The sequence below is a fragment of the Floccifex sp. genome (genome assembly GCF_051873495.1).
GTDB lineage: Bacteria > Bacillota_I > Bacilli_A > Erysipelotrichales > Erysipelotrichaceae > Floccifex.
On the sequence record NZ_JBJEEX010000041.1, the window covers coordinates 1 to 47539 of the forward strand.

Here is a 47539-nt window from a genome sequence, read left to right on the forward strand (position 1 = left end):
TTCGATTGGTGTTTTTTATCAACATTGGTGTATTAATTTTCTAATGTATTATACTTCATTCAACAAATTATTTTAAGTTTTTCTTGAAAAGTATATAAATATTGTATATAATAATCAAGCAATGCCCTGGTGGTGAAATTGGTAGACGCAGTGGACTCAAAATCCACCGGTAGCGATACCATGCCGGTTCGAGTCCGGCCTGGGGCACCATTTTTTAAAATTAAGCTCGCCAGAGCTTTTTTTTATGCGTTTTATTATTAAAAAAAAATATTTTGTATTATAATGATTTCTCAAGGAGACTTTAATTATGTCAAAAAATACTTTATACCCAGTTTTATACGTAAAAGAAATTAATTCTCGTTTTTATAAACACTGTGGTATTTATCCAACTGTTTATTTTAAAATTGAAAACACAAAAGAATTAGAACAAGAACCTTATTATTGCGAATACATGGACCAAATTCGTAAAGAAGCGATGAAAGCCATTTGTCATCAATTCACAATGTCATGTCCTACTACTGTTTCTAATGATCAAGAGGTATTTGTCATCTTTAAAGACAATGTTGAATTAGAACAAGTTAAAAACTTTTGTATTCAAATCTTAGAAGAATTGGAATACTTTACCAAAAAAACACACGTTGCCCAATTCGCAACACTAGAAACAATGTTAATGATCATCGATAGACCTGTTACTTTATTTAAAATGAATAAGGTGGGCGAAAAATTAACACAAACAGATATTTTGTCTAATTTAATCACCGAAATTGATGGCCATGAAGATCCTCAAGATAATGGTTGTGTCACAACTTATGAAGACTTCATTCGCGAAAAAGAAAATCCCGTTCAAATAGAAGAACCAATTGATGAAGAGTGATTGTGATAATCACTTTTTATTTTTGATTAAACATTTATATGAATAAAAACTTATTATCTAAATTAGAACAAATATCAAACGAAGAACAATTTATTCTTCAAAATCGTAAAACAAATATTGTTAACTCTGAAATAGATGAAAATGAGGTATTGTTTAATGACAACAGCATTAATATAAAAATATTACCTCGTTTTATCGATTATCCTTTTCATACAAACGATGGCATAGAATTAATGTATGTTGTACAAGGGATAATTACACATAAAATTGAAAATAAAGAAATTGTTTTAAAAAAAGGAGATTTACTACTTTTAAGTCATAATTCATCTCATGCCATTACAAAATGCACCAAAGATGATATTGCGGTAAGCATCGTCATTCATCCTCCTTTTTTTAATATTGTTTATGAAATGATTGGATACGATAACTTCATTGCCCTATTTCTTATTGACTTACTTCGCAACAAGGAAAATTCATATTTAATTTTCAATACTTTGAATATTTCCCAAATTCAAAATCTAATTGAAAACTTAGTTCAATCATTTTTTGATCAACAAGGAAATACAAAAGAAAACCAAATTACACTCAGTCTTATCTTTTTATATTTAATTCGTAATATTGAGTGCATAAAAGAAGGAAGTTCTCAAAACTTCGAAGATTTACTTATTGAAAACACATTAGAATATATTAATATTTCATATAAAAATGCGAATTTACATGAAATATCTTCTCTGCTTCATCAAAATGATTATAACTTAAGCAAACTGATCAAAACTAAAACAGGACGAACTTTCAAAGAACTTCTACAATCTCGTCGGTTCTATCAAGCTGAAGAATTATTATTAAACAGTAATCTAGCCATTGATGAAATCATTTTAGCTGTAGGCTATGAAAGTCATAGTTATTTCTTTAAGCGTTTTAAAGAAAAATATGGTGTTACTCCAAAAAAATACCGTCAACTACATGGTTGACGGTATTCTTTATAATTTCATTCCCTCTAATACATGTAAAGCCGTGGTTGCCATTGCTTTACAAGCAATGTGTAGTGTTTCTTCAGCATTTGTTCCATGAACATATTCTAAGAAATCTTCATTATGAGCATATACTTTTGGGTTTGCCTGTGTATCTAGTTCACAATAAACAGTAGGACAAACATGAGAAACATTTCCAATATCACTGCTTCCACTAGCTTGTGAATCATCTTCAACGAAAGAACAAATTCCTAATTCATTTAACGATTTTTTCAAATCAGTACGAAGTTCTTCGTTGTATACTAAATCATCAAAACTGTTTTCAAAAAAGCGATAATCCATTTCACAACCTGTCATTAAACAAGCGCCTTTAGCACAGTTGATAATTTTTTCTGTTAATATTTGAACATATTCTCTTTGAGCTGCACGAATATAAAATTGACAACTAGCATGATCCGGTACAATGTTACATGCCATTCCCCCATCGGTGATAATTCCAGCTACTCTTGCATCGGCTTTCATATGTTGTCTTAATGCATTAATTCCAGCAAACGTTAATTGAACAGCATCTAAAGCATTCACTCCTAGTTCCGGATAAGCCGCTGCATGACTAGCTTTTCCTTTAAACGTAAATTCAATAGAATCCATAGCTAAAGTGACTACATTGATATTGTTTTCTGCACCTAAATGCATTTGTATAGCAGCATCAATATCATCAAAAGCATGTTTCATTACCAATTCACATTTGCCACCTGTTGTTTCTTCAGCAGGTGTTCCAATCACTACAATAGTACCCGAAATATTTTCAAGCTTAGATAAAGTAATAGCGGCTCCTAAACAACTAGCTGCAATCCAATTGTGTCCACATGCATGAGCTACTTCATCTTTATTTGGTCCATATCCTGGAAGTGCGTCGTATTCAGCTAAAAAGGCAACCTTTCTTCCTTCTCCTTTTTTAAATTCTGCTCGAAATGAAGTAAGTATATCACAATATGGATATTCAACATCAAATCCATGCGATTTCAAAACATCCACTAAATACTGACTCGATTGAAATTCTTCGTTTCCTAATTCAGGATGATTAAAAATATATTCCGAAATATTTTCGATTTCTTTTTTTAAGGTTTCTTCAATATCATAAATATTCATTATATTCACCTAGTACCCAATCATAAAAGAACCACATAATAGTACAATTTCAGCAATAAACAATAATCCGAATAATGGAGTTACAAACTTATACCACTTGTCAATTGGAAGTCTCATAATACCACACATCATAAAAACACTTGTTGGCCAGAAAATATTAGAGAATCCATCTCCAAATTGATAAGCTAACACCGTAATTTGTTTTGAAACACCTACCATGTCTCCAACTGGAGCTAAAATAGGAACTGTAACAAGTGCTTGTCCACCCCCACTTGGTATAAAGAAATTAATAATGTTTTGTGCAAACAACATACCAATTGCACTTGCCATTCCAGAAAAGTTTTGAAGAACAGAAGCGATTGCCCATACAATCGTATCAATAATTTTGGCATTTTCCATAATAACAGGAATGCTGTAACTAATTCCTACTAATAAAGCACCATACATCATTTCTTTACTTGCTTCAATAAAATATTCTGCTATCTGACTTGGACTAAAATGAGAAATTGCACCCATCACTAAGGCCATAATAATAAATAAAGTTGCGATTTCATCAATATACCATCTCATTTTAATTGTTCCTACTAAAAGCATTACAATTGTGAACACAAATAACAAACAAGAAATTTTATGTGTTGTTGTGAATTTAATATTAACTAATTCATCTTTACTAGCTACTTCAGGCATTTCCGTTTTAATTCCATATAGTAATGATTTTTCAGGATTTTTTTGGATTTTGTGGGCGTATCGCCATACGTAAATAATAGCAATACTCATAAACACAACAAAACAAAAAATTCGATATCCAATTCCACTGAACAAAGGAACACCTGCAACTTGTTGAGCAATTCCAATAGTAAAAGGATTAATAGTAGCCGCTGCAAATCCTATCGCAACACCCAAATAGATAATACTTCCTCCTACAATCGCATCATATCCTAGTATACATGCGATAGAAATGAAAACAGGAATCAATCCATATGTTTCTTCAAACATTCCCATCGTAGATCCTAAAATTCCAAATAAAATCATACAAACAGGAATAATTAATTCAATACGGTTTCCTATTTTACGTAAAATCCATCCCACTACTGCTTCAAATGTTCCATTTTTCATCAAAATATAAACAAAGAAATACGCAAAAACAATAAAAAATATAATTTGTCCAGCGTTCACAAATCCAAGTTGAATGGATTTAAACATATCGAAAATTGAACAACCTACTTTGTCAACATAATGAAAGCTATTCGCTACGACAACTTCATTTCCAGATGCATCAATAATGCGATCAAATTCTCCTGCAGGTACAACATTAGCCAAAACAGCTGTTAAAACTGTCATTGTGAAAATGATGACATACGCATGTGGCATTTGCCACTTTTTCTTTTCTTTCATGCTCTCTCCTCCTAAAAAAAAAATACCATTATCAAAACAGATAATGGTTGGTTACCTGTTTTACAAGCTCTCCATTGATTTTCAATGACAGTGATATATATATTCTATATACCCCCAGCCTATTTCTAGACTTCGGCATCTCATCCTTTCCGACTTGCGTACTCTTAATCGATGCGCCTCAAGTAAAACAATTATTTTTATTTTTAATTAGTTTAGTCTTATATTTACACAAATACAAGCATTTTATGCATTTTTTAATGTAGGATCTTCTTTATATAGAAGTTTTAATAAAATTGGTGTTGTGACACTTGATACAATAATCAACAAAATAACAGATGTAAATAAAACGGAATCCATTAAACCAACAGACAATCCTTTTTGAGCGACAATCAAAGCAACTTCGCCACGCGTCATCATTCCTACACCAATACGAATAGAATCTTTATTATCAAATCCACAAATTTTAGCAATTAAACCGCATCCAATAATTTTTGCCAACAATGCAACAATAATAAATGCGATTGAGAAGACTATAATTTGCATAGAAATGTGATCAATTTGTGTTTTTAATCCTATGCTGGCAAAAAATACAGGTCCAAAAAACATATAATTTGATACTTCCATTTTACGATCAATATAACTACTATCATCAATGTTACATAAAATAAGACCAGCCATGAATGCTCCAGTAATATCGGCAATACCAAACACAGTTTCGGCAACATAGGCCATAATCAAACATAGCGCTAATCCATAAATAGGAATTCGACGGGTATGAGGATTATCTTTATCTAATTTTTTAAAGAAACGATAGATGATTACACCTAATACCAAACTTAGAATAAAGAATAAAATTGTGTTAATAATAACCGATGCGGGTTTTACACTTGTATCTTTAAATCCAATTAATACTGTTAAAACAATGATACCAATAACATCATCAATAATAGCTGCAGATACAATTGTTGTACCTGTTTGAGTACTCAACTTACCCATTTCTTTCAATGTTTGTACCGTAATACTGACGCTTGTTGCCGTCATAATACATCCAATAAAAACATTTTGAAAAAACTCTAATGATCCAATCGGTGCAAATCCATTAAAACAAAAAGACATTAAAGCTCCTAAAACCAATGGAACAAATACTCCACCGCAAGCAATCGCAAAAGCCTTTGGTCCTGTTTTCATCAAATCGTGAAGATCACTTTCCAAACCTGCTGAAAACATCAATAAAATAACACCAATTTCAGCCATTTGAGCTAAGAAATCAGTTGGTTGAACCCATCCTAATACGCTAGGTCCAATCAATAATCCCGCAATAATTTCACCACATACTTGGGGAATTTTAAATTTACGGGCGATAATACCACAAGTTTTAGCCATAACAACGATAATCGCTAAATCTCTTAATATACTATATTCCATACTCTCACCTTCCTTAAGAATAGTAGTCCAATAAAAAAAAATGTCAATAAAATAAAAAGAGAAAACACATATTTATGTTCTCTCATAAGTATCTAAAAAGGAATATAATTTTTTCGATAAAGAAATTTCACTATCTAATGAATTATGAAATTCAATAGTTCCTCCATTTTTATTTAATAAATCATTTGTCATCAATATTTCTTTTACATGACGAGCTGTACCTTCGTTTCCATCAATGATTGACACATCTTTTAATAGGTTCTGCAAATACGATTTAAAAAACACAAAATGAGTACATCCTAAGACAATACTATCAAAAGAATGATTTGGAATATAAGATTGTAGCGTCGATTCAATTAAGTGTTTATTTTCTAGCTGATCATCTTCAACTAAACGAACAAGCTTAGGACAAGGAATTTTTTCTATTTCGTGATCATTTTCAAAATGCGACATTAAATCGACGAATTTCTTTTCTTTTAAGGTAAAGTTTGTTGCCCATACAACAATTTTTTGATGTTTTCCTTTTTCGCAAGCAACTTTTAAAGCAGGTTCCATACCAATGATAGGTACATCATATTTTTCTCTTAATAAATTAACGCATGCACTAGTTGCTGTATTACAAGCAATCACAATCGCTTTTACTTTTTTTATCATGAAAAAATCACAGATTTCAATACAACGAGCTGTGATTTCTTCTTTTGTTTTAATTCCATATGGATTATATTTAGAATCCCCGAAAAAAATATAATTTTCATCAGGAAGTATTTGTTTTAAAGTATGTAGAACACTAATTCCGCCTAAACCAGAATCAAACACTCCAATTGGATCTGAACAATTCATATCAAATCCTCCTTTGAAGTATATTATAATTCAACCTTACGATAAAAACAAGAACGGTTACCAGTATGACACGCTGCCCCAATTTGTTCTACTTTAAGTAAAATCGTGTCTTCATCACAATCAATATAAATTTCTTTTATATATTGATAATGACCACTTGTTTTTCCTTTTATCCATATCTCTTGACGAGAACGTGACCAATATGTTGCGACTTTCGTTTCTAAAGACATGTTCCATGCTTGTTCGTTCATATAAGCAAGCATTAAAACTTCATTAGTCTGAACGTCTTGTACAATAACAGGTACAAGACCATTATTTTTTTCAAAATCAATCTTCATAGCGAACTGGAATTCCTTTCTTCGATAAATATTGTTTTACTTGTGGGATTGTTACTTGATTATAGTGAAATAAAGAAGCTGCTAAACAAGCTTCCGCACAATCATTTTCAAAGACCTCTGCAAAGTGCTCAAGAGAACCACATCCCCCAGATGCAATGATAGGTACATTACAAATATCATGAACTGCTCTTAACATTTCAATATCAAATCCTTTTTTGGTACCATCTGCATCCATAGAAGTTAATAAAATTTCTCCAGCTCCTAATTCAACGCCTTTTTTCACCCAAGACAACAAATCCATTCCCGTATCTTCTCTTCCACCACGAACAAAGACATTCCATCCGCCATTGCTTCGTTTTCTTGCATCAATAGCTAAGACAATACATTGACTACCAAATCGTTTAGCACCTAAGGAAATTAATTCAGGATTTTGAACAGCTGCACTATTTAAGGATACTTTATCAGCTCCTGCTAAAAGCATTTTGTGAATATCTTCAATGTTTCGAATTCCACCACCCACAGTAAAAGGAATAAAAATTTCTTTAGCAACCTTAGATACAACTTCAACCATTGTATCGCGATTTTCATGTGTTGCCGTTATATCCAAAAAAACTAATTCATCTGCTTGCTGCAAATAATATTCTTTGGCAAGCTCAACAGGATTTCCTACTTCTTTTAATCCCACAAAATTAATTCCTTTTACAACTTTGCCATCTTTAACATCTAAACAAGGAATAATTCTTTTTGTATGCATTTTTAGTTCTCCTGGCAATATAAAATTGCTTCTTCTAAATTTAAAGAATTCGTGTACATGGCTTTTCCCGTAATCGCTCCATATAAACCTAATTCATTCAAACTTTTAATATGAGTCATATCTTTAATACCACCTGAGGCAACAATATCACATTTCACATTGCTTTTAAGTGTTTTCAACATTTCAAAGTTAGGTCCCATCAATGTACCATCTTTAGAAATATCCGTAAATATTATTGTCTGAACACCTAATTCATCCATTTTTTTTGCAAAATCAACATAATACATCTCACTGCTTTCTAACCAGCCATTCACAACAACAATGCCATCTTTACAATCAATTCCTACCGCAATTTTCGTTCCATATTTCGCTAGTGCTTGTTTTAAGAGTTCTTCGTCTTGAATGGCAGCCGTACCTAAAATAACACGAGATACACCATTATCAAGATAAAAGGAAATGTCTTCCATCGTACGAATTCCTCCACCCACTTCAACTGGAATGGATAAAGATTGAGCTACTTCACAAATCAATTTCGCATTTTCTTTTTTTCCTGATTTTGCTCCATCTAAGTCAACGCAATGAACGTATTGAGCTCCTTGATTTTGGAAAGACATGGCAATTGATAATACATCGCTTCCTACGACTTCTTTTTTATTATAGTCTCCTTGATATAAGCGAACTGGTTTTTGTTCAATTATATCGATTGCTGGAATAATAATCATACAAATTCCTCCACAAAATATTTTAATATTTTCAATCCATTTTCAGCGCTTTTCTCAGGATGAAATTGAGCTCCTAATACATTTTCATGTTGTACTAAACCACATATTTTTAAATTGCCATACATTGAATAACCTAATAAATCGTCTTCATTGTAGTCTTGTGCAAAATATGAGTGAACATAATAAACATAGGGTTCACATTCTAAATAATCAAAAAGAGCATTGTCTTGATTCTTTTCTAATAAATTCCATCCGATATGTGGAATACGAACAGAGTCATCTTTCATTAATTCTATATGACCTTTAATAAATCCAAATCCTTCACAATATTTATTTTCCATACTATATTCAAATAAAGCTTGCATTCCTAAACAAATTCCTAATAATGGTTTACCCATTTGTACTTTTTCTTTAATATAGTCAAATAATCCAAGTTCTTTTAAGTTAGATATACAATCAGGTAAAGCCCCGACTCCTGGTAAAATCCATTTTTCACATTTCTCAAGTTCTTCTTTTGAATTTGTGATTATACAAGGTGCTTGGATATGATTTAAAGCATTGTACACACTGTATAGATTCCCCATGCCATAATCGATTATTCCAATCATTCTAAAACTCCTTTTGAACTTGGAATTTCATCGGATTCAATTTGTACAGCTTGTCTACATGCTCGTCCAAAGGACTTAAAGATGGCTTCAATTTGATGGTGATCGTTTTTTCCATATACATTAATATGTAAAGTAACTCCAGCATTCACACAAAAAGCTCGAAAGAATTCTTCTGTCATTTCGCATGAATAATTTCCAATAGTCTCACGCGTAAATGTGGCATTAAAAACCAAATAAGGACGTCCTGAAATATCCATCGATACTTGAGCTAAAGATTCATCCATTGGTAAAGAGAAAAAACCATAGCGTGCGATTCCTCTTTTATCTCCTAATGCTTGTTTAAACGCTTTTCCAAGAAGTATTCCTACGTCTTCAATAGTATGGTGATCACATACATTTAAATCACCATTTGCTTTTAATTTTAAATCGAATTTAGAGTGAAAAGAAAATAGTGTCAACATATGATCAAAAAAACCAATTCCTGTTTCAATTTCATTGCTTCCTGTTCCATCTATATTTAATGCCATTTCAATTTGAGTTTCTTTTGTATTTCTTATTAAATTAGCGTTTCTCATATCGTGTCCCTTTCATATTGATCAAATACATCTAGTATAATTTGTAGTTCTTCTTCATTTCCAATTGTGATGCGTACATAATCACAATCAACATATGTACGAATAATTACTTTTCTATTTTCAAATAATTGTTTTAAATAAGAAATATTAGAGCATGTAACCATCACAAAGTTAGCACTGGAAGGATATACAATAATGTCTTTATATTCTGCATTCATTAATTGATTTCTTCTTTCTTTAATTGGTTCAATGCGTTCCATTACTTCATCTATATGATTTAAAGCAACAACAGCAATCATTTGTGAAATAGAATTTAAGGCATAAGGTACTTTTATTTTAGAGAGTATTTCAATATTTTGTTTTGACCCAATCAAAAAACCTGTACGAATCGCAGCTAATCCAAAAACCTTGGATAGTGTTCGTGTCACATAAAAATTATTGTATTGGTTCACGTATTGAATCATACTCTCACAAGCAAATTCAATATAAGCTTCATCATCTATAAAAGGAATATCTTGTAGTGCCTCAACTATTTTAAGAATTTGCGAGTTATCTAAATAGTGTCCAGTAGGATTATTGGGATTTGAAAAAATCACTAAATCCACTTTTTGTTTTTTCGCATAATCGATAAATTCATCAATATCAAAGGAACCATCTTTTTCACATTTGAATTTAAGAATATTTGCACCATATCTAGATGCATAATAGTCATACATTCCAAAATCAGGTGAAAGGGTCAACATTGTTTTATCGGGTCCTAAATAGTAGCTCATAATTAAATCAAGCATTTGATCGGAACCATTTCCACATAGGATTTGTTCATAGGATATATTTATATATTGTCCATATTTTTTTCTTAATTCAACACAATCTGTATCAGGATATCGATTAAACGCAATGGAATCTATTCCTTTTTTTATTTCTTCTTTTATTTGTTGGGAAAGATTGTCACTTACTTCATTGGCATTCAATAAAATTCCTTTGCTTGTATTCGTTTGATAACTTTCAATTTTCTTCATCTTTCATTCTCACTTTCGCAGCATTCGCATGAGCTTGTAGCTGTTCCTCTTGAGCCATCGCAACAATATATTTTCCATAGTCTTGGATTGCTTCTTGGGAATAATATAAATAACTTGATTTTTTAATAAAGCTATCAACGCCTAATGCACTAGAGAAACGTGCCGTGCCACTTGTAGGTAAAACATGATTCGTTCCTCCAAAATAATCTCCAATACTTTCACATGTGTTATATCCCATAAACACCGATCCGGCATTTTTTACTTTTCCTAAATAAGGCATTGGCTCTTCTATCATTAATTCTAAATGCTCAGGCGCTATGGCATTGCTGATTTTTATACATTCATCAATAGAGTCACAAAGAATCGCTTTTCCATAATTTTTTAGCGATTGTTCAACGATTTCTTTTTTAGGTAAAACGGCACTTTGAATACGCAATTGTTCGTTTACTTGTTCTAATACAGAAGATGAAATTGTTAGTAATATGGAACTAGCCATAGGATCGTGTTCAGCTTGTGACAATAAATCTGCGGCAATATAAGATGGATTTGCTTTTTCATCGGCAATTACCAATATTTCACTTGGTCCTGCAATCATATCAATGTCTACTTTTCCAAAAACAAGTTTTTTTGCAGCGGCCACAAAGATATTTCCAGGTCCAACAATTTTATCTACACTTGGAATAGTTTCTGTTCCATACGCTAAAGCTGCAATAGCTTGGGCTCCTCCTATTTTATAGATATCCGTTACCCCAGCAATAGAAGCCGCAAAAGCAATGTTTGGATGAATGCTTCCATCTTTAGAAGGTGGTGTAACCATCACAATTCTTTCTACACCCGCTACTTTTGCAGGTAAGGCATTCATTAATACACTTGATGGGTATTGTGCTCTTCCTCCTGGAACATAGATTCCTACGGAATCAAGTGGTAAAACACGTTGACCTAAATAAATTCCTTTTTCTTTTTGAAGAAGGTAACTATTTTGTTTTTGGGCTTGGTGAAAATAGATGATATTTTCTTTTGCTTTATTCATGCTTTCACAAAAGAATGGATCACATTTTAAAATAGCTTTTTCAATTTCTTCTTGTGAGACTTTAAATGAATCAATATCGATGCCATCAAATTGTTTCGTATATCGTTTACACGCTTCATCTTTATTGGTTCTTACATCTTCAATTATTTTAGATGTTGCCACTAAAACATCACTACTTATTTCCTGGTTTCGTGAATTTAAATATTGCGTTAATTCTTTAGTATTATTTTTATCAATTATTTGAAGCATTTTCTTTCACCATTCTTTCTAAGTCCGTAATTACTTTCATGATTTCTTTTCTTTTTAGTTTATAGCTCGCTTTATTAACAATCACCCGAGCACTAATGTCACAAACCGTATCTAAAACAACTAATCCATTTTCTTTTAATGTCGTCCCGGTTTCCATGATGTCAACAATTCCATCGCATAATCCTAATATAGGAGCCAATTCAACAGAACCATCAATTTTAATAATTTCTACGTCCATTCCTTTTGATAGAAAATAGTTTTTTGCCACCGTTGGATATTTTGTACCAATTTTAATGTGTCCCACTTTATTAAATATTTCATTTTCAGGAAGTGAAGCAACAATAAATTTACACTTTCCAATTTCTAAATCCAGTAATTCATAATAGTCTTGTCCACCTTCTATTAATGTGTCTTTACCAACTACACCAATATCCGCCACTCCATGTTCCACATATGTTATACAGTCATTTGATTTTACTAAAAAATAAGAAATATCATAAACAGAGTCTGGAAATACAAGTGCTCTTCCTTTATTTTTCAATGCTTCAACTCCATATCCACATTGTTCTAACATCGAAACGGTTTGTTTTTCGAGTCGTCCTTTTGTTAAGGCAATTGATATACTCATCGCATTTCCTCCTTTACAGTAATTATATTTTCATCATATATTCTGCATTCTACGCATTGATATTCTTTGCGAAGTTCTTTGGCTTTCATATAGGCTTCGACTTGTTTTGATATCGGAAAGTAAACAACCATCTTTTTTTGTGGTTCTAGATGTATCACATCAATTAAAGAATCTAGTTTTACACTAAACCCACAAGCTGGTAAATCATAGCCGAATTTATCTAATAAAGAATCGTATCTTCCTCCATTTAATATCGACGTTCCAATACCTGAAACATATCCTTCAAATATAATTCCAGTGTAGTATTTATAATGAGGTACTTTCCCTAAATCGTAGCTAATATGTTGGCTTACACCCATTTTTTCTAACATTTGATGTAAGTGTTTTAAAGATAAAACAACGGCTTCGATTTCATCGTTAAAACTTAATTCTAATGCTTCATCAAGAACAGAGGCATCACCTGATAAAAAAGGTAGTTTCATAAAGAATTCATATGCTTTTTGGGATACATTATTTTGAATTAAAAATTCTTTTAGTTCTACCATACTTTTACGATTGATTAGATCTGATAATTTTTCAGAACTTAAATTAAAATAAGAGCTTGCCTTTTTAAAGAAATTTACGTTACCAATTTCTAATGTATATGGACAATTCAAGCTTTCTAAAACATCGATTGCGCATAGTAGAACTTCTAAATTACTATGATCAAGTCCAATGCATTCAATTCCGCAATCCGTTACTTCACTTTGTTTACCTCTAAATTTTTGGCGTACTTTATAAACATTAGAGGTATAACGGAAGCGATATGGTGGTTTGGTGTCTTTAAATTTAGTTGAACATACTCTTGCGATAGGTACGGTCATATCGCTTCTAAGCATCAGAATTCGTCCATTTTGATCAAAGAATTTATATTTATCTTCTTCAACTATATTTTCATATGCATTTGCGTATGTCGCATAGTATTCAATGGTAGGGCTCATAATTTCTTGATATCCATATGAATCAAAAATAGTTTCAATTTTATTTTGAAGCCATCTTTTATTGCGGCATTCATCTAACACTAAATCTCTCATTCCTTCTGGTAATTGTACTTTTTCCATAAAATCCTCCTGCTAAATAAACAAAAAAGCTCTCATCCAAAGGACGAAAGCTAACTCACGTGGTACCACCTTATTTCGTGCAATGCACCTCAAACCACTAACGCGGGATTACGTTATAAACTACTTAGTTCATCTATACTGCTCCAAGATGTGTTCAAACAATTAATTTCTTCTTTTCCACCTACCAAGAAGTCTCTTTAAAACATCCTTGTTTTACTATTCTTTTCATCGCATTTTGTATAGATTCGATTATAAAGAAAAAATAAATTTTGTCAAACAAAAGAATACAATTGTCTCAATTTCATGAACATATACCATTATAAAAGAGAGGACTTATCATCCTCTCTCTATTGGTTAACTATAATGTCTTTTTCTTAATAATAAGGAAACAATATCTACCAAACTTACAAGTAAAGTATAAATGTAACCACTTGGATTGTTGTGTACACCTGTATTTGTTGTTTCTTTTTTCTTAGTTTCAGGTACATAACTATTTGTTACAACGAAACCTTCTTCTACATTTCCAGTCACAGTCGTTGTATATCCATCAACTTTCGTCAATTCTTTAACTGTGTAAACAACTTCTTTTCCATTATTATATAGATCTACATTTTCGAAAACACCACGCCAATCATTTCCTTTATTTAAAATAACAGTGTCAACGAGTGTTCCATTTCCATATAATTGAACTTCAACATACGATACTCGTTTTTTATCGATATTATCTTTGTCATTCCAGTTCTTAATTACAGTTACACTTGTTTGTTTTGGAGTATGCGTATTAATAATGTTGTTTCCATCGTATTCTACACTATATCCTTCAACACTTGATTCAGTTACAGTATATGTAATTTCATTTCCATTATCATATTTAGCTAAATCATCAAATGAATATGTCCAATTATTTTTTTCACTTACTTCGATTGAATCAACTTTTTCACCATTCGCAAATAAATTAACCGTAATAGTCTTTGGTCTCATGCCATCTTGGTTATTGTTGTCAGACCAAGTTTTAGTTCCAGATACAGAAATTGTTTCTGGTGAATGAGTATTGGTAATCACAAATCCATTTGTCATATCACCGGAAATTTTTGCTTCATAATCAGAAGAAACATTAATTTCTTCTACTGAATAAGCAATCTTTTCACCATTGTAGTATTCATCTAAGTTTTCAAATGATCCTGTCCAATTATTTTCATCAGAAAGAACTAATGTTTTACTTGTTTCTTTATCATTTGCGATTAACTTAACACTTACAGATTCTGGACGAAGTCCATCTTGATCATTAGCATCTAACCAAGATTTTGTAACTGTGACACTTGTCTTACCTGGAGTATGCGTATTTACCAAATCATATTTATTTACACTTGTACTATATCCTTCAACAGCATTTTCAGTAATTGAATATGTAATTTCTTTTCCATTATCATATTTAGCTAAATTATCAAATGAATATGTCCAATTATCTTTTTCAGTAACAACTTTAGAATCAATTGTTTGTCCATTCTTCAATAAATTAACAGTAATCGATTCAGGTCTCATACCATCTTGATTATCATTGTCAGACCAAGTTTTAGTTCCACTTACTGATGTTGTTTCAGGTTTATGAGTATTTGTGATTACATAACCTGTATATACATCTCCGGTAATTTCAGAAGTATATCCTTTAACTTCATCTTCACTAACTGTATATTGAACCAATCTACCAGATACATATTTGTCAAGGTTATCAAATACGGCTTGCCAGCTGTTCGCATCACTTAAAGTAACAGTTTTACCTGTGTCTTGATTATCAGCTAATAACTTAACAACGACTGCATTGGTTCTTAATCCGTCTTGATTATTGCCATCATTCCAGATTTTTTGAACAGAAACAGATGTCTGTTCAGCACTATGTTTATTAGTGATGTTGTATCCATTATATGTTGCCGTATATCCTTTAACTGTATCTTCAAAAACAGTGTATTTAATTTCTTTACCATTTTGTTTCTTAGCTAAACCAGTGAATGAATAAGTCCATTTTGTATCACTTGATACTTCTTTAGAATCAACTTCTACACCATCAGCATATAATCTTACGGTAATAGATTTTGGACGAAGTCCATCTTGATTGTTATTATCATCCCAAGTCTTAGTTCCTTCTACACTAACAACTTCTGGTGTATGTGTATTCGTAATCACAAATCCATTTGTAACATCACCAGTAATCTTTGTTGTATAACCTTTAACAGATACTTCTTTAACTGTATATTCAATTTCTTTTCCAGCTTGTTTTACTGGTAAATCTGTAAATGTTGTTGTCCAATTGTCATTTGCTGTAATTGTCTTCTCATCAAATTCTTTTCCATTAGCTAATAATTGTACAGTGATAGACTCTGGACGAATTCCATCTTGATTGTTACCATCATCCCATGATTTACTGATAGAAATTGATCTCTTACCAGGAGTATAACTATTCGTTACATTATATCCGTTGTATGAAGTTGAATAATTTGCAACTGGATTTTCAGTAATCGAATAAGTAATCAATTGCCCATTTTCATACTTAGATAAATTATCAAATGAATATGTCCAATTATTATCTGCATTTACTTCTTTCGAATCAATTGTCTTACCATTCTGCAATAAGTTAATGGTAACTGAACTTGGACGAATACCATCTTGGTCATTATTATCATCCCAAGTTTTTGTTCCTGATACTGTAATTGTTTCTGGTGTATGTGTGTTAGTAATGACATAACCATTTGCTTGCGTACCAGAAATTTCAGGTGTATAACCATCTACAGAAACTTCTTTAACAGTATATGCAATTTGTTGGCCATTTTCATAGCTATCTAAGTCTTTAAAAGTTGCTTCCCAATTATTATCTGCACTTAATGTCAATGTCTGATTTGTTTCCTTGTTGTTCTTCCATAAGTTAATGGTAACAGATTTCGGACGAAGTCCATCTTGATCATTACCATCATTCCATACTTTAGATACTTTGACACTCGTTTTCATGTTATATGTGTTGACAACATTAAAATTTTCCGTAGGACTGGCACTACTAACAGTTACACTTGGAGTATTTATTGTAACCGTTGGAGAAGCACCATTAATAGTAGCAGTGTCTGTTACTTCTGCAATTGTATATGTACCATAAGGAACATATGCATAACCTAAACCAACTTCATTAGCACCTACTGTTACATCAACTTTTTGATATAAAGTGTTTCCTGTGTACAATCCAAATGAATATATCTTATCGGATGTTAAATCAACGCCACTAACTTTTTTTGAATTGTAATCAATCCTCGATTCGATTGACCAGCTGCGAAAGTGAAATCCATACCGGAACCATGAATTATAGAACCACTTTGCCATGATCCACGTGAGTTATCAAGTCCTGGACATGCATTCCCAGTATCCCAATAGTTAAATGAAGCAGATAACGTAACAGGAACTGTAATTGAACCAGCATCTACAAACGTTACATTAGGGCGAATTGAAACTGTGTATTGAACAGGACTATTTTTCGTTCCAACTGGGAACGTACCTTCAATACGTACTTGTGACTTTCCTTGATTATCTGTACTTGTTGAAAGTCTTGTCGTATTAAAGCTAACATTAGGATTTGAACTAATTTGAACATTTGCAAAATCATTAGTGTTTAATGTAACATCTTGCGTATATGTTTTATCATTTAATACCAATACAGCAGTTGCATTAATTTCGATGTCAATGTGATCTACAGTAGTCGATGATCCTGGTCCGTTCCAATCCTCCTGCCCTTGACCATGTGCATAAGCATTGGTAGTGAACATACTAATGATCATCATAAAACTTGTGAATAAAGATAATAACTTTGTGATCTGATTTTTCCTTTTCATTATATTAACCTCCTTTCATTATCTCTAATTTTAATATGCTGTAAACGCTTTCATTTGTCACTATGTTTTAAGAAAATAATTTTCATTAAAAAAAAGAGAAGCTTAAATTGCTTCTCTAGCCATACATATCCCAAATACTTTCATTTATTCGATTCTTTTTAATTGATGGATGAGAAAACACTCTTCCTTCAAATACAACTGTATTAATTTTGGATAACGCCTTTAAATCTTTAATTGGATTTTCATCTAAGATAAGAAAATCAGCTTTTTTTCCAACTTCCACAGTACCTGTTATTGAATCAATATTTAATAGTTGTGCATTTCTTTTTGTAGCACAATAAAGAGTATATTGATTGGATACCTTCATATAATTTTTGAAATAAATTAATTCCCTATAAAAATCAGAATGTCGTACAAATGGTCTTCCTGCATCATTTCCAATTCCTACTGGAATCTCATGTTGAATAGCTTGTTTCACATTATCAATAACACCATCTAATACATTTTTAGCGTTTTCTTTTACTTCATTTGATACAGCGGTTACGGTATTATCAAACTTCGCATATGGAATGACTCCTGATAAAACGGATATGATTTTAGCTCCTTTTCGTAAATAAAGAGACTGTAACCGCTCATCCATATGAGATCCATATTCAATTATATCAACACCATTTTCTAAAGCACGACGCACTCCTTCTTCATTTTGAGCATGAGCAGCTACTTGTATATGGTGATGATGAGCGGTTGCTGTGACATAACGAATGATTTCTTCTGGCATCATGACATCGTTTATTTTATTTTGCGTCAATGAGCCTGTTACCATTATTTTAATGAAATCTGGTTTTGTTTTTAGTAAACGATTCAAAGCATCTTTACTCTCTTCTAAATCACTCACTTCATAGGCACCTTGATGATTCATATAACCATCTTTCATAGTAATGGCACGATTGGCAACAATCATTCTTGGTCCAATAGTCTTTCCTTGATTTACTTTATCTCGTATTTGGCTATCTACGTCGGATAAACCACCTACACATCGCATCGTTGTGACACCTGACATTAATTGTGTATAGGCATATTTTTGACAAAGTCGAATTCCAAAATGCTTTCCTAAAATATTAGAATTAACTAAAGATGCCGTATGCTTAGCCATTTTTTCTTGATCAAATGAACCGTCACTTGACAAATGAACATGCATATTAATAAGTCCTGGACAAATATATTTATTTGCACAATTAATAATTGTTCCTTCTACTTTATCCGAATCAATGGCAATGATTTTATCGTTTTCGATAATGACATTCACATTTTTTTGAATAACCATATTTTCATTTCCATCTAATAAATTACAATGTGCAAATGTTATTTTCATATAAACTCCTAACTCGTTGTTTTTTCAATTTCTCTTTTTAATGGTAATACAACTGTTTGATATTTCGTATTATTGTACAAAGGATGACAATTTCCTGTAACAATTCCTAAGTAACAAAGCTGTAAAATTGATGCCGGTTGCTTTGCCCAATACGATCCATCATATTTTTTACAAATTTCATTGATGTCAATAATATTTACTTTACTATGATGTACACTATAAAGCTGACCAAAGAAAGAATCAATTTCTTCTTTATGTTTCATTACTTTTTTCTTATCCAAATAAATGGGATTATCTACTTGGGTGAACCCATTTTGTGCTGTCATTAATTGTACAGCTACATAATTTTTTTCTTCACTATCTTGTCCTGGAAGACAACTAGTAAATACAGTATATAAATTATCTTCATTTAGTTCCATTATCTTTCTCCACTTTCTTTATATAATCTAAAACACCTTGTTCGTCTTGTTCACTTAATAAACGATGATCTAATAACATAACTTGGCCATCACTGCGATAAAAATAATAATAATGATAATATTTTCCTGCTTTCATAATGGAAGTCCATGGATACATATCAAATCCATATTTAGAACGAACCGACATTCCTTCGTCTGTTAATGTATATGTGCGAATTAATGTTCCATCTTCAGGAAACTCTTTATTTAGTTGTTTAGTCATTCTTTTCTTGAGTCCTGTTTGAGACATATACATAAAAAAGAAAAAATGACAAACAAAAACCAAAGGTACAATTATCGAACCATGAAATAAGAAAAACACGCCTGCGATTAGTCCAATAATCGCAACAATTTTAAATGTTTTCTTTGATTTTTGATAGCGGTCATTCAATTCAATTAATAAATCCACAAACGCTTCTCTTTCTTCTTGATTAATCAATAGATCCTGTTTTATCATTTTCTTCCCTTTCTTCTAATTGTTGTCCTTTTTTTAATGACAACGAAACAATAATTAAAGATATTAAATTCAAAATTGAGCATATAAGTAACAACCAGATAGGAAAATCCTCAATTACATATATGATTGAAAAATCCATGATTACACAAACCGCACAAACCATCATAACCAATGAAATTATAAGCTGTGAACCATAAAATGGATTTTCTAAATAATAAAGTTGTATCGTCCACTGTAGAGATAAAACACCGATAACTAAAACTAAAATACCAATACATATATTGAAGTAATTTGAAATCTCATTACTTTGAATACATCCTATACAACCAAATAAAAGACAAAGAACGCCAATTGAAAAACTATATTCATTTAAACATTTATATAATTTCTTTAAATAAAATTTTAAAATGAAATAGATACCTAAAATGATAAACACACAAAAGAATAAACGACACAAAACAATCGCATTTACTTGTTCTATGCACAATAAACTAAAACAAGAACTTATCGATAAAATATTCAATAATAAAATCAATACATAAAATCCTATTTTCATTGCCACATTCCCGATACAAAATACATCAAAGCCGCCCAAGTATAAACGGAATAATAAATACCATTTTGATCTGTTCCTTGTTTTAAAATATCTTGTGCTTGTTTTTGTGTCAATAACGTGAACCCATCAAATAATTCACTTCCTTGTATATTTTTAGTAGATAAACTTGAAATATTTTTTATTTTAACACATACCAACGCATTGGATTCATCTGTCATACCCGGAGATGAAAATAAAAGTGGATTAATTATAGAGATATCTTCTCTTTGCACACTTAAACCACATTCTTCATATATTTCTCTTTGTGCTGTACTAATAATATCTAAATCTTCTTCATCAACCAATCCAGCTGGAACCCCTAATAAAAATTGTCCAGTAGGATAACGAAATTCATTGCATAAAACCAGTTTAGGTTCTTGTTGTTCTACTACAACAACACAACTTACGGCATCGGGTTTCATTGCTTTGAATTGTTCATTATTTTTTAAACAAACTAAATTATCTTTGCTTCGTCTTGATGCATTATAGTAATGTGAATCTTTACAATAATGCATATCATAGACATTTAAAAATTTAGATTTAAATAAAGTATCTACTCTTGAATCATCAATTTCTAATTTTTTCATAGTTACTCCTAAAAAAGAGCTGGCAAAAACGACCAACTCTTCTTGCGATAAAAATTAAATATCATAAAAAGACATGTAATACTCAGCAATGTCAAAGAATTCATCTTCACCAATCATTTCAAATGTCATATCCATTCCTGAGCCATGACAACGATACAAATAAACATCGTCTTGTATTTCATCATCAATTATTTCAGACAAAGAAGCATATTGGACACCATCTTTTTCAAAGACATCCATTAACGCTAATTCCATTTCACGACCTTGTTCATCACAAATTCGGTATGTATCAATTTGAACTTTCTCCATAAAATCCCCCTAGTCAATAAATTTAGAAAACGATATAATATACGTAGGTGATATATATGTTTCCATTTAATAAGAAAAAACAAGTACTAAAACCCTTAAATCCTAATGATAAACGCTATCGCTATCATTTCTATGGACAAGTACAAGGCGTTGGTTTTCGCTTTGTAGCTAGCCAAACTGCTATGCAATATCAATTAACGGGATGGGTTCGTAATGAATCGGATGGTTCTGTCACAATGGAAATTCAAGGAAATCCAATGGATATAAAACAAGTTATTTCCCGTCTTCATAATGATAATTACATCGAAATTGATCATTATACAAGAGAAGAACTGAATCCGATATTAGAAGATGGGTTTGTACCAAGGTACTAATTCATCTTCTTTATTATACAACAGATTTTATCATAAAATTATTATATATATGAAAAAAATGGTTTATTACCATTTTTATTCTAAAACATCTTCTACAAAGTGAACATTAATTTCTAATTCATTTGCGATTTCCTGATCATCTTTTCCTAATTTATGTAAATCAATCACAAGTGAATCAATATCAGATCGATTAACTGCTTCTCTTTCTAAAAAATCATAATCCACTTTATCATCTTTTTCCGTTTTTTTAATTCGTAATTCCCTTGTTAAGTTATCTTTTTCTTCCAAAACCAATCCTTTAAATTTAATAGACGGAATTTGATTAACCAAACCGTTCAAAAATGTTTTAACACTTTCAAATGTTCCTTCTGGAACACAAACAGAAGTAAAAGATAAATCATGTGTCGTCATAAAAATATTATCCGTTAATTTTCCTTCTTTGACCCACATATCATTGTATTTATTTTCTCTAAAATAATCTTTTATAGTATTAATTTCCTCTATTGAATTATCTCGAAAATCAATACAAATATCTCCCATTGACTTCATATTTTTTCACCCTCGACTATAGATTATACACAAAGATGTAATTTTTATCAATTTAATAGTGCAAGAATGCGATGCGTAATACTTGGATGATCGTATTCAATAAATTCAATAAACGGATGTGGATTTACATCCACTAATTCATCTCGAGAAAGTTTCTTGAACAATGCAATCAAATCTTTACCATATCCTTCTTGTACAACATTTCTATCCGCTTCATATTCTTCTTGTCGTGATACATAATTATGGAATACAGAAACCAAAAATAAAATAGGTTCTATTAACATATCAATCACAATAAAATATAAATAATAAACATTATTTACGAATCCAAAACTTTGATTAATATATTCCATACTCATTTGAATCCATTGAAAATGATAAAAAATAAATACAATAAACAAAATTAAAACTAAAATTATGAAATACATTACATGGTTATACCATTTTCTTTTATGTTTTAAATGCCCTGCTTCATGAGCTAATACTCCCAATAATTCATTATATGAATTTTCATTTAAAAAATTATCCGCAATTCCAATCATCCTAAAAAAAGGAAGCTTTAACACAAAAGCATTTTTACTATTACTTCTCCTTGACTCATCGTACACTTTTATACTCTTGACCTTCTTTTTACATCCAGTTAAAAGCTTATGAATATCATCAAGGAGTTCCGTATTTTCAAGTGAAGTAAATGTATATTGCTTAGTCATAACATAAAATGATAAATATACAAAAATAAATACTAAACACAAAATAAGAATACCAATACCTAGAATCATCCCCATTAATTTATAAAATGACAATTGAAATGCATGTGTCCAATATGTGATATTTTCTAAAATATAAGTAAAAAGAAAATAGAATGTGACTGACATAATAAAAGAAAACACTAAGTCAATAAGAAACTCATGATTAAACTTTCTTTTGGTCATCTTATTCATTCCAAATCTTTCTTCAATCACAAAAGTCTTATAATACTGCATAATAAATGATAGTGCAGCATCCCAAATCATAAAAACTACAATCGAAATTAAAAGAGATTGATAAACACTAAATTGTGATACCCATTCAAAAAAAGGACTACAAACCATAGAACAAGTAAATAAAGCTTCTAATATCAATTGAAGTAAAGATAAAGTACGGCATTGTTTTTCATAATCCATGAATTGTTTATAACGACCTTCATCATAAATATCTTTTACAACATCGTTTAATGGCTTTTTCATGCCTCTCTTTTTTAATTCATTGTAGATTGTGTTCCATATAATTTTGATTCCATAATAACCCACACAAAAAATTTTTATACCATTCATATTACCAATCACTCGACCAATCTGTACTTGATGAATCCCAACTATCAGAAAAATCCCAAGAACTGTCATTGTCCCAGTCACTAGAAAAATCAGAATCATCACTAGCCCATTGGCTATCATCAAAATCTGAAGTTCCGTATTGTGAACTATAGTCCTTTGATTGATAGTAATCCGATGCATCTTCATTAAGTTCATAGTCGACATCATCGCTATACAACCAATCATCTAAAAAATCATCGTAGTAATACCAGTTATTATTTGTGTAATAATATTCTCTTCCGTTATATCGATAATATCCTATTCTAGGTCCAAAACTAAATTGAAAAAGAAAAGATAAAATCATAAATAGAATGATTAATGCAAATATGATTTGAAAGGAAGTATTACTTTTTCTTCTTTTTATTGTTGATTTAGAAGAAGATGGTCTTGTATTTTTTTTTTGATTTGAAATTTCTGCACGCAAACGCTGATAAAGTTCATTTACAGCATACTTTTCATCTTTTCCTTGATAACGAATCGAACGAGATCCATCGTCTTTATTTTTATAAACAATAAAATCTCCGCTGTTCTCATCTTGATAAATACCAAAACAACGAGCTTCTTTCACATCTTTTCCAATAAAGAAACGCGTGATTTTTTCATCAGGTAAATTATGAGATACATACCATTGTTTTAATTCACTTATTGTTTGAGGTTGTTGATCACTATTTCTAGAAATATGTTCATTAGGAGCTCCGCAATAAGGACAATTTGATTCACTATCATCGAAGTAATTATCACAATAATCACATTTCTTTTTCACTTTAGTCACCTTCTTTCAACTTATATATATTTAATTCTTGATAAGGATTCGTTTGAGTAATCGAACATCTAACAACTTTTCCTTTAAAGGGTTTGAAATTATTTTGAATAGCTAAAAAAACATCGCTCAATTGTTTTGATGTTAAATGTTTACAAAGTGTAACATGACTAAATATTTTCCCTTTAGGATAATATCGATTACAGTTTTGTTCATCAATAGTATCTTGTGCTACTTTATAGGCATTATATAATGATGCATCAATGATTGGAAATACACATATACTATTATTTAATATACCAAGTGAAACAAATTCAATATCAAATGAAGAAAATACTGAATCAAGTTTTAAATTTTGATATCCTGCACATAATGTGATGTGATAAGGAATTTCATAAGATACGTTGGTAAATTCTTGAATTTTCTTTGATAACCTTGAAAAGCGTTCATTTGTTTGTTCATCAAAATAAAGTGAAATACAAATCATATTAATCCTTTTTTAATTGTCCTAATTTAAAGTGCTTGCGGCAAAGAGAAATATAAGATTCATTTGATCCTAATACAACCTGATCTCCTTCTTTTACAATTCCATTTTCATTATAACGGGCATTGCATACAGCTTTTTTACCACACCAGCAAATTGTTTTAATTTCTTTAATTTCATCACAAATTTCCATTAAACGCATAGAACCTGGGAAAGATACATTTTGAAAGTCGCATCGTAATCCATAGCATATAACCGGAATATTATGAAAATCTACAATATCAGACAAATCATCGATTTGTTCTCTAGAAGCAAATTGTACTTCATCAACTATAATGGCATCAAATTGATCAACGTATTCATTATTTTCATGGTATTTATCTAAGAATTCATTTAACAAATCACATTGATGCGTTAAACCAATACGCGACTTGACCATATGTTGTCCATCTCGTGTATCAATATTAGGTTTTAATAAAATAGGATTTTGATTTCTTTCTTCATAATTGTATAAAACCATTAAAGCATTTGCGCTTTTACTAGACCCCATCGCTCCATAATTAAATATTAACTTTGCCATTTCTACACTCTTTCTAATAATTGTTCTAAAATTCCATTTTGACAATATTGATCAATGTGACCAATCACAAATTGTTCCGTTTTAAAAATATAACTAAGATACGTATATATTTGCGTAATAGATAATTCATTAATTGGAATATCTTTAATATTATTGTAGTTTTCTATATAATTAGCATCCATGCATAAAGTGGCGTATAATTCATCTTCTAAAGCGATAATAGCCGGATTATAAAATGGGAATCCATCTTCAAATTCTACCCATTGTTTATTTTTTATGCATTCAATACAATTATCGACAATTTCTTTTTTCATCTAAACCTCCTAAAAAAAAGACGAAAAATCGTCTTTTTAAATATCTTTTATTTGAAAAACGACTTTTATAAAGTCAAATCCAAAAGAGGATATACCATACATTAGTGCACAAACAAAAATAACTTTTAAAACATAAGTCGCAATCCATCTTGCTTTAAATGTATCCTCTAGTCGCATATATTTGAATTGCGCCCATAAACAATAACAAGGAAAAAATAAAATAATTCCTTCTGTTACTACAACCGTAATCGTTGGATCCGTAAAATAATAATATGGATTTAATAAATTTCCTTGTATGATGTCCTTGAAAAAGCTGGAAACATAGGCAGAAGCAACATTATTATTCAATAATCCAATTCCTCCAACTAAACCAATTCCAAACATCAAGTAAACACCAAACAACGTAATTTTTCCAACGGCTGTACTAGCTGAAGCACTTACTCTACTTGCTTGGGCAAAAGTACATAGGAAAGAAAACAATAACCATAATACATAAAAAATTTGATAAAAAGGAATTATCCAATATAGAATACAAAATAATGCCGATACAAATAAAAATACATTTGCCAATGTATCAACATGATCTCTACGCCTTCTAATATATCGAATTCCAGTTGTGGATAAAGTAAATGGTTTAAGTATTCTATTCCAGTTCTTTGTTGGAATCAAAACTAAAACAATACCAACTAAAAGAACAATTCCTAAAATAATTAAATTTTGTAACATAACATCCCTCATTCGTCTTATAAATGATACTATAAATAGCCCCTAAAACTCAAGTTATCTTTACAAATCAAAAATCTTTAGTATCATTTGTTTAGTGAGGAAAAGAAATGAAGATAATTTTTTTAGATGCGGATGGTACATTATTTGATCATAGTGGCCTTATTCCGCATAGTACAAAAGAAGCTATAGCTTTAGCACAAGCCAAAGGGCACAAAGTTTGTTTATGTACAGGAAGACAGCGATGTGAAATATTTGGCGAGTTACTAAAAATTCCTTTTGATGGCATTGTCTGTGGTTCAGGTGCAACAATTTATACTTCCCAAAAAGATTTATTAGACATCTATTTTGATTCTAAACAAATTAATGAACTACTTGCCTTTATAAAAACAAATAACATTCCTGTTTTATTAGAAAGTTCATCTACTATTTTCGTAAATGAAATTGCAAAAAAACGCTTAGTTGAATTAGAAAAACAATATTGTTCACATTTACCAGAAAAAGAAAAAATAAAAAATACAGTTTATGTTCTTTGTCATCAATCAATTGTTTTATCTTATGAAGAATTATCAAAACAAAATATTAATAAAGTAACTTTTATTGAATCTCATCTTTCTTATCAACAAATAGAAAATGAATTCAAAGACAATTACGATCTTGTACCTGCTACTTTTGCACCATTGGGATCCCAAAGCGGTGAAATTTCAAATAAAGCCGTTACTAAAGGAACAGGAATGAAAACATTAATTGATTATTTCAAATTAACTAAAAATGATGTCATTTCAATTGGCGATGGTTTTAATGATTTACCTATGTTTGATCAATCTCATATTTCCATTGCCATGGGAAATGCACCTCAAGAAGTGAAAGAATATTGTGACGATGTTACCACTTCACTTTTAAATGATGGTATCTACAATGCTTTCAAGAAATATGAACTCATATAAAAAAGGAATCGACTTTATTTGTCAATTCCTATCATACGAGATGGAACTGGAATATTCATTTCCAGTTTTTTATTTTGTACGGCTTGATTTAATTCATATAATGCATCCCAATACGTTTCAATACTCGTCCAACAAAATATGCCAAGAATATAATAATCTCGATCAAATTTTTCAATCACAACATTAATATCTTCTTCTTTTAAAACTTTATCGTTAGCAAGAACAACTTCTTTAAATGCACCACATAATACATCTGGATTGGATTTTAAAGACATTGGTACTTGTATATGAATTCGTCTTTTTTTATTTTTAGAATAATTAATTACTTCTCGATTAATAATCATCGAATTAGGAAGTATAACTTCTTGATTCGAAACAGTTGTTAAAGTTGTATACATTACTTCAATACGACTTGCCACTCCCTCAGATTCATCTACTTGAATATAATCACCTATTTGAAATGGTTTAGTAAATAGAATTTGAAGACCGGCAGCTACATTAGCCATATTATCTTTTAAAGCCAAAGATATACCCAACCCTAAAGCTGAAAATGAACCGACAATGATCGATATATCAACTCCAACACTAGCAAGCGCTATAACTACAAAGATGACACGTATAATCACAGAAATACTTGATCCTATAAAAGTAATAACACCTTGATCTTGAACATTTTTCGATAACTTTATGATTTTGTTTTTTAAGAATGGACCTAATGCCCATCCAATGATAAAAATCACAACAAATTCAGCGACTTTAATTAGAATTTCAATCATTATTGATTATTAGCCAAGTCCTTTTCTAATCGTTCAATTCCAATTTGAATACGACGAAGCGTTTCTTCTTTTCCAAGAATATGTCCTATTTCCATAGCTCCTCCAGGCGTAAATTGTTTTCCCGATACAGCTGTACGAACAGGCCATAATACACGACCATTTTTCACTTCTAGTTTTGCTGGTAAAGTCATCAAAGCATCTTGAATATCTTGTGCATTTGACCAATCTTCTAATTCAGATAAAACTTGGTAAGCTTCTTTTAATGGTTCAATTGAATTTTCTTTGGTTGTTTTCATCTTTTTATGTTTATACATTTCTAAATCATAATCAGGTAATTCTTCAAAGAAATCAATTAATGGTTCAATTTCATCTCTATGGATTCTTTTAATACGAGGTTGAACTAAAGAAGCAATTTCTTTTAAATCATATGGTTTAGTAACAATTTCTTCTAAAATAGGTTTAGCCATTTCATAGAATTCATCTAAACTCATTTTATTAATGTATTCTCCATTCATCCATGATAATTTATCAATATCAAAAATGGCACCTGATTTTGAAATACGACTTACTTTAAAAGCTTTCATTAACTCATCCATTGAATAAATTTCCTGATCTGTTTCTGGAGACCATCCCAATAAAGCAATGTAGTTAATAATTGCTTCTGGTAAATAACCTTTGGCAACTAAGTCTTGGAAAGAAGCATCCCCATTTCGTTTAGATAACTTATGAGTTTCATCTTTCATTACAGGTGGAACATGAACATAAGTAGGACGATCCCATCCATACGCATCGTAAATTAAGTTATATTTTGGTGTACTTGATAAATATTCATTACCTCTTACAACATGTGTAATATTCATTGTATGATCGTCAATAATGTTAGCAAAATTATATGTTGGGAACCCATCAGACTTAATTAATACTTGTTCTTCTAAAACATCCGCATCTACATCAATTTGCCCATAAACTTCATCATAATAAGAAGTCATTTCAACGTTTTCAATTGTTTGACGAATAACATATTCTTCATTAGCATCTAGTTTTGCTTGAACTTGTTCTTTCGTTAATTTTTTGCATGGATCAACGAATTTAAAAGAATCACCCGCTTCTTGTCTTTGTGCTTCTAATTCACATTCTTTACAAAAACAATAATGAGCTCCTCCTAATTCAATTAACTTTTCAGCATATCCTTTATACATTCCTAATCGTTCACTTTGAACATAAGGACCAAAGTCTCCCCCAACATCAGGTCCTTCATCCCAATTTAAACCACAAGTTTTCAATGTATCATAAATGATATCAACAGCCCCATCAACTTTACGTCCCTGGTCTGTATCTTCAATACGTAAAATGAAGTCTCCTCCATCTTTTTTTGCGATTAAATATTCAAATAAAGCAGTACGCAAATTTCCAATGTGCATATAACCTGTTGGACTAGGTGCAAATCTTGTACGAACTTTCATTTATTTCCACTCCTTTTTTAACAACGTCTTAATTATACCGTAAAGTCATTTAGTTTCAATTAATTTTAAGTTGATTTTTGACAATTTAGTGATAGAATTAAAAAGCAAATTGGGGTATCGCCAAGCGGTAAGGCATCAGACTCTGAATCTGACATTCCAAGGTTCGAATCCTTGTACCCCAGCCATTTTACGATAGCGAAGATGTTCTTCGTTTTTTTTATAGGAGATTTTATGCATTATGTATATATTGTAGAGTGTAATGATCAAACATACTATACGGGATATACAAACAATGTCGAGCATCGAATTCATCTTCATAATACCGGAAAAGGTGCTAAATACACTCGTTGTAGGGGTCCTGTTCATCTTGTTTATTATGAACAATTCGATAATAAATCCGATGCTTTAAAACGAGAATACGCCATTAAACAATTAACTCGCCAACAAAAAAAAGAGCTTATTCATAATTTTCATGAATAAGCTTTTAATATAGGATTTCCAATGCTTGAGGTAAATTGTTTACCTCAAAATGTGTATTCTCTTCTCCTTTTTCACCATCTAATGTCCAACTAATCGGACTATCAAAATCAATTTCAATATCTTTTGCCTTAATTCTTTTTACAAATTTAGCTGTAATATTAGGTTTTAATAAACCAATTGGATAATGAATCCACTCTAATAAATTATCTGTCCATTCAACAAGAATTAAATCAAATACCCCATCGTTCATTAAATGATCATCTTTTTCAATAACATCCATTCCCGATACTCGATATCCATTAACAATCAAACCCATTAAAACATCATTTTCATAATTTTGTTCATCAATTTTCATTTTAACATGATATGGCTTTAAATTAGGAAGTTCAGATACTCCTTTTAACAAATAAGCAATGTCTCCTAAGTTTTCTTTAAGTTCGCGTTGTGTTTCATAACTGACATTCGTGAATGCTCCAAAAGCAGCAACATAAGCAAAATAATAATTATTTATTTTTCCAATATCAAATTTAAAAGTTCTATTTTGGACAATTTTCTTAGCTGTTTGTTCAAATGATGGAGTTAAATCAAAGTTCTTTGAAAAATCATTCATTGTACCAGTTGGAATATATCCAAGTAATGGTTTCTTCTCACAAGAAATAAGACCATTTACAGCTTCATTTAAAGTACCATCTCCTCCTGAAACAACAATGACATCATATAGACTTCCTTTGTTTTGAATCATTTGAAGACAATCGAGTTGCTTGGTAGTGCAATATACTTCAACTTGATAATGAGCACTAAAAGAAACCAAAGCATCTATTAAATCTGATTTTGATTTTTTCTTTCCTGAGTTAGGATTAATGATAAATAAAAGCTTTTTCATAAAGCCCTCCTAATAAGCTTTTGTCATAATAATTCATTGGTGCTTCTGGAAAAATATAAATCATGCGCAATACATAATATAAAACCATACTCAAACACCATATAATTAGTATTAATTTCACAATTCTTTTATTTTTTCTACATAGAAAAGCCAAAGACAACAAGATAATTGTCAGAATACATAGAGCATGATAGTACAAAGACAATTCAATATTACCATGTAGTAAATAATACAAACTTGTTTTCATGTTGCAGCCAGGACATGGAAGTCCCGTTATAAATTGGAATGGGCAACGATAAAAAAGGAGCAGAATGATTATTGCTGCTCCTATTAAATATTTATTGTGCAAAATTTTGGATATCATTGATTGTACTTTGAATAATGCATTTTGAAACAATTCCCAATCCAAATAATGCCAAAATCAAGGAAATAACAGAATCATCGGCTGCAACATATCCATTACTGAATTGTAAAGCATGAATTCTTTTACATGCTTTGTAGTAGAAATATAATTCATAGATTCCACATGTAACAAGTGAAAGTAAAACCACCATACCGGGACTCGTACTTGCTTTGCGTCCTTCCATTGTTTCAATATCACGAGCAATGGAATATAACCAATACAATGAAAAAATACCACAAGTTACAATTGAAAATAATAAATATAGACCAATACTCTTTTTCTCAACACGGTAAGAAGTATTTTGCGTATACGATTCTTGTTTTGGCTGTTCCGTTGTCTTACGAGATTTTAAGTATACACTTAAAGGTGTATTCTTAACAAATTCCCAGTCTTCCATACCACTACACCATACATATGTATTTTGATTTAATGTACCTGAGGCTAACAATGAAATGATTTCATTTTCACTGATTGGTCCGACTTGTTCATTTTGAGCGTTGATATAATACCATTGATTAAATTCATTTGTTTCTTTTTCAACTGTTTGTTCTTCAATATGCTCTTCTTGCACTTGATCACATTCCGGTTCAACAGATGCCAGTTCTGTTTCATTAAAATGTTTCCAATCATCCATTCCATTTTTCCATACATAAGTAGAAGCTGTAATCCTTCCCTCATTAAAGAAAGATATCATTTCCGCTTTTGTATATTTTCCATTTGATTTAGCATTTTCTACAAAAAACCATTCTTTTTCATCTGGTTCTTCTTTTTCTATTTTCACACCACAGTTCGGGCAAAATTTAGCGTCATCGGATATTTCACTTTGACATTGTTTACAAATCATAGTTCATTCCTCCATATGGCCTATTATAACAATTTTGTAAAAAAATTCCCACTTAAATCACTTTAAGTGAGAATATCTTTTTTCAATTTAGGTTGAATTATCAAAAATAATAATATTTTAATGATATCAGCAGGAATAAATGGTAATACACAAATCAGAAAACTTTCTGTAAAAGTTGAACTTGTCAATATTTGAAACCATATTAGTCCTATACCATATAACAATAAAGTTCCCATCAAAATATATCCAATTCTGTGTATATGAGAATTTGCTTGAATTCCCGAAAAAAACGCCAAAGGAATATAGCCAATAATATATCCTCCTGTTATGCCAAATAAAGTAGTAAAACCACTTTTAAATCCAGCAAATACAGGTAAACCAATACAGCCTATCATTATATACAGTACAATTGATTTTGTTGCGTTTTTACTTCCTAAATAGTAACCAGTCACCATAACCATAAAAGAAGCAAGTGAAATAGGAATAGGTCCAATTGAAATAGATAGAGGACATATTAGACATAAACAAGCACTCATTAATGAAATTTTAGTTAGTTCTTTTGTTTGCATATTTTAAATTATGAAATAAATTTCGCATTAATATGAACCTCACCAGAATTCACAATTCTCTGTGAACCTTCATCAACAATGATTAATTCAAAGTTTTCATTGATATCTTTTGCGAATACTTCTTTAAAATGATTATTTTCTTTGATTAATACTTTTTTATTTAAAATCATGCATCGATCTTTATATGCTTGATAATAATCTTTTCGATTCCAATTCGAATAATAATGGAAAAATGAATTAATAAAATACGCTACTAATTTGTTTTTTCCATCTTCAATTTCTTCATCAAAAATAGACCCTGCAATATCTTTTAAATCATGAGGAAAACCTGATTGAGGTTCGTAGACATTAAAACCAATTCCTAGTACTACATAATCCATACACTTCTTTTCAGTGTTAATGGATGCTTCCGTTAAGATACCACATACTTTTTTTTGATTCACAAATATGTCATTAATCCATTTAATTTGAGGATGGACATCTTTAATTTTTTCAATTGCTTCACAAGCTGCCACAGCGGCCATCGGTGTTATATTAGTAGTCTCCATAGGACTTTTATCAGGTCGTAGTAAAACGGATAAATAAACACCACTTTGGCTTGGAGAATAAAATGAGTGACCTGTTCTTCCTTTTCCCTTAGTTTGTGATGAACAAACTAAAACATATCCTTCTTTTATATTTGTATTTGCGAGTTGAACTAAACAAGAATTCGTGGATGTTACTTCTTGTTCATAGTGAATTTCACAATTACAATCTAAATATTTTTTTATTCCTTCTGTTGATAAAATATCTTTTTTATTCATATATGTTTCTTTCATAAATACTATCCAAAAAAAACTAGGAATTCCGAGTTTTTACATTCCAAATATTTTAAGCATGAATCCAGCAGCAACGGCTGAACCAATAACACCTGCAACGTTTGGACCCATTGCATGCATTAATAAGAAATTCTTTGGATTTGCTTTTTGTCCTTCAACTTGTGCTACACGAGCAGCCATTGGAACAGCAGAAACACCAGCAGCTCCAATTAAAGGATTAATCTTACCATGACTTAATTTGCACATGATTTTACCAAAAAGTAATCCACCTAAAGTACTTAGCATAAATGCTAATAAACCTAAGCAAATAATCATGATTGTTTCAATTGATAAGAAAGTTGATGCACTTGCCTTACATCCAACAGATAATCCTAAAGCAATTGTAACAATGTTTGTTAATGCGTTTTGCGCTGTATCACTTAAACGATCTGTAACACCACTTTCTCTGAATAAGTTTCCTAGCATCAACATACCAATTAATGGCGCAGTATCTGGAATTAATAAAATAACGAAAATCATAACCACAATTGGGAATAAGATTTTTTCTGTCTTAGAAACTGTACGCATTTGTTTCATTTCAACTTTACGTTCTTTTTCGGTTGTAACAAGTTTCATTAGAGGTGGTTGAATCATTGGGATTAAAGCCATATATGAATAAGCAGCAATCGCAATAGCTGGTAAATAATCTTCTGCTAAACGAGAAGCAACTAAAATAGCTGTAGGTCCATCCGCTCCTCCAATAACACCAATAGCAGCAGCTACTTTAGGGTCAAATCCTAGAGCAAGAGCTAATAAGAACGCTGTAAATATTCCAAATTGGGCAGCTGCCCCTAATAATAATGAAGATGGACGAGAAATCAATGGCCCAAAATCAGTCATCGCTCCAATTCCAAGGAAAATAATCGATGGATATATCGCATGCTGTACCCCTTGATACAATACCCACAAAAATCCAGGACTTTGTCCATCAGCAGGTGCATTTAAAATCCCTGTACTTGGAAAGTTACATAATAAGATACCAATTGCGATTGGAATCAACAATAATGGTTCATATTTCTTTTTAATACCCATATATAATAAAACACAGGCAATTAAAATCATTATGATTCTTTTAGGATCTTGAATTAAACCAGCAAATCCACTTGATCCTAATATTTCACCTAAAACGCCAAAGAAAGATAATTCCATAATGAATCACCTCTATTGCAACGTTGCAAGGACATCATCTGTTTGTACAGATGCACCTTTGCTGACAACAACAGAAGTAATTGTACCATCCGTTGGAGCTACAATTTCATTTTCCATTTTCATAGCTTCCAACACAAATAAAATATCTCCTGCTTTTACTTTTTGGCCGTTTGATACATTTACTTGTAAAATTGTACCAGGCATAGGTGCTTTAACTGGTTCTCCAGCGCCAACTGCAACAGGATGTTGTTGTGTAACAGGAGCTTGTTGAGGTGCAGTTTGTTGTGGTTGAACAACAGGTTGTTGAGACACTTCTCCAACATAGTTTGCTGTTGCTTGTCCTTGTTCAACTTCTACTTCATATTGTTTTCCATTCAATGTAATTACATATTTCATGTTAGTTTTCCTCCAATAATCGAATCTTCTTAAAGATTAAGTTTTCAAGTGGGATTTTTGTTTCATCACTTACAATAGCCATAAGGCAAGCAGCTGTTTTTTCATCCACATCAATTAATTGAATTTCTCCTGTGTATTCCACATTTGAGACCACTTTTTCTTGTGGTTCTTCTTTAACAGGCTCTGCTTCTATTTGTTTATTCTTAGTTTCCATCTTGGTAACAATTTTACTAAGAAGTGAAACAATGGCCATTAACAACGCTAACATGATAAATACAGTTGTAAAACCATATAACGCAATTTTTAATCCTTCACCCATTGTTAATGATTCAATCATAGTTATTCAACCTCTCTAATTGTATATTTCGCAACCAATGCTTTCTTTTCTTCACGGTCTTTGAAGAATTTTTCAGCAATTTGAGGGAATAAAACATAAGATAATACAGTTTCTTCATCTGTTGCATACGTTCCTAATTTTTTCACTGCATCAGACATTTCATTTTTAATTGTATCGGCATAACGACCACTAATTGGTTTTTCACCATTTAATGCTTTTTCTTGTAATTCTTTATTAATTTCACCAGGTGCTTTACCATATTCTCCACGTAAATATGCTTTTACTTCTTTTGAAATATAATTATATCGACCATATAATACGTTCATTACCGCTTGAACACCAACCATTTGTGACATTGGAGTTACTAGAGGTGGATATCCTAAGTCTTTACGAACATTAGGGGTTTCTTCTAATACTTCATCAAGTCGATCTAGTGCATTTTGTGCAGTCAATTGAGCAATTAAATTAGAAAGCATTCCCCCTGGAATTTGATAATTTAAAGCATCGATATTTGTACCCATGACTTTTGGATTCAATTGTCCATCATCAATAAAACGTTGTTTTACAGGAACAAAATGATCATTGATTTTCTTTAAATCTTCCATTTTTAATCCCGTATCATATCCCATTTCATTTAAAGCATATACAGTTGATTCTGTAGCAGGTTGACTTGTACCGCCACTTAAACATGAAATAGCAGTATCAATCACATCAACACCAGCTTCTACAGCTTTTAAATAAGTCATTTGTCCTAATCCTGTTGTTGAGTGTGTATGTAATACAACAGGGATTGATACATTTTTCTTTAGAGCTGTAATTAAATCATATGCAACTTGTGGCGTCATTATTCCAGCCATGTCTTTAACACAAATAGAATGACATCCCATTTTTTCTAATTGTTTTCCTAAATCAACAAACATATCTAAGTCATGGATTGGACTTGTCGTATAACAAATTGTTCCTTGAGCGTGTCCTCCCGCTTTAATACATTCATCAACAGCTACTTCAATGTTTGTATAGTCATTCAAGGCATCAAAAATACGAATAATATCGATTCCATTTTTAATTGAATCACGTACAAAGGCACGAACTGTTGCATCTGAATAATGGTGGTATCCTAAAATATTTTGACCACGCAATAACATTTGTAGTTTCGTATTTTTTACTTTTGAACGAATAAAACGTAATCGTTCCCATGGATCTTCGTCTAAATAACGTAGACAAGAATCAAATGTTGCGCCTCCCCAGCATTCCAATGAATAATACCCAGCTTGATCCATCGTTTCTAAGATATCTTCAAAATCCGAACGTGGCATACGTGTGGCGATTAAAGATTGTTGAGCATCACGCAAAACAGTTTCAGTAATCTTAACTTGTTTCATAATTTTCACTCTTTCTATTGTTTTAACCCGTATGATATATATTTATATCCGCTATAGTTTAAAGATTAGCACATTTTATAGTTGTTTTTAAGAGGTTTTTGAGTTTTTTTTATTTTTTACCACAATTTTGACCAAAAAATACAAAAGCAGACCTTAGTCTGCTTTTCCACAAATTACTTTTCTTTTAATATTATCATAAGCTAAAATCATATTTTTCGGTTCATAAACATGAATAATAGCTCGATAATCATCATCGATTTCATCAGTTCTTTCATTTAAAGTTTCAAAAATTTTCAAATTATAATTCTTAGTATTTTCATTTTCCATGCATGCGATATAAAGAATTTGAGCTTCAACTAAGTCCTGAAACATATGAGACCCAAACGACAATTCCGGAAGATAACCCACTTTACTATATGCCACTTCCATAATTACATTAAATTCACTGATTTCCGCAAAAGAAACTGGTAAACCCAATTCAGGAGAAGATGTACCAATACGACCTGGCGTAACAAGTAACAAATGTAATCCTCTATCTTTATAAATTTTATTTATTTTCCCAACAATTCTTGCGATATCTGGTTTTTTATTGTATTCCAATGAATAATATTCAAACGGATCAATGTATACGATAACATCAATTGGAATACTTCTACTTTCTCCCATACACGTTTTATCAATTTCAAAGAAAATATTTTCTTTTGTCAAAGTTGGTAACTGGATATTCTTATTCTGCATTGCCTGTAAAGGACGACACTGCAATAAATTAATAAATAATTCATTGGCTTGTGAGACGTTTACAGTATATTCAATATCTACAGGAGTTTGATAAAAGTGTTCTAATGTTTTTAGGATTGTCTGCATAATCTGGATAAATTCTTTATTATTGATTAATTGTTGACAATCTGTAAATAAAACCTCACGATATTGTCCCCTATCTCTAAAAACCCATTCAGCTTCCGTATCATGTGAAAACAACAATTTCTTTTGCCATGGTAACATTACCGGATACATCTGTTCAACTTTCTTAGATACTACATCATAATTTTCATACGATAATACATCCATCTTACGTTGTGAAAAACGATGTCTATCTTTACTAGTTGAATACATAGACAACGAAGGCTTATCTAGATTAACTAAACGTGGATAATCACCAGGAGTACGGTCTACAGCACGCGTTCCTAATCCTGCCACTAATCGTAGCATACCAGCATGGGGGTCTAATTCTTCACTCCAAGGATAGCTGTTATAAGAGTATCCAACTCCTGCTGCCATTGGAAAATAATAATTTTCTAAATGAGAACCAGAGACACGTTGGACTAACAAAGCCATTTGTTCGTCGACATTTAACAAATTTCTTCTACGGCGATATTCCAAAGCGCTTTGTGACATTGTTGAAGCATATACAATACGAACAGCTTTTTCAAAAATAATTAGACGATCTTCTAATGTGTCCCCACTAATACAAAAAACAGATTCATACTTACCAGCAAAAGCATTCCCAAAGCCATCTTCTAAGAAAGAAGAACTACGTACGATGATAGGACACGTTCCATAGTAGTCAATTACCCTTTTAAATTGTTTTTCAATGAAATCTGGTAATTTTCCATTCAATAAACGATTTTGAATTTCTTTGGCAATTTCTAAGTTTTCTGGATTCGCACGGTGCTGCATCCATAAATTCCAAAAACCATTATGAATCATATATGTATAAAAGATATCAGAACCAACAAAAAAAGAATCATGTGGTTCCAAATGTTCAGCTACTTCTGGACAATGTCGCATAATAATTTTCGTTGCGACAAGCATACCACAAGCTTTACCACCTATTTTACCCGTTCCAATCATACGAGAATGAAGTTGAATAAAATCTCTGTTTTTGAAGTTCTCAACAATCAATTTTTGCATTCGTTCATCATCACTCATTAACATTGAACACATTTTCTTTTTGTCCGCGGGAACTAATTCTTTTTTAGAATAATTTAGCTGCATCAATGAAAAAAAACGATCCCATGAATCTTGTAATTGTTCAGCTGCCCCTGATTCCTCTACAGCTTTATAGTATTTAGCTAAAGAGGTAGAATAAGTTAGCGGATGAAATGTTAAGTCTTCATCAATGCGATGAGGAATAAACATTTGCGGATTATAACGGTTTTCTACTTTTAATGGTGTCAAATAATAATGCCCATCATCGTAAAATATATCAACAAAAATTTGTGTGCTTTCACGTATTTGACTTGTACTGTCATAGGAATGAGACCCTCTTCGTAAAGGAAACAAAGTGACATGTTTTTTTTCAGAAAGCACTTTGGTACTAACTTTTATAAAGTTCGCAAGCATTAAATCTGTATTCCAGTAATCCACTAATATTGAAATATTATCGAAGATAAACAACGAAGCTTCTCTTGCCATATTCGCTAATTTATATGTTTCCAGACAAAATGTTTCAAATCCCTCATCTGGATCAATTTGATGAACAAAAACATTGGTTACGTTATTAATCATTGGCTTATGTTTACCAAAACGAATATAGTGAATATCTCTTTTATCCTCTAGTGCCTGATACACAAAATGACGTGCAAAAAAACGGAAATACTCTAAATTTAAGGTACGAAATACAATATTGTCTCCTTGACGTATTCCATCTAATTTCTGATCCAATCCAGGCAAGCCAGAATGAATAATATTTGTTTCCATTTTTCCTCCTATATGTGATTCAATAATTCCATTAAATCATGAATTATTATTCTTCCACTTTCTTTTAAAACATCATAATTCTGATGTCCTCTATCCATTAAAATACAATCAATTCCCATAGCTTTAGCCGTTTCACTATCATGAATCGTATCGCCAATAAATAAACAGTCTTCTTTCTTTTCTTTGTGAGACTGAATCCAATTCATTCCTTGTTCCACTTTACTCACAGCATGAATCGTTTGTGTGCCAATCACATCATCAAAATAAGAATCCAAATTAAAATAACGGACTTGTTCATTTAAATGATCTTGATGTGATGCACTTAAAATTAAGCAATGAATTCCTCTTGTTTTTAGATTTCTTAATAAAGGTAAAGTATTTTCCATTAAATTACATTGTCGATATTGTTGATTATAGATTTCATTAAATTCCGTAGACAATTGTTCAAAAGAATGGTGTTTAAAATCAAAGCCTATATTTTTATAATATTCAATAACTGGAAAACAAAATTTTTCACGATATTCCTCCAATGATATTTCTCGTAAATTTCTATTTCTAAATAATTGATTTTCAATATATAGACTAAACTTTGTATCATCAATTAATGTCCCGTTCCAATCAAAAATAATCGTTTTCTTCATATTCGAAAAAAGCGACATTGTCGCTATTCTTTCTCCTTAACAATTTTTCTTAATCCCTTGAAAATAGACTTAGAAACTTTTCCTGTTAATTCTTCTGCTTTATCAATTGTATTTTTCAAAGAATCACTTTGTCTAAATTCATTTACTTTTTGACTTGATTTATCAACTAAATTTTGAATTGTTTCGTTGTTTTTAATTGATTCTTTTGAATTCTCAACAAATTCATTGATTGTTTCATTTGAAGTAACTTTGTCTTTAACGGTATTATACGCATTAATGGATTGATTTTTGACTTTACTAATTGTTTCTTGTACTTTTTCAGACTCAGCGTATTCTTTTACTCTTTCTTTTACATCTTCAACCACTTGTCCGATTGAATCATTTGTTTGATGATCTTCTTCAAATAAATCATCTTCTTCTTCATTAAATTGAACATCTTTTTCTTCTAACATAAATTAATCCTCCTTAATAATTATTTACATAAACCGATTCATTATAAATTGAATCAATTTGATTTTCTTCAATATAACCACATTGTTCCATACAAACAAGAACATTATACTGTCTTTGTTTCGCATTTTCATAGTGATTTGATAATTGATAATAACCAGGTAAATTAGGAATACCTGCTAATAAAGTTGCCTGTGCTAATGATAATTCACTAGGGTATACCCCAAAATAATTGGTACTCGCTTCATAAATGCCAAAATTATAATCACCATAATTAATTATATTTAGATAAATAGCAAGTATCTCTTCTTTGGTACAAATAGATTCTAGTTCCCAGGCCATCCACATTTGACATCCTTTATCCAAAAAATTGCCATCAAATAAGCCATATAAATTTTTAACGGTTTGTTGCGTAATTGTTGAACCACCTGAACGAATAAACGAATCACTAAATTGACTAACTAAAGCACGACCTACTCCAATAAAATCTACTCCACCGTGATTATAAAAACGTCTATCTTCAATCGCAACTGTAGCATGAATCAAATCTTGCGATATATATTCATAACTTACATAATTAGCTTGATTTTGTACTTCTATTACGCATTGTTGTATAGACTTTTGTTCTTGGATATTTTTAAATTTTTGATAACTTAACAACATATATCCAGTCACAACAATACAAACAATAAGTACCAAAATAATAAATATTTTCTTTAATGCTTTCATATTTTCATTATAACAAAAAAGAGTTCCAATAAGAACTCTTTTGAAACCTTTATCGATTTTGATTTACACTTTTCATGATTTGACGAATTTGTGCTTCACTTGGTTTTCTACCCATTTGAAGGAACATAGCACGAATCATCTTTTCATTAATAGGAGGGTTTTCTTTTAATTGTTTTTCATATTTTCTTTTCGTGAAAAAAAACCCTAGAAGTGCTCCAACAATAACACCCACAAGCGTGTACATTATTGATGATAAAATATTCATATAATCAACCTCACTATCTATCAGATATTTTACTATTTTTTACATCAATTTACAACAATAAACTATTCAGCCATATCAAATAATGAAATCTGAACTTCTTCGTCTGCGTTTACAGTCCATTTTCCTTTTTGAACTTGTTCTAATGGTAAAATCCATTCATATTGTTCTACTTTACCATATGGCGAAGAAAAAGTTGCTTGTTCATTCATCAATGGAATGTCTTTTGCCATAAAATGATATATGTCATCAGCCCAGATGTCAAATTCTTTTTTCATATCAACATAAAAAATTCTTGAAATATGACTTGGATTTGACTTCACAGCCTTACAAATACGACTTCCTTTAGCTGGACGCTTCAATGTTTGTATATCCGTTGTTTTCATTCGTTTCATTTGTAAGTGATCCGTACTAATCAAGAAATAACCAGTACTAAAATCATTCACAACCATATCCACTATACTATCATCTTGCGATAGATTCATAGCTTTATTTCCTTTTGTTTTACCTGAAACAAGTTGAATTTGATCTACTGGATATTGAAGTGCAAATCCATTTTCAGTTATTAAGCATACATGATCATTCTCCGAATTAGAAATTTTTACAGCAATCATTTCATCTAAACTTCCAACTTTCATAATTGCTTGTGTTTTATTCATGCGCGCTGTTTCTAAGTCTTTTAGCATCATACGCTTAATCATGCCATATTTTGTGACACAAACGACTTGAACACTTAAATCAAAGTCATTTATTAAATAAGCGTCAATTACTTTTTCATTGTTTTCCATTTTGATATAAGAACTCAAATGACTTCCTAAATCTTTCCATTTAGCTTCTTCTATTTTATATATTGGTACATATCCATAATTACCTTTATTCGTGAAGAATAAAAGCATTTGTAGTGTACTTGCTTGTCCACTCGCAACAACGTGATCTGTATCTTTATGGTTTGTTAATGGTTCATTACTTGATTTATATGAACGTAAAGATACTTTCTTAACGTATCCATCATATGTAACAGGAACCATAACTTGTTCATCAGCTATCATAGCTTTATGATCAATCACAATTTCTTCGATTTCGTCTTCGATTGTACTCAATCGTGGTGTTGTAAACGTATCATTTACATCTTGCAGCTCTGAAATAATAACACTAGCTAATTTTTCGTTTGAATTTAGAATTTGTTTTAATTCTTTGATTTCTTTATTTAATTGTTTATTTTCTTTTTGAAGTTCAAAAACATCTGTATTTGTCAAACGATATAAGCGCATTGTAACAATGGCTTCGGCTTGTAATTCCGTAAAATCAAAGCGAGCCATTAAATTATTTTTTGCATCTTGTTTGTCTTTTGATTTACGAATGATGTGTACAATTTCATCCATAACGGAAACGGCTTTAATTAAGCCATCTAAAATATGGGCTCTACTTACTTTTGATTCCAAATCGTGTTTACTTCTTCGTAATACTACATCTTTACGGTGATTAATAAAAGAATCAATACAAGCCATTAAACTCATTTGTACGGGTGCTTTATTATCAATGGCAATCATATTATAGTTATACGAAATTTGTAAATCTGTATTTTTGTATAAATAATTTAAAATCTGATCTTCGCGAGCATCTTTTTTAATATCAATGACAATACTTAGTCCATTACGATCGGATTCATCGCGAACATCTAATATTCCATCTATCTTTTTATTTAGGCGAATATCATCAATTTTCTTAACTAAATTACTTTTAATTACTTCGTAAGGTATTTCATACACAATTATTTTCTTAATTGTTTTCGTTTCTTCAATACGAACACGAGAACGAATAATGACTTTTCCTCGTCCTGTTTTAAATGCTTGTACAATACCTTGTTTTCCCATCACAATTCCGCCTGTTGGAAAATCAGGACCTTTTACAAAATTCATGATTTCTTGTAATGTACAATCCGGATTTTGAATACGATAAATACATGCAGAAATCACTTCATTTAAATTGTGTGGTGGTATGTTGGTCGCATAACCTGCTGCAATTCCGGTAATACCATTGATTAAAAGATTCGGAAACCTTGCCGGAAGAACAGTTGGCTCCATTTTTTCATCCGAAAAGTTAGGAGCCCATTCAACTGTATCTTTTTCGATGTCCATCAATAAATAATTAGCAATTTTGCTTAGACGTGCTTCCGTATATCGCATTGCCGCAGCTGGATCATCATCAATTGAACCATTATTTCCTTGCATATCAATTAATGGATTAGCAATTTTCCAGTTTTGTGACATACGTACCATCGCATCGTAAACGGAACTATCCCCGTGAGGATGATAATTACCTATAACATTTCCTACCGTTTTAGCTGATTTATGATATGGCTTATTATAGGTATTTCCTGCCTCATACATTGCGTATAAAATACGTCTTTGAACAGGTTTAAGTCCATCACGAGCATCTGGTAAAGCACGGTTTTGGATAATATATTTTGAATAGCGAGAAAAACGATCGGCTAAAATATCTTCTAATGAATTTTTTAAAATATTTGGTTCTTTAGCAATTTCTTTTTTGGCCATTGATTATCCCACCTCCTTATAGTTATCTTCCATTGTAAACACAACATTGTCTTCTATCCAATTTCGTCTTAATTCTGGTTTATCACCCATTAACTCACTAACACGTTTTTCAGCCATCATCGCATTTTCTAAAGTAACACACACAAGTGTTCTTGTTTCAGGGTTCATTGTTGTTTCCCATAATTGTGAAGCATTCATTTCCCCAAGTCCTTTGTAACGAGTAATAGTATAACCATTCTTAAGTTCTTGTTTCTTTTCTTCAAGTTCATCGTCTGAGTATAAGTAATATTCTTGTTTACCTTTGGCAATACGATACAAAGGAGGTAAAGCAATATATAACATCTCGTGTTCAATTAAGCCACGCATATGGCGATAAAAGAACGTAAGTAATAGATTTTGAATATGCGCTCCATCATCATCCGCATCGGTCATGATAATGACTTTATAGTAATTAGAATCTTCCGCCACGAAATTAGAACCAACTCCTGCTGATAACGCATGAATTATGGTATTTAATTCTTCATTTTTTTCAATAGATTCAAGAGAAGCTTTCTCAGTATTTAATACTTTACCTCGCAACGGTAAAATTGCCTGATATTTCGAATCTCTTCCTTGTTTAGCGGAACCACCGGCTGAATCCCCTTCCACTAAGAACAATTCTTTTTTACGAGAATCCTTACTTTGTGCACTTGCTAGTTTACCAGATAAAACACGCTCTGTACGATTTTTACCTTTTCCCTTACGAGCATCTTCTCGTGCTTTACGAGCTGCATTTCGAGCCGATGCCGCTTTAATTATTTTACGAACCAATACATTCGCAATTTCTTTATTTTCTTCAAGAAAATATCGTAAATATTCACTTACAACATTATCTGTCGCTGTTTTAGCCTCAGGTGTTCCTAATTTTTCTTTTGTTTGTCCTTCAAATTGTAAATATTCTTCAGGAATCGTCAAGTTAATAACTAGACATAATCCTTCTCGTACATCACTACCTTCAAATCCTTTTTCTTTTTCTTTCAACAAACCGTATTTACGAGCATATTCATTAAAAACTTTTGTGAATGCTTGTTTCGCACCAATTTCATGGCTACCACCATCTCGTGTTCGAACCATATTCGCAAAACTAAAAATATTTTCTTGATAATCATCGGTATACTGAAAACATCCTTTTACCATTATGCCATTGTAATCAGATGAAAAACTTACAGGTTCATGCATAGGCGTGTGTTCTAAATTTATTTCTTGCACAAACGCTTTTAGACCATCCTCATACTGATAAACAACCTCACGTTTTTCTTTACGCAAATCTGTGACAGTGATTTTTAATCCTTTTAATAGAAAAGCACTTTCTTGAGCTCGTTCACAAATTTTTGTATAAGAGAATGTTAAATTTTTGAAAATAGTTGGATCTGGTTTAAAAGATACAATACTTCCCGTACGTTTTGTAGTTCCTTCATGAACTAATTTACCAATGTTCTTTCCACCATTGCTGAATTCCATGCTCCAGATGTCTTTTCCATCATGTACAAACACTTTACACCATGTACATAAGGCGTTAACAACGCTAGCACCTACACCATGAAGCCCACCAGCACTTTGATAACCACCTTGACTAGTAAATTTCCCTCCTGCGTGTAATACAGTGAAAATTACTTGTAAAGCAGAAACCCCTGATTTATGTTTTCCTACTGGCATTCCACGTCCATGGTCTTCAACAGTAACAACATTATCTTTATCTAATGTAATATGGATTTCGTTTCCATAGCCATTTAAGGCTTCATCAATCGCATTGTCTAGAATTTCCCATACTAAGTGATGCATACCTTTAGAATCAGTAGATCCAATGTACATCCCCGGTCTTTTACGTACAGCTTCAAGTCCTTCTAAAATGACAATACTATCCTGATTATATTGTTTCGACATTCTATCATCCTTCTAACCTTAAAAAAAGAGAATTTAAAAAATTCTCTTCTAATAATAAATGATTTTTTCAAAATTTCAAATAAAACTATTTATTATATAATTCATCTGCAAGAGCAAGAATATTTTTACAGTTTGCTGTTGCGTAATCAAAAGAGTCAATTGGAGCAACCGGTTTACCTAAAGTTTGTAACTCTTCAACACGATATGCCATTTGAGGTCCAACTAAAATAATGTCATAATCATTAATGACTTTATCTACTGAACTAACGCCTGCTGCAGACATTTTTAAATTATCACCTTTTTCTTCACAGTAAGATTCCATTTTTTTAATCAATCTTCCTGTCGAGATTCCACCCGCGCAAACTAACAAAATTTTATAATCCATATATAAACCTCTTTCCTATAAGTTTTGTTTCTTATAGTTTACCATATTTTTAGAAGTGATTCGACAAATAAAGTAAAAATAGTTAATTATTGTAAGCGATTTTTATTGAACAGGTTCAAACCAACCCATCTTTTCACAGATATTAAAAATACCATCATCGACATTACGGTCCGTTATATAAGTAGCTTTATCTTTTAATGATTGACAAGCGTTCCCCATGGCTACACTTGTCCATCTTTCATCAAACATAACTTTATCATTGTCTCCGTCTCCAAAAACAACAACATCTTCTAAATTTCCGTTCATATATTCAATCATAGCTTCTATGCCTTTTTCTTTGGCATCATATTGAAACATCAAATAATCTTTAACATAACGAAGATGTCCCAATAAATCTTTAGTTGTTAATTTATATTCATCATCTTGTGAAACAGATAAATAAATTTTCATTATTTGTGTTAAAGAATCAAAATCTAGATTTTCATCATAAACATATTCCGTTGGTTCTTGTCTTGGTCCTACTTGTTGTACGAATAAGTCATTTTTGGCATAGCATTTCTTACTGTCATCTAACATTAATAAAATGCCTATATTCAATTGTTCAGCTTGTTTAATAATCTTTTTAGCTTTTTCTAAGTCTAAAGGTGTATTCATGACAATTTCATCTTTTACAACAAGAGCCCCTCCACCACAACAAACCATATTGTGTAATCCAACTTGTTCCATAAAAGGACGTGCTTTATAGTGTGCTCTACCAGTTGCGATACATACAAAATGTCCTGCTTGTTGTAATTTATTTAATGCGATTTGGGCTGATGGAACAATTTTCTTTGTTTCATCATTGGTTAAAGTACCATCAATATCAAAAAAGAAATATTTTTTTTTCATTTTTTTTCCTGGTATATTCTAATTGACTCATCTAATAGTCATTTAGAATATACTTTTACT

The 47539-nt window shown here is 31.2% G+C and carries 53 protein-coding genes, 2 tRNA genes, 1 riboswitch and 1 other annotated feature; of the genes, 7 read left to right on the top strand and 48 right to left on the bottom strand.

The genetic code is table 11. The features are described 5' to 3' along the window. Positions 1-123 precede the first annotated feature (123 nt). From ACI313_RS02330 to ACI313_RS02340, 3 genes are all read left to right on the top strand, one after another. Positions 124-210, top strand: a tRNA-Leu gene (locus ACI313_RS02330). Positions 211-307: 97 nt separating this feature from the next. Continuing rightward, entirely contained in the window at positions 308-874 is a 567-nt protein-coding gene (locus ACI313_RS02335; RefSeq protein WP_439755186.1) for a hypothetical protein, read from the top strand. A gap of 38 nt (positions 875-912) precedes the next feature. Continuing rightward, a complete protein-coding gene (locus tag ACI313_RS02340) occupies positions 913-1845 on the top strand; it encodes an AraC family transcriptional regulator (RefSeq protein WP_439755187.1) in 933 nt (310 codons plus the stop codon). A gap of 9 nt (positions 1846-1854) precedes the next feature. On the opposite strand, the gene ACI313_RS02345 is transcribed toward ACI313_RS02340, so the two are convergent. The 21 genes from ACI313_RS02345 to ACI313_RS02445 form a co-directional block, all read right to left on the bottom strand. Continuing rightward, complete coding sequence (locus ACI313_RS02345; protein ID WP_439755188.1) at positions 1855-2994, bottom strand: M20 family metallopeptidase; 1140 nt, start codon at positions 2992-2994, stop codon at positions 1855-1857. Positions 2995-3003: 9 nt separating this feature from the next. Next, positions 3004-4389, bottom strand: a complete 1386-nt coding sequence (locus ACI313_RS02350; RefSeq protein WP_320607545.1) for a YfcC family protein — start codon at positions 4387-4389, stop codon at positions 3004-3006. Between the two features lie 56 nt (positions 4390-4445). After that, a riboswitch (Lysine riboswitch) is annotated at positions 4446-4579 on the bottom strand. Between the two features lie 53 nt (positions 4580-4632). Then, positions 4633-5814: a cation:proton antiporter gene (locus ACI313_RS02355; RefSeq protein ID WP_320607546.1), complete on the bottom strand. Its 1182-nt coding sequence runs from the start codon at positions 5812-5814 to the stop codon at positions 4633-4635. Between the two features lie 72 nt (positions 5815-5886). Further along, positions 5887-6654, bottom strand: coding sequence for a glutamate racemase (murI, locus tag ACI313_RS02360; RefSeq protein ID WP_320607547.1), 768 nt, complete (start codon positions 6652-6654; stop codon positions 5887-5889). Positions 6655-6677: 23 nt separating this feature from the next. After that, on the bottom strand, positions 6678-6992 hold the full coding sequence (hisI, locus tag ACI313_RS02365; protein ID WP_320607548.1) for a phosphoribosyl-AMP cyclohydrolase: 315 nt from the start codon (positions 6990-6992) through the stop codon (positions 6678-6680). After that, the gene (gene hisF / locus ACI313_RS02370) at positions 6982-7746 is read right to left on the bottom strand and encodes an imidazole glycerol phosphate synthase subunit HisF (RefSeq protein WP_439755189.1); all 765 of its coding nucleotides are present in this window, start codon (positions 7744-7746) and stop codon (positions 6982-6984) included. The genes hisI and hisF overlap by 11 nt, the downstream gene beginning before the upstream one ends. Before the next feature lie 2 nt (positions 7747-7748). Continuing rightward, positions 7749-8468, bottom strand: a complete 720-nt coding sequence (gene hisA, locus ACI313_RS02375) for a 1-(5-phosphoribosyl)-5-[(5-phosphoribosylamino)methylideneamino]imidazole-4-carboxamide isomerase (protein ID WP_439755190.1) — start codon at positions 8466-8468, stop codon at positions 7749-7751. Then, positions 8465-9076, bottom strand: coding sequence for an imidazole glycerol phosphate synthase subunit HisH (gene hisH / locus ACI313_RS02380; protein ID WP_320607551.1), 612 nt, complete (start codon positions 9074-9076; stop codon positions 8465-8467). The genes hisA and hisH overlap by 4 nt, the downstream gene beginning before the upstream one ends. Beyond that, entirely contained in the window at positions 9073-9651 is a 579-nt protein-coding gene (gene hisB, locus ACI313_RS02385; RefSeq protein WP_439755191.1) for an imidazoleglycerol-phosphate dehydratase HisB, read from the bottom strand. Before hisB ends, hisH begins: the two co-directional genes overlap by 4 nt. After that, positions 9648-10670 (bottom strand): histidinol-phosphate transaminase, encoded by a 1023-nt coding sequence (hisC, locus tag ACI313_RS02390; protein ID WP_320607553.1) that lies wholly within the window; start codon positions 10668-10670, stop codon positions 9648-9650. The genes hisB and hisC overlap by 4 nt, the downstream gene beginning before the upstream one ends. After that, positions 10657-11949, bottom strand: a complete 1293-nt coding sequence (gene hisD, locus ACI313_RS02395) for a histidinol dehydrogenase (RefSeq protein WP_439755192.1) — start codon at positions 11947-11949, stop codon at positions 10657-10659. Before hisD ends, hisC begins: the two co-directional genes overlap by 14 nt. Next, positions 11933-12577, bottom strand: coding sequence for an ATP phosphoribosyltransferase (gene hisG, locus ACI313_RS02400; RefSeq protein WP_439755193.1), 645 nt, complete (start codon positions 12575-12577; stop codon positions 11933-11935). Before hisG ends, hisD begins: the two co-directional genes overlap by 17 nt. Further along, positions 12574-13677, bottom strand: a complete 1104-nt coding sequence (gene hisZ / locus ACI313_RS02405) for an ATP phosphoribosyltransferase regulatory subunit (protein WP_320607556.1) — start codon at positions 13675-13677, stop codon at positions 12574-12576. The genes hisG and hisZ overlap by 4 nt, the downstream gene beginning before the upstream one ends. Positions 13678-13713: 36 nt before the next feature. Next, positions 13714-13915 (bottom strand) — a binding site (T-box leader). A 116-nt stretch (positions 13916-14031) separates the two neighbouring features. Beyond that, positions 14032-17040: a Cna B-type domain-containing protein gene (locus tag ACI313_RS02410; RefSeq protein ID WP_439755194.1), complete on the bottom strand. Its 3009-nt coding sequence runs from the start codon at positions 17038-17040 to the stop codon at positions 14032-14034. Beyond that, positions 16929-17546, bottom strand: coding sequence for a hypothetical protein (locus ACI313_RS02415; protein ID WP_320608936.1), 618 nt, complete (start codon positions 17544-17546; stop codon positions 16929-16931). The genes ACI313_RS02410 and ACI313_RS02415 overlap by 112 nt, the downstream gene beginning before the upstream one ends. Positions 17547-17661: 115 nt before the next feature. Beyond that, positions 17662-18918, bottom strand: a complete 1257-nt coding sequence (locus ACI313_RS02420) for an amidohydrolase family protein (protein WP_439755195.1) — start codon at positions 18916-18918, stop codon at positions 17662-17664. A gap of 8 nt (positions 18919-18926) precedes the next feature. Continuing rightward, a complete protein-coding gene (locus ACI313_RS02425; protein ID WP_439755196.1) occupies positions 18927-19337 on the bottom strand; it encodes a hypothetical protein in 411 nt (136 codons plus the stop codon). Beyond that, positions 19324-19833, bottom strand: coding sequence for a hypothetical protein (locus tag ACI313_RS02430; RefSeq protein ID WP_320608939.1), 510 nt, complete (start codon positions 19831-19833; stop codon positions 19324-19326). The genes ACI313_RS02425 and ACI313_RS02430 overlap by 14 nt, the downstream gene beginning before the upstream one ends. Next, on the bottom strand, positions 19808-20389 hold the full coding sequence (locus ACI313_RS02435) for a hypothetical protein (RefSeq protein ID WP_439755197.1): 582 nt from the start codon (positions 20387-20389) through the stop codon (positions 19808-19810). Before ACI313_RS02435 ends, ACI313_RS02430 begins: the two co-directional genes overlap by 26 nt. Next, the gene (locus ACI313_RS02440) at positions 20386-21015 is read right to left on the bottom strand and encodes an NUDIX hydrolase (RefSeq protein ID WP_320104467.1); all 630 of its coding nucleotides are present in this window, start codon (positions 21013-21015) and stop codon (positions 20386-20388) included. Before ACI313_RS02440 ends, ACI313_RS02435 begins: the two co-directional genes overlap by 4 nt. Positions 21016-21069: 54 nt before the next feature. Further along, positions 21070-21324 (bottom strand): DUF1292 domain-containing protein, encoded by a 255-nt coding sequence (locus ACI313_RS02445; protein ID WP_320608941.1) that lies wholly within the window; start codon positions 21322-21324, stop codon positions 21070-21072. A gap of 56 nt (positions 21325-21380) precedes the next feature. Here ACI313_RS02445 and ACI313_RS02450 point away from each other — a divergent pair, with 56 nt between their 5' ends. Next, positions 21381-21698 (top strand): acylphosphatase, encoded by a 318-nt coding sequence (locus ACI313_RS02450; protein WP_320608942.1) that lies wholly within the window; start codon positions 21381-21383, stop codon positions 21696-21698. Between the two features lie 75 nt (positions 21699-21773). On the opposite strand, the gene ACI313_RS02455 is transcribed toward ACI313_RS02450, so the two are convergent. The 7 genes from ACI313_RS02455 to ACI313_RS02485 all read right to left on the bottom strand — a co-directional run bounded on the left by ACI313_RS02455 (position 21774) and on the right by ACI313_RS02485 (position 26463). Next, positions 21774-22247: a hypothetical protein gene (locus ACI313_RS02455; RefSeq protein ID WP_320608943.1), complete on the bottom strand. Its 474-nt coding sequence runs from the start codon at positions 22245-22247 to the stop codon at positions 21774-21776. A 47-nt stretch (positions 22248-22294) separates the two neighbouring features. Then, positions 22295-23473 carry a M48 family metalloprotease gene (locus ACI313_RS02460; protein ID WP_439755198.1) on the bottom strand — a complete coding sequence of 393 codons (1179 nt, stop codon included), beginning with the start codon at positions 23471-23473 and terminating at the stop codon, positions 22295-22297. An 88-nt stretch (positions 23474-23561) separates the two neighbouring features. After that, positions 23562-24362, bottom strand: coding sequence for a hypothetical protein (locus ACI313_RS02465; protein WP_320608945.1), 801 nt, complete (start codon positions 24360-24362; stop codon positions 23562-23564). Position 24363: 1 nt separating this feature from the next. Beyond that, positions 24364-24846 (bottom strand): hypothetical protein, encoded by a 483-nt coding sequence (locus ACI313_RS02470; RefSeq protein ID WP_320608946.1) that lies wholly within the window; start codon positions 24844-24846, stop codon positions 24364-24366. Position 24847: 1 nt separating this feature from the next. Continuing rightward, positions 24848-25423, bottom strand: a complete 576-nt coding sequence (locus ACI313_RS02475; protein ID WP_320608947.1) for a thymidine kinase — start codon at positions 25421-25423, stop codon at positions 24848-24850. 2 nt (positions 25424-25425) lie between these two features. Then, entirely contained in the window at positions 25426-25737 is a 312-nt protein-coding gene (locus ACI313_RS02480; RefSeq protein WP_320608948.1) for a hypothetical protein, read from the bottom strand. Positions 25738-25773: 36 nt separating this feature from the next. Continuing rightward, positions 25774-26463, bottom strand: a complete 690-nt coding sequence (locus ACI313_RS02485) for a hypothetical protein (RefSeq protein WP_439755199.1) — start codon at positions 26461-26463, stop codon at positions 25774-25776. Positions 26464-26570: 107 nt separating this feature from the next. Between ACI313_RS02485 and ACI313_RS02490 the strand changes: the two genes are divergently transcribed. After that, positions 26571-27407: an HAD family hydrolase gene (locus ACI313_RS02490; protein ID WP_320608950.1), complete on the top strand. Its 837-nt coding sequence runs from the start codon at positions 26571-26573 to the stop codon at positions 27405-27407. 14 nt (positions 27408-27421) lie between these two features. Here the strand turns inward: ACI313_RS02490 and ACI313_RS02495 are convergent, their stop codons facing one another. Together ACI313_RS02495 and gltX are read right to left on the bottom strand one after the other, a co-directional pair. Then, a complete protein-coding gene (locus tag ACI313_RS02495) occupies positions 27422-28183 on the bottom strand; it encodes a mechanosensitive ion channel family protein (protein WP_320104447.1) in 762 nt (253 codons plus the stop codon). Next, complete coding sequence (gene gltX, locus ACI313_RS02500; RefSeq protein WP_320608951.1) at positions 28183-29646, bottom strand: glutamate--tRNA ligase; 1464 nt, start codon at positions 29644-29646, stop codon at positions 28183-28185. The genes ACI313_RS02495 and gltX overlap by 1 nt, the downstream gene beginning before the upstream one ends. A 110-nt stretch (positions 29647-29756) precedes the next feature. Here gltX and ACI313_RS02505 point away from each other — a divergent pair. Beyond that, a tRNA-Gln gene (locus ACI313_RS02505) sits at positions 29757-29831 on the top strand. Positions 29832-29877: 46 nt separating this feature from the next. Continuing rightward, on the top strand, positions 29878-30126 hold the full coding sequence (locus tag ACI313_RS02510) for a GIY-YIG nuclease family protein (RefSeq protein WP_320608952.1): 249 nt from the start codon (positions 29878-29880) through the stop codon (positions 30124-30126). A 4-nt stretch (positions 30127-30130) separates the two neighbouring features. Here the strand turns inward: ACI313_RS02510 and ACI313_RS02515 are convergent, their stop codons facing one another. The 18 genes from ACI313_RS02515 to ACI313_RS02600 all read right to left on the bottom strand — a co-directional run bounded on the left by ACI313_RS02515 (position 30131) and on the right by ACI313_RS02600 (position 47479). After that, the gene (locus ACI313_RS02515) at positions 30131-31009 is read right to left on the bottom strand and encodes a diacylglycerol/lipid kinase family protein (protein ID WP_320104446.1); all 879 of its coding nucleotides are present in this window, start codon (positions 31007-31009) and stop codon (positions 30131-30133) included. After that, complete coding sequence (locus tag ACI313_RS02520; protein ID WP_320608953.1) at positions 30984-31373, bottom strand: DUF2752 domain-containing protein; 390 nt, start codon at positions 31371-31373, stop codon at positions 30984-30986. Before ACI313_RS02520 ends, ACI313_RS02515 begins: the two co-directional genes overlap by 26 nt. Next, complete coding sequence (locus ACI313_RS02525) at positions 31348-32256, bottom strand: GYF domain-containing protein (RefSeq protein WP_320608954.1); 909 nt, start codon at positions 32254-32256, stop codon at positions 31348-31350. Before ACI313_RS02525 ends, ACI313_RS02520 begins: the two co-directional genes overlap by 26 nt. A gap of 62 nt (positions 32257-32318) precedes the next feature. Next, a complete protein-coding gene (locus ACI313_RS02530; protein WP_439755200.1) occupies positions 32319-32825 on the bottom strand; it encodes a biotin transporter BioY in 507 nt (168 codons plus the stop codon). 8 nt (positions 32826-32833) lie between these two features. Next, positions 32834-33643 carry a biotin--[acetyl-CoA-carboxylase] ligase gene (locus ACI313_RS02535; RefSeq protein ID WP_439755201.1) on the bottom strand — a complete coding sequence of 270 codons (810 nt, stop codon included), beginning with the start codon at positions 33641-33643 and terminating at the stop codon, positions 32834-32836. Between the two features lie 36 nt (positions 33644-33679). Next, entirely contained in the window at positions 33680-34831 is a 1152-nt protein-coding gene (locus ACI313_RS02540) for a sodium ion-translocating decarboxylase subunit beta (RefSeq protein ID WP_320608957.1), read from the bottom strand. 12 nt (positions 34832-34843) lie between these two features. Beyond that, the gene (locus tag ACI313_RS02545) at positions 34844-35227 is read right to left on the bottom strand and encodes a biotin/lipoyl-containing protein (protein ID WP_320608958.1); all 384 of its coding nucleotides are present in this window, start codon (positions 35225-35227) and stop codon (positions 34844-34846) included. A gap of 1 nt (position 35228) precedes the next feature. Next, a complete protein-coding gene (locus tag ACI313_RS02550; protein WP_320608959.1) occupies positions 35229-35564 on the bottom strand; it encodes an OadG family protein in 336 nt (111 codons plus the stop codon). Between the two features lie 2 nt (positions 35565-35566). Continuing rightward, positions 35567-36946: a pyruvate carboxylase subunit B gene (locus ACI313_RS02555; protein WP_320608960.1), complete on the bottom strand. Its 1380-nt coding sequence runs from the start codon at positions 36944-36946 to the stop codon at positions 35567-35569. A gap of 153 nt (positions 36947-37099) precedes the next feature. Next, positions 37100-39646, bottom strand: a complete 2547-nt coding sequence (locus ACI313_RS02560; RefSeq protein ID WP_439755202.1) for a PEP/pyruvate-binding domain-containing protein — start codon at positions 39644-39646, stop codon at positions 37100-37102. 8 nt (positions 39647-39654) lie between these two features. Then, positions 39655-40305: an HAD family hydrolase gene (locus ACI313_RS02565; protein WP_439755203.1), complete on the bottom strand. Its 651-nt coding sequence runs from the start codon at positions 40303-40305 to the stop codon at positions 39655-39657. Positions 40306-40310: 5 nt separating this feature from the next. After that, the gene (locus tag ACI313_RS02570; protein WP_320608963.1) at positions 40311-40739 is read right to left on the bottom strand and encodes a hypothetical protein; all 429 of its coding nucleotides are present in this window, start codon (positions 40737-40739) and stop codon (positions 40311-40313) included. A 13-nt stretch (positions 40740-40752) separates the two neighbouring features. Further along, on the bottom strand, positions 40753-41466 hold the full coding sequence (locus tag ACI313_RS02575) for a biosynthetic peptidoglycan transglycosylase (RefSeq protein WP_320608964.1): 714 nt from the start codon (positions 41464-41466) through the stop codon (positions 40753-40755). 49 nt (positions 41467-41515) lie between these two features. Continuing rightward, a complete protein-coding gene (locus ACI313_RS02580) occupies positions 41516-41731 on the bottom strand; it encodes a YneF family protein (RefSeq protein WP_320608965.1) in 216 nt (71 codons plus the stop codon). Between the two features lie 62 nt (positions 41732-41793). Then, complete coding sequence (parC, locus tag ACI313_RS02585; protein WP_320608966.1) at positions 41794-44283, bottom strand: DNA topoisomerase IV subunit A; 2490 nt, start codon at positions 44281-44283, stop codon at positions 41794-41796. 3 nt (positions 44284-44286) lie between these two features. Then, positions 44287-46206, bottom strand: a complete 1920-nt coding sequence (parE, locus tag ACI313_RS02590; protein ID WP_320608967.1) for a DNA topoisomerase IV subunit B — start codon at positions 46204-46206, stop codon at positions 44287-44289. An 85-nt stretch (positions 46207-46291) separates the two neighbouring features. Beyond that, entirely contained in the window at positions 46292-46591 is a 300-nt protein-coding gene (locus ACI313_RS02595; RefSeq protein WP_439755204.1) for a PTS sugar transporter subunit IIB, read from the bottom strand. 102 nt (positions 46592-46693) lie between these two features. After that, a complete protein-coding gene (locus tag ACI313_RS02600) occupies positions 46694-47479 on the bottom strand; it encodes an HAD family hydrolase (protein ID WP_320608968.1) in 786 nt (261 codons plus the stop codon). Positions 47480-47539: the final 60 nt, after the last annotated feature.

Coding starts and splice junctions, on each gene's coding strand:
- ACI313_RS02335 (WP_439755186.1), top strand. CDS start 308: ATGTCAAAAAATACTTTATACCCAGTTTTATACGTAAAAGAAATTAAT.
- ACI313_RS02340 (WP_439755187.1), top strand. CDS start 913: ATGAATAAAAACTTATTATCTAAATTAGAACAAATATCAAACGAAGAA.
- ACI313_RS02345 (WP_439755188.1), bottom strand. CDS start 2,994: ATGAATATTTATGATATTGAAGAAACCTTAAAAAAAGAAATCGAAAAT.
- ACI313_RS02350 (WP_320607545.1), bottom strand. CDS start 4,389: ATGAAAGAAAAGAAAAAGTGGCAAATGCCACATGCGTATGTCATCATT.
- ACI313_RS02355 (WP_320607546.1), bottom strand. CDS start 5,814: ATGGAATATAGTATATTAAGAGATTTAGCGATTATCGTTGTTATGGCT.
- murI (WP_320607547.1), bottom strand. CDS start 6,654: ATGAATTGTTCAGATCCAATTGGAGTGTTTGATTCTGGTTTAGGCGGA.
- hisI (WP_320607548.1), bottom strand. CDS start 6,992: ATGAAGATTGATTTTGAAAAAAATAATGGTCTTGTACCTGTTATTGTA.
- hisF (WP_439755189.1), bottom strand. CDS start 7,746: ATGCATACAAAAAGAATTATTCCTTGTTTAGATGTTAAAGATGGCAAA.
- hisA (WP_439755190.1), bottom strand. CDS start 8,468: ATGATTATTATTCCAGCAATCGATATAATTGAACAAAAACCAGTTCGC.
- hisH (WP_320607551.1), bottom strand. CDS start 9,076: ATGATTGGAATAATCGATTATGGCATGGGGAATCTATACAGTGTGTAC.
- hisB (WP_439755191.1), bottom strand. CDS start 9,651: ATGAGAAACGCTAATTTAATAAGAAATACAAAAGAAACTCAAATTGAA.
- hisC (WP_320607553.1), bottom strand. CDS start 10,670: ATGAAGAAAATTGAAAGTTATCAAACGAATACAAGCAAAGGAATTTTA.
- hisD (WP_439755192.1), bottom strand. CDS start 11,949: ATGCTTCAAATAATTGATAAAAATAATACTAAAGAATTAACGCAATAT.
- hisG (WP_439755193.1), bottom strand. CDS start 12,577: ATGAGTATATCAATTGCCTTAACAAAAGGACGACTCGAAAAACAAACC.
- hisZ (WP_320607556.1), bottom strand. CDS start 13,677: ATGGAAAAAGTACAATTACCAGAAGGAATGAGAGATTTAGTGTTAGAT.
- ACI313_RS02410 (WP_439755194.1), bottom strand. CDS start 17,040: ATGGCAAAGTGGTTCTATAATTCATGGTTCCGGTATGGATTTCACTTT.
- ACI313_RS02415 (WP_320608936.1), bottom strand. CDS start 17,546: ATGAAAAGGAAAAATCAGATCACAAAGTTATTATCTTTATTCACAAGT.
- ACI313_RS02420 (WP_439755195.1), bottom strand. CDS start 18,918: ATGAAAATAACATTTGCACATTGTAATTTATTAGATGGAAATGAAAAT.
- ACI313_RS02425 (WP_439755196.1), bottom strand. CDS start 19,337: ATGGAACTAAATGAAGATAATTTATATACTGTATTTACTAGTTGTCTT.
- ACI313_RS02430 (WP_320608939.1), bottom strand. CDS start 19,833: ATGATAAAACAGGATCTATTGATTAATCAAGAAGAAAGAGAAGCGTTT.
- ACI313_RS02435 (WP_439755197.1), bottom strand. CDS start 20,389: ATGAAAATAGGATTTTATGTATTGATTTTATTATTGAATATTTTATCG.
- ACI313_RS02440 (WP_320104467.1), bottom strand. CDS start 21,015: ATGAAAAAATTAGAAATTGATGATTCAAGAGTAGATACTTTATTTAAA.
- ACI313_RS02445 (WP_320608941.1), bottom strand. CDS start 21,324: ATGGAGAAAGTTCAAATTGATACATACCGAATTTGTGATGAACAAGGT.
- ACI313_RS02450 (WP_320608942.1), top strand. CDS start 21,381: ATGTTTCCATTTAATAAGAAAAAACAAGTACTAAAACCCTTAAATCCT.
- ACI313_RS02455 (WP_320608943.1), bottom strand. CDS start 22,247: ATGAAGTCAATGGGAGATATTTGTATTGATTTTCGAGATAATTCAATA.
- ACI313_RS02460 (WP_439755198.1), bottom strand. CDS start 23,473: ATGAAAAAGCCATTAAACGATGTTGTAAAAGATATTTATGATGAAGGT.
- ACI313_RS02470 (WP_320608946.1), bottom strand. CDS start 24,846: ATGATTTGTATTTCACTTTATTTTGATGAACAAACAAATGAACGCTTT.
- ACI313_RS02475 (WP_320608947.1), bottom strand. CDS start 25,423: ATGGCAAAGTTAATATTTAATTATGGAGCGATGGGGTCTAGTAAAAGC.
- ACI313_RS02480 (WP_320608948.1), bottom strand. CDS start 25,737: ATGAAAAAAGAAATTGTCGATAATTGTATTGAATGCATAAAAAATAAA.
- ACI313_RS02485 (WP_439755199.1), bottom strand. CDS start 26,463: ATGTTACAAAATTTAATTATTTTAGGAATTGTTCTTTTAGTTGGTATT.
- ACI313_RS02490 (WP_320608950.1), top strand. CDS start 26,571: ATGAAGATAATTTTTTTAGATGCGGATGGTACATTATTTGATCATAGT.
- ACI313_RS02495 (WP_320104447.1), bottom strand. CDS start 28,183: ATGATTGAAATTCTAATTAAAGTCGCTGAATTTGTTGTGATTTTTATC.
- gltX (WP_320608951.1), bottom strand. CDS start 29,646: ATGAAAGTTCGTACAAGATTTGCACCTAGTCCAACAGGTTATATGCAC.
- ACI313_RS02510 (WP_320608952.1), top strand. CDS start 29,878: ATGCATTATGTATATATTGTAGAGTGTAATGATCAAACATACTATACG.
- ACI313_RS02515 (WP_320104446.1), bottom strand. CDS start 31,009: ATGAAAAAGCTTTTATTTATCATTAATCCTAACTCAGGAAAGAAAAAA.
- ACI313_RS02520 (WP_320608953.1), bottom strand. CDS start 31,373: ATGATATCCAAAATTTTGCACAATAAATATTTAATAGGAGCAGCAATA.
- ACI313_RS02525 (WP_320608954.1), bottom strand. CDS start 32,256: ATGATTTGTAAACAATGTCAAAGTGAAATATCCGATGACGCTAAATTT.
- ACI313_RS02530 (WP_439755200.1), bottom strand. CDS start 32,825: ATGCAAACAAAAGAACTAACTAAAATTTCATTAATGAGTGCTTGTTTA.
- ACI313_RS02535 (WP_439755201.1), bottom strand. CDS start 33,643: ATGAAAGAAACATATATGAATAAAAAAGATATTTTATCAACAGAAGGA.
- ACI313_RS02540 (WP_320608957.1), bottom strand. CDS start 34,831: ATGGAATTATCTTTCTTTGGCGTTTTAGGTGAAATATTAGGATCAAGT.
- ACI313_RS02545 (WP_320608958.1), bottom strand. CDS start 35,227: ATGAAATATGTAATTACATTGAATGGAAAACAATATGAAGTAGAAGTT.
- ACI313_RS02550 (WP_320608959.1), bottom strand. CDS start 35,564: ATGATTGAATCATTAACAATGGGTGAAGGATTAAAAATTGCGTTATAT.
- ACI313_RS02555 (WP_320608960.1), bottom strand. CDS start 36,946: ATGAAACAAGTTAAGATTACTGAAACTGTTTTGCGTGATGCTCAACAA.
- ACI313_RS02560 (WP_439755202.1), bottom strand. CDS start 39,646: ATGGAAACAAATATTATTCATTCTGGCTTGCCTGGATTGGATCAGAAA.
- ACI313_RS02565 (WP_439755203.1), bottom strand. CDS start 40,305: ATGTCGCTTTTTTCGAATATGAAGAAAACGATTATTTTTGATTGGAAC.
- ACI313_RS02570 (WP_320608963.1), bottom strand. CDS start 40,739: ATGTTAGAAGAAAAAGATGTTCAATTTAATGAAGAAGAAGATGATTTA.
- ACI313_RS02575 (WP_320608964.1), bottom strand. CDS start 41,466: ATGAAAGCATTAAAGAAAATATTTATTATTTTGGTACTTATTGTTTGT.
- ACI313_RS02580 (WP_320608965.1), bottom strand. CDS start 41,731: ATGAATATTTTATCATCAATAATGTACACGCTTGTGGGTGTTATTGTT.
- parC (WP_320608966.1), bottom strand. CDS start 44,283: ATGGCCAAAAAAGAAATTGCTAAAGAACCAAATATTTTAAAAAATTCA.
- parE (WP_320608967.1), bottom strand. CDS start 46,206: ATGTCGAAACAATATAATCAGGATAGTATTGTCATTTTAGAAGGACTT.
- ACI313_RS02595 (WP_439755204.1), bottom strand. CDS start 46,591: ATGGATTATAAAATTTTGTTAGTTTGCGCGGGTGGAATCTCGACAGGA.
- ACI313_RS02600 (WP_320608968.1), bottom strand. CDS start 47,479: ATGAAAAAAAAATATTTCTTTTTTGATATTGATGGTACTTTAACCAAT.